Origin of the sequence: Streptomyces sp. NPDC058683 (genome assembly GCF_042716195.1) — a bacterium.
Lineage (GTDB): Bacteria > Actinomycetota > Actinomycetes > Streptomycetales > Streptomycetaceae > Streptomyces.
Genome location: NZ_JBHXSK010000026.1, coordinates 1 through 57,671 on the forward strand (window position 1 = coordinate 1; position 57,671 = coordinate 57,671).

Consider the following 57,671-nt stretch of genomic DNA (forward strand, 5'->3'; position numbering starts at 1 on the left):
GCCCGGTGCTGTTCTCCCCCGCCACGCCGCCATCGGTACTCGGGCGGGCTGCCGGAGGTGTCGTACCGCTCAGGGGGTGAGGTAGCAGCCCTTCCGGACACCCGGCAGCGGGTCCGTGGAGCCGAACGCCGCGGACGTGCAACCGGTGCCGCCGGTGAACGTCCGGTAGACGAAGGTGCCCCGGGCGCCGTAGGCCACGGTCCGCTGTCCGCCGAAGGCGCACGTCCCGGATTCGTCCGAGCAGTTCGTGGCGTAGCCGGCCGGGCCGCCGGTGGCGGTGTAGCAGGCTTTCGACTCGCCGGGGATCGGGTCGCCGAACGCAGCGTCGGTGCACGGGGTGTCGCCGGTGGCCTTGAGCGTGGTGAACGCTCCGAACGCGCCGTACATCACCGGCTGTCCGGCGGCGGCCGCGCACGTCCCGTTCTGGTCGGCGCACTTGGCCCAGCCGCCGGCCGGTGCTCCTGCGGACGGTAGGTAGCAGGACTTGGCCACGCCGTCGATCGGGTCGCCGAAGTGGGCGTTGGAGCAGGCGACGGAACCGTTGGTGACCTGGTGGACGAAGTTGCCGTTGCCGCCGTAGGCGACGTCGCGGTTGTAGCCGGGCACGGCGCAGGTGCCGCCCTCGGCCGCGCAGGCGGTGTATCCCGGCGGGCCGCCCGCGTCGGCGACGTAGCAGGACTTGACGAGATTCGGCGCCGGGTCGCCGCCGAAGGAGTCGCTGGTGCAGGCGGTGCTGTCGGTCACCGTCTTGTACGTGTACGTCCCGGCCCCGTAGGCCACCGAGCGGGTGCCGCTGAAGGAGCAGGTGGCGCCCTCGCCCGCGCACCGGGTGTAGCCCGCGCGCAGTGTGCCGGCGGTGGCCGGGTCGGCGGGCGCGGCCGGGTTGCCGAGGCCGGTGGCGGTCACGGTGTAGCCGCCCGGGGCGACGCCGGTGAGGTAGACGTAGGTGTCGTCCTGGCTCGCGCCGGTGATGCCGGCGGTGGGCGTGAAGGTGCCGTTGCTCCACACGACCGTGCCGTTCACGGACACCGAGATGTCGCCGCCGGATTTCGGGACGCCGATACGGCCGGTGGTGCCGGACGGGCTGGTCAGGTGCGCCGAGTAGGTGCCGGCGGCGGGGTCGCGGGACCAGGACGCCTCGACGGCCCCCTGGGGCAGGGTGATACGGCCCTCGGCGCTGGTCAGGTCGCCGGGGTGCGGGACGAAGCGGTAGGCGCCGGTCGCCGACTCGGGTGCGGTGCCGAGCACGTCGAAGGTGAGCGTGGAGGTGGGTGCGGAGGACCAGCCGTGGGCCAGGCTCATGAAGGAACCGCCGTAGGCGAGACCGCCGTCGGCCTTGATGCCCTCCCAGAAGGTGCTCTTGGTGCCGATGTCGGTGCTCAGCATGTGACCCCAGGTGCGGCGGATCTGGTCCAGGGCGGTGTAGTCGTCGTTCGCCGTGAAGCGGGCGTTGAGTTCCATGCCGCCCGCGAAGGGCGAGACGTTGCCGCCCCATTCGGGGGTGGTGGGGCCGTACGCGCCCCAGTTCTTCCCGAGCCCCGCGACGACGCTCCGCGCCTTGGTCGCGGAGTCGGTCAACCCGTACCAGACCGCGAGGGAGTTGCCGTCCTGCGGATACAGGCCGCTGGTGGGGTTGTCCTTGTACATGCCCTTCGAGGCGTCCCACAGACGGGAGTTGGCCGCCGCCTTGATCGCGTCCGCCTTGCCGTTCCAGCTCCCGGCGAGCGCGCTGTCGCCCTCGGCCGTGGCCAGGGTCGCGCCGCCCCTGAGCGCGGCGTACAGCAGCGCGTTGGCGGAGATGTTCTCACCGCCCTGACCGACCCGGGCCCAGTCCTGGGTGCGGGTCACGTTGAGCAGGCCGTTGCCGTCGATCTTGTTCGTGATGAAGGCCATCCCGCGCTTGTAGTCGGCCCACTCCGAGTCCAGCCACGTCCGGTCGGCGGTGTAGGTGTAGTACGTCGACGTCCCCAGCAGCGTCCAGGTGTGGTAAGTGTCCGAGCCGGTGAGGTTGAACGGCGGTCCCGACCAGGGGATTTCCCCTTCCGCCGACTGCGCGTCGTACATCGTGGTGAGCGCGTTGCGGGTGGAGGTGAGGTCGCCGGAGTACGCGTACTGCGTGGGTACGGCGATGCCCATGTCGCCGGGCCACACCGTGCGGTCGCGCTTGGCGCCGTCGACCAGGACGGAGTCACCCACCCCGACGGTGGCGCTGTTGTCCCACGCCGAGGCGGGCGGGGGCCAGGCGCGGCCCTGGTTCGAGGCGATCGTGTTGAGCTGGACGGTGTACGCCCCGGCGTACCAGATGCGGTTGAGCAGGTCGTCGCTGGAGTGGAAGTAGTTGGCGTAGTCGGCCGGGTTCGATTTCCCGGGCGCCGCGGTGAAGCCGAGGCTGACGCCCTTGAGGTCCACCCAGCCCGAGGTGTCGAGGAAAACCGTCAAGTAACGGAAGCCACCCCGGAGCTGGGCGGTCGGCACGGTGTAGGTGCCGTTGGCGGAGGCGGTGGCGTAGAGGGCGCCGTCCTCGCCGTCGCGGCCGCTGCTGCGGTCGCTGTTGTTGCCCGCGTACAGGGACGACTCGCTGAAGGCCAGGCCGACCCGTTGGCCGCCGTCGCTCACACTCCCGAAGGACAACGTTGTCACACCGCCGACCTCTTTGCCGAAGTCGAGGGTGATGGCCGACTGCGAGCCGGAGATCCGCGTCGCTTGTCCGCTCAGCACGTTCTGCGGGTTCGCGACGCTGCCGGACGTCCGGTGGACAGCGGTCGGCTTGAGGGTGCGGGAGGCCGGCGAGTAGTTCAGGGGGTCGACTGCCGCTGTCCGGACGCCCGTCGGGGTCTCCGTGGCGGACATCGGCGCGGCATCGGTGGAGGGGGCCGGGCCGGTGGCGAGCGCGGTGGCCGCGAGGACGGCGAGGCCGAGCAGGTGATGCCGGCCCGGCGGTCTGCTCAGTGGTGAGCGACGGCGCATGGAGACCTCCTGAGTGGGGGGTGCCTGGGGGACGCGCGTTCTGAAACGATTCAAAACCGTGCCGTACGAAGCCCTGTGCCTGCAGTGACAGCTGGATGCACGAGGAGCCTCGCCGAAGTTCCACCGATGATGGGCGTCCGGAAACGGGGTGTCAACCCGTCGAGGCCACCTCCCAACTGCCGTGGAACAGAGCCCCCTTGTGGCATTGACAGGCCCCCGCCAAGCCGGTTCACTGCCTCGCAGACAGGTATGGACCAGTGCTCGATTGCGGCCCGGCTCGACAAGAGCTCCCGGCCTCCGCCACGCGCGCCGACCGTCGTCCCCCATCGTGAAATCGAGGCGAGTTTTGGTGTCCTCACGCAGCTCAGACATCGTTGTCACACGACGCCTTCTCGGCATCCTGTCGGCGGCCGCGCTCGCGTTCGCCGCCCTGGTGCCGGCCGCGACGCCCGCGTCCGCCGCCACCCAGGTGTGCGTACTGGCCTGTGACACGCTCGACCCCTCGCAGGCCCGGCAGGAGACCTTCCCGGTACCGGACAAGGACCTCAACGGCCGCCGCCTGGAACTGCACGTGTCCGACGCGGACGACATGGCGTGGGCCAGCATCGACGACGGCGTGACCGGGGACTCGGTGTGGCTGGACCGCTCCTGGGACGGCGGCGCCACCTGGGAGGGACTGCTCGGCAAGGCGAGCGTCCCGGGCACCTGGACCGGCACCAGGACGCTGATGTACAACATCACCGACCCCCGCAACCACCGCCGGGGGCTGGTCCGGGCCTGCGGCGACGCGGCAGGAGTCGGCTGCACGAACTGGGTCTATCCCACCGTCTGCGACACCCTCTGCGACGGTACGAGCGCCGGCCAGGCGGCCGGCGACGACCAGCCGGTACCGTCCACCACCCTCTACGGCCGCACCATCCGGCTCCACGTCGACCAGCGGAACTCCATGGCCTGGGCGAGCATCGACACCGGTGGCCCCGGTGACGAGATCTGGCTCGACCGCTCCTGGGACGGCGGCTCGACCTGGCCGGACGGCTCCTCCCTCGGCCGTACCAGCACCCCGTCCGGAGCCACCGGCACCCGCACCGCGATGTACGCCACCCGCGACCCGCGCGGCCTCCTCCACGGCGGCGCGGTCCGCGCCTGCGGCCGGGAGGCGAGCCACAACGAGGGCAGCTGCACCGCGTGGGTCAGGCCCGCACCGACCAGGGCACGCGCGGCCGCGGACGCGCTGATGACGTCGTACGACCCCTACAACGGCTGGTGGCCGAGCAGTTGGTGGAACTCCGCCGCCACGCTGACCTCCCTCATCGACTTCGCGAAGACCACCGGCACGCACGACTACGACTGGGTCGTCGCGCGCACCTTCGACCAGAACAAGGGCGTCTTCGCGGCCGGGACGCGCAGTTCGGACGCGATCGAGGGGGACTTCATCAGCCGTTCCATCGACGACTCGGGCTGGTGGGCGATCGCCTGGATCGACGCGTACGACTACACCGGCGACTCCCGGTACCTCGACGAGGCCGTCACCATCGCGAACTACGTCCAGCAGTACTGGGACACCGGCACCTGCGGCGGTGGCGTGTGGTGGGACCGGGAGCGGACCTACAAGAACGCGGTGACCAACGGGCAGTACCTGTGGCTGACCACCGCGCTGCACCAGCGCATCCCTGGCGACACCGTGTGGCTCCAGCGGGCGAAGACGTCCGCCGCCTGGTACCGGGCCAGCGGGATGATCAACTCCTCGGGTCTGGTGAACGACGGCCTGACCTCGGCCTGCGCCAACAACGGCTCCACCGTGTGGAGTTACAACCAGGGGCTGGCCATCGGCGGCTTCACCGAACTGTGGAGGTCGACCGGTGACAGCTCGCTGCTCACCACCGCGCGGACCCTCGCCGATGCCGCGATCGCCAGCCCGGCGCTGACCTCCGGCGGAGTGCTCACCGAGTCCTGCGACGTCGGCTCGGCGTCCTGCGACGACAACCAGAAGCAGTTCAAGGGCATCTTCATGCGGAACCTCGCCGACCTGGCGGCCACCACCGGCGCGGCCACGTACCGGAGTTACGTCCAGAAGCAGGCGGACACCCTGTGGGCGCAGGACCGCACCTCCCTCAACGCCCTCGGTCAGCGCTGGGCCGGTACCAGCCCCAACCAGAGCGACTGGCGGACCCAGGCCAGTGCCCTCGGAGCACTCACCGCCGCCGCGGGCTGACGGCGGAACCGGCCGACACGGGCGGGCACTTCAGCCCTGGCCGCGAGCTCTCCCGCACTCCGGGTAGAACCTGGGCAGGCCCGAACGGGGCAGTTTGACCGGGCTTCGCTGATACGCGTAGACGGTGTACTTCGTGCTCGTGTCCCCGGTGGCGTCGGCCAGTCCCGTGCCCGCGCTGCCGAGGCGGGCCTCCGTCTGGTAGACGCCGTCGCCGGAGTAGGAGAACACGGCGAGGTCGGGGCGGGCGTCGTGGTCGTAGTCGGCCACGGCGACACCGCGTGTCTCGACAAGGTCGAGATGCCGGGTGCGTTGTCCCCGGCCGGAGGCCGAGAAGGGCCCGGACACCAGCTTGGCCACCGCCGGTTCGATCGGGTCGTCCCCCTGGTTCTGCCCGGTGGCCACCACGACCAGGTCGCTCCACCCGTCGCCGTCGAAGTCCGCCACCGCCCCGAGTACGTCCTTGTCTCCGGATCCGGAACCGCCGACCAGTTTCCGCACGCCGACCGGAGCGCCGTAGCCCGTCTTCTCGCCGAAGGCGATGGTCAGCCGGGCTCCGGTGCGGGACGGGTCGGAGACGCGGTCGGTACGGCCGTCGGCGTCGATGTCGGCCAGCAGATCTCCCGAGGACGCCAGGCACGACGTGACCCTGGGGCTGCCCGTGGGATGCGGCGGCGCCCCCGCGGCCGACTCGCCGCAGGCCGTGAGCAGGGCTGCGACGGTGGCCCAGACGGCCGCCTGGCCGAGCGGCCGTCGGTGTCGCTTCGGGCGGATCGTTGTTCGCATGACGGTGACGGATGCCTTTCGTGGGACGGAGGAGAGGCTCTCATGGGCGCGCGGACTCGTCCGGGGTGGGCGACGATGCCGCCGCCGAGGGACTCGCCCTGCCCCGCAGCCGGACCTCCTCCACGTCGAGCATGTGCTGGACGGTACGCAGGACGATGTCGTCGACACGGCCGGCGTCGCGCAGGTCCGTGAGCGTGTCCCGTTTGACCTGGAGCAGGGCGAGTTCGAGTCGCCGCACGCTCTCCCGGCGGCGCGCGGTGCCGGGAGCGGGGGCCGTGCGGTCCTCGATGTCCTGGACCATGCGCAGGGTGTCCCCTTCGGAGACCCCGAACCGCCGCGCCAGCTCCGGCAGGGCGTCCAGCGCGGCGCTGCTCATACGGCAGCGGGCGAGGGCGAGTTCCGCGGTCTTGTCGGTGTCCTCGGGGAAGCGGGCCCCGCGGACCACGGCCGGCAGGGTGGGACCGAGGACCGCGAGGGTGACGACGATGACGACGGTCGTGAGGAACACCACGGCGTCACGCTGCCCGACGGGCTGCCCCTCGGCGGTCGTGGCGGGCACGGTCAGCGCCGCGGCCAGCGAGATGGCGCCCCGCATCCCGGCCCACGCCAGCGGCAGTCGCCGGCGTCCGGTGATACGGCGGTCGCGCTGCCGGGGACGCCGGTCCAGGAGCCTGACCAGATAGGGGATCGAGTAGAACCACGCGATCCGGGTCCCGATCACGGCGACGCTCACGGCGACAGCGGCGAGCGTCGCCTGCGCCAGGGAGACGGACGTCAACGCGCGGACCGCGGCGGGGAGCTGGATGCCTACGAGGACGAACAGCGCGCTGTTGAGCAGATAGCTGGCCACTTCCCAGAAGGCGACGGCCTGGATACGGGCGTCGGAACCGATGACACGAGGGCCGAACCGGGTGGTCACCAGGCCGCAGGTGACGACGGCGAGGACACCGGACACCTGCACGAGTTCGGCGGGCAGGTACGCCAGGAACGGGGTGGCGACGCTCAGCACGCTGTGCAGCAGCGGTTCGGGCAGCCGGCGCCTGACCGGGATCAGGAGCAGGGCGACCGCGCCGCCTACCAGGACTCCGCCGGCGTAGGACCCGGCGAAGGCGACCGCCGTGCCGGACCAGGAGAAGGGGCGCTCGTCGGTGACGACGTCGACGGCCACGGCCAGCAGGACCAGCGCGGTGCCGTCGTTCAGCAGGCTCTCGGTGCGCAGCACGGTCAGGATACGGCGCGGCATGGCCCGGGCGACGGCGGCGACGGCCGCGGCGTCGGTCGGGGCCAGGACGGCACCGAGGACGAAGGCGACGGGCCAGCCGTAGCCCAGCGCATGGGCCACGGCCGCGACGGCGACGGCCGTTGCCAGGACCAGCCCGGTCGACTGGAGGACGATGCTGCGGAAGTTGTCCCGGATCTCGCGCACCGAGGAGGTGAGCGCCTCCCAGTACAGCAGGGCGGGCAGAAAGAGGAACAGGACGACCTCGGGGGACAGGGCGAACGACGCGAAGGGCGGTGTCAGTCCCACGAGGCAGCCCGCGCCGAGCAGCAGAAGCGGTTCGCTCAGGCCCGTACGACGCGACAGCCAGCCCATCAGGAGGACACCGACGGCGACGACGGCGATCAGTTCCAGGCTTGCCATGGCGGAGTCCTCAGGGGATGGGGAAGTACGTTCAGGCTGCCGGGGTGTTCAGTACGTACTCGCGCGAGGCGTGCACCTCGCCGCGCAGGGCGGTCAGGTCGACGTCGAGGACCTGTCCGTCCCACTTGCGGGGTTCGCCGTTGATGAGGACGGCGCTGATGTTGCGGGCGTCGGAGCCCAGCACGATCGTGCCGATCGGGTCGTTGAGCGGCATGTTGTTGAGGTCCTCGGCCCGGATGACCAGGAGGTCCGCCTTCTTGCCCGGGGTGAGTGAACCGGTCACGTCCGCCAGGCCGTTGGTGCGGGCGCCCTGGAGGGTGGCGAAGTCGAGGACGTCGTGGGTGGTGATCCGGGAGGGCTGACGGTCGGTGCCGTAGGCGGCGTTGACCGCGCGCATCCGCTGGATGGCGTGCAGGGCCCGCATCTGGGTGAACATGTCGCCGGCCAGGGCGACTTCGACGTCGATGCTCAGTCCGGGGCGGATGCCGACGGACAGTGCCTCGTCGACGGCGGGGATCGCGGTCTCCAGGCCGATCTGGGCGTCGGAGGTCGGCGCGAGGGCCACGGTGGTGCCGGACCCGCCCATCGCCCGCCACGCCTCGGGGGTCAGCCCGGTGGCGTGGATGAGGGTCACGTCGGGGCCGAGGATGCCGTCCTTGGCCCAGCGCAGGACCGCGTCGGAGGAGGCGGTGCCGAAGACGGCGTCCACGCTCACCCCGATGCCCAGCTCCGCGGCGACACGGGCGAGTTCGGGGCCGTAGGCGAGCGCGGGTCCGGCGATCTCGTCGGTGGCCAGGGTCGCCAGGCGCAGCGTGAGCAACTGGTCGTCGCTGCTGAAGTACTGGCTCTTGAGCCGGGCGAGGTCGCCCGGCCACTGCCGGTCCCAGTCGCCGAAGTGCGGGCCCATGGAGGCGTGCACGCCGCGGATGCCGGTGTCGCGCAGGGCCTCGACGGCGGCGTCGGAGTGCTCGCGGGTACGGGAGTTGTGGGAGAAGTCGAGCATGGTCGTGATGCCGCTGTCGATCGCGGTCAGGGCCGCCAGCCTGGTGCCGGTGTACATGTCCTGGGGCCGGTAGACCGTGGCGTAGCCGGCCAGGGTGGCCATGACGTAGCCGCCGAGGTCGTCGACGTCCGGCATGATCCGGCGCAGCTGCGCCTCCCAGGCGTGCCGGTGCGTGTCGACGAAACCCGGGGCGAGGACCGTGCCGGTGGCGTCGACGGCCACGGCGTCCGGCGCGTCGAGGCGGGGGCCGACGGCGGCGATCGTGTCGCCCTCGACGAGGAGGTCGCCGCCGTCGACGACACCGAGGCCGGGGTCCATGGTGACGACGGTCGCACCGGTGAACAGGATGCGCCGCCGGTCGGCGGGCCGCCGCCGGAGCTCTTCGAGTACGGCGGGGCTGGTGGTGTCGTTGAGGTTCATGAGGGCTCTTCTTTCGGTACGGCGGAGGAACGCGGACGGGGAACGGAGAGGGGTGTCAGCCGAGCTTCATGACGTAGCCCGCGTGGTGGAGTTCGTCGCCCTGGAACGCGCCGTAGGCCCAGAAGCCGAGGTCGTCCAGGTAGTCGATGCGATCGCCGTCGATCCAGTAGCGGCCCTGGTAGGCGTGCGGGCGCCCGCCCCGGGTCTCGTCGTAGCGGCCGTCGGCGGTGAGCTCCTGGTGCAGGAAGTCGTTCCGGTCGATCCAGACACCGACGCGCGGGTTGCCGGTCAGGTCCTCCGCGTCCGGGATGCCCGTCTCGGGTGCGGCGGCCCGGCCGGGGACGTCGGCGCCGGCCCACAGCACCGGCCGGCCCGCCGAGACGAGTGCGCGGACCTGCTCCGGCCGGGACAGGAGCGTGGCCACCGCGCTCGGCACGTCGTCGGCGAGTTCGTCGGGCACCACCAGGAAGTCGGTGGTGTTGCCCGGGGTCAGCGTCGCGACGTACTCCGAGCGGCTGCCGCGGCCGCCGGCCAGCGCGACGGTGTCCACGACGGCGGGGACGACGGTCGTACCGGTGCCGTCGACGACGATGGCGTTGTCGTCCCCGGCCGCGGTGACGATGCCGGGGCCGACACCCACGATCAGCGAGCCGACGAACAGGATGTCGGCGCCGACCATGGCCCCGATCAACGGGTCCATCGTCAGGATCCGGGCATTCGTGAACAGGACGGGGCGCCCCTCGTCGTCCGAGAGGATCTCGTCGAGGGCCTCGGGGTTCCAGTTCACGGTGCCGGTGTCGATGTCGGTGATGGTCATTGCGTGCTCCTCGGGGCGAGTGTCCGGCGGCCACGGCAGCCGCCTGACCATCAGGTTCGTGGCGTGGCGGCGCCGGAACCAGGCCGCTCTGTCCCTAGGTGCCCGGCACCCACCATCCGGCCGGCCCGCGATGCTGGGTGCGCGGCACCCAGGAGGCCCTCACCTGGGGAGACGGCGGCCTGGTCGCCACCGCCCGCCGGGCCGATCGTGGAGACATGACCAGCGACGACACGCCCCGCGACCCGCACCCGTACGTCGGGATGTGGGTGACCGCCGACGGATTCATCCGCCAGGAACTGCTGCCGAACGGCCGCTACGACGAGGCCCGCGGCAATCGCCCGAGCGCCTACACCGGCAGCTACACCGTCACCGGCAGCCACCTCGACTACGTCGACGACACCGGCTTCACCGCCACCGGCGACGTCCGCGACGGCGTTCTCCACCACGAGCACCTGGTGCTGTACCGCGAGGGCGACGAGCATGCCCGCCGGGAGAACCGACCATGACCAGGACCCATGGGCCGGCAACGGCCTCAGCCACCTCGTCCGGAAGGCGCTGCGCGAGCTGCGTGCGGAGGGACTGCTGACGACCGGCTACGCCGCGACCGTCCTACGCGACCTGCCGCGGCTCGGGGCACTGGGGGACCTGGCGCCCGAGGGGCGAGCGGACGGTGTCCGGGACGGAACGGAACCCGGGACCTCCGCGGGATCCGGGCGCATGACCTCTTCCTGTGCTGCTTCGGCCTTCCGGACCCAGCCGTAACTCGGGGCTTCCACCGTGAGTTCCCGTAACTTCCCGCATCCCGTATTTCGACGGGGTTCGCGGCGCGCGGGGCGTGTACCACTGGCCTACCGGCGTCCGCCTGTGGGGGAGCGGACGTCGGCTTGTACCGTAGCGCGCCCCTCACTGCTCATGGTCCGTCGACGCATGAGTGCGCTGTCACCGAGTGAGCGGGGATTGTGATCATGCAAACGTTCTGGCGCCGACCGCTGCTGGCGGTCGACGCGAAAGGGTACGGCGGCGTCGACGCGGTGACGCAGCGGCAGCTTCAGGAGGCCATCGGGCGGCTGCTGGGCGAGTCGGCCGCGGCGGTCGGCCTGGACTGGGAGCGCTGGCAGCTCCAGGAGGGCGGCGACTCGGTGTTCGCGGTGCTCCCGGAGGGGGCGTCCGAGCCCGACCTCGTCGACCCGTTCATGCGCCGGCTCGACGCCGGGCTGCGCGCCTTCAACCACGGACGCATGCGGGAGTCGTGGCTGCGGCTGCGGGCTGCCGTGCACTTCGGTACGGCCTCGCCCGGCCCGATCGGCTTCGTCGGCCGGGCGCCCGTGGAGGTCGGACGCATGCTGGACAGCGCGGTGCTGAAGGCGGCCCTCGCGGCCGCGCCGGATGCCTGCCTCGCCGTCGCGGTGTCGCCGACCGTCTTCAACGAGGTGATCGCCCAGGCGTTCACGACCATCCGGACGGAGGAGTTCCGCGAGGTGCGGGTCGTGGAGAAGGAGCACAGCGGGCGGGCGTGGATCTGGGTGCCCGGGTACGACGCGGGCGCCCTCGACCTCGGGGCGGCCGCCGGTTCGGGAACGGCGGAGACGGCGGCCGGTTCGGAAGCGGCGGAGGCGGCTGCCGGTTCGGAGGCGGCAGGGAAGGCCCGTGCCGCGGAGGCGGTGAGTGCGGGGGGTGGTGAAGCTGTCGGCGCGCGCCCCCTGGATGCGCCAACTGCTCCCGGAGACACGGTGGTTCAGGTCTACACCGGAACCGTCCATGCTCAGGGGGCCGTCTTTGGGATCTCCAAGTGACCTTGAGTGACGGCTGAGGATGAACGAGGAACTGTGCGAAGAGGGCTCGCCGAGCGAGCCGAGCGAGCAGATGTCCCAGGACATCCCTGAGTCCGCGCCTTCGGGCGACCTCGACCCCGACCCAGAACCGGCACCGGCACCGGCACCGGCACCGCACTCCGAACCGGAGGCGGAACCGGCGAAGCAGGAGACGGCCCCCGAGGCCGAGGCCGGCCACAAGCCCACGTCCAAGAACCGTCCCGGCCAGGTTCACCAGAACAACGTCAACCAGTACTTCTACGGAGCCCTCGACGCCTCCGGCGCCCTCTTCGGCGTCGGCGCCGCCGACTCCGGCAACGCGCGCCGCCGTGCCGTCGGCCGCCTCGACGCGGGCGAAGCGGAAGCGCTCATCGGGTCGTATGTGAAGCCCGACTGCTTCGGGGAGGCCCTCCAGGCCCTGGAGGAGGCCGGGGTCGTGGTCCTCGTCGGCCCGCCCAGCACGGGCAAACGCTCCGGGGCGGTGGCGCTCGTGGACTCCGTGGCCGAGGGGTCGGACCACGTGGTGCTCTCCCCGGGGCGCAGTCTGGACGACCTGGCCGGCGGCCGGGTCGCCTTCGAACGGGGCGTCGGCTATGTCCTGCTCGACTGGATGGGCGAGGAGACGTCCGCGACGGCCGACTTCGACTGGCGGCGGGTCCGGGACACCGTGCGGGAGCAGGGCGCGTACCTGGTCGTCACCACCGTCCACCCGGCCGCCCGGGTCGAGTCCGTACGGTACGTGCCCTGGGTGCTGCCCGACCTCGCGGCCGTGCTGCGGGCCAGGCTCGCGAACGCGGGGTGCGACGCGGACGCCGTGCGGCGAGCCGTCGGCCTGATGCCCGGCGGGTGCAGGATCACCGAGGTCACCGCGGCCGCCGAGCGGATCGCGGGCGGTGCCCGGCCGGCCGAGGTCTGGCAGGAGTACGGCAGCAGCGCGGCCCAGCCGGTGCGCGGCTGGTTCGAGCTGGACCGTACGCCGCAGGAGTGGGCCGAGCTGACCACGCTGGCCTTCGTCACCGGCGCGGGCTACCGCGAGGTCGAGACCTGCCAGGAGCGGCTGGAGCACTGGCTGGAGCCGGCCTTTCCGCCGCCGTTCACCGAGGAGGACAGGGCCGAGGCGGCGCGCCGCGTCGTGGACCGTCGGCAGTCGTTGACCCGTAACGCCCTGATCACCGCGGAGGAGCGCAAGGACGGCGCGCTCACCCGCACCGCGCTGGTCTTTCCGCAGCCCCAGTACCGGCAGTGGGTGCTGGAGGAGCTGTGGACCAGGCGCTCGACGCTGTTCTGGGACGGTGTCCGGGACTGGCTGACGGAACTCGTGTCCGGCCGGCCGAGTCTCGCCCTCCAGCTGTCCGTGGCACAGGGTCTCGCCCTGCTCGCCCGGCCCGCTTTCGACGAGGTGGCCGACAACTACCTCCACGCGTGGGCGGCCGGAACGGCCGGCCGCTCCGGCCAGTCCACGGCGAACCTGGTGCTCCAGTGCATGTGCCTGGAGGAGAACCTCGCCGCCACCGCCCTCGGCATCGCCCGCGGCTGGGCCCGCTCGGTCAGTCCCGCGCTCCGGTCGACGGCCACGGCGGCCTTCAGCGGGGCGCTCGGCGTGCTCTTCCCCACGGACGCCGTGCACGGCCTGCTCCAGCTGATGGCGCGGCGTGACGGCCGGCCCGTGGAGACGGCCTACGCGCTGGCCGGGCTGGTCGCGGTGCTCGCCGAGTGCGGCGAGGACACCGGCGCGGTGTTCCGGCCGCTCGCCTACCGGCTGCGGGTCGAGCGCGAGACCCGCACCGGACGGCTCAACGACCACACCCTCGACAGCGTGCTCACCGTCCTGCGGGCGCGGGACGCCCGCACCCGCCGACTGGTGTGCGCCACGCTGCTGCAGAACGATCCGCGCCAGACGGACCGGCTCGGCCAGCTGTGGGCGGGCGTCCTGGAGAACCTGCCCCGCCGGAGACGGGCGTTGCTCAGCCTGTACGCCACCCTGTGCCAGCTCCCCGCCGTGTCGCAGGAGCCGAAGACGGTGGCCGAGCGTTTCGGCCGGGCGGTCGGCGCGGCGCTGGCGCCCGGCGAGCGGCCCAAACTGTCCACGGCCCTGCGGCAGGCCGCCGTACCGCCCGTGGAGCCGGACGAAGAACTGATCGACCTCTTCCTTACCGCTGTACTGAGCACGGAGGACTGACACTCATGGCTGAGAATTATCCGCTCGTCGAGCAGCGGGAGTACGGACGGCCGGAGAAGCGCGGCGGCATCCTGAAGAAGCGTGCCCGGCGCGCGGAGGGCGACCTGCCGAGGATCGCCGCCCACCAGGTGCGGGTGTTCAGGGTGGGCGAGGAGTACGTGGAGGACCACGGACAGCTGCGCGCCGACGACCCGCTGGTGGTCTCGGCCAGCTCGGTCACGGTCGTCGACCAGCGGGCCGACGTGCCCGTGGTCGTGGAGACCCGGATCCCCTCCGCGCAGGCGGGCGAGTTCACCGTACGGGTGACGTACTTCAGCAACGTCGTCGACCCGTGCGCGGTCGTGCGGGACGGCGTCACGGAGGTGGAGGCGCTGCTGCTCGCGCAGTTGCTGGCGGTGCCCGGGCTCACCGAGGACGGCAGCGACCTGCCGATCGTGGAGTCCGCGTCGGTGCGCAGCCGCATCGACGCCCGGCTGACCGCGTACCACGAGATGCGGCCGGCCGAGGTGTCCGGCCTCAAGGTGCGCTGCGGGCAGGTGGAGGTCCGTACCCCGGAGGAACAGGCCGCGCACCTCACCGAGATGGAGCACGCCGACCTGGTCCAGGAGGCCGCCCTGCGGCGGGAGATCCTGGGCGCGGAGCTGGCGCTGAAGCAGGAGGAGCTGCGCTCCCTGAAGGCCGAGCGGGAGGCGCGCAACGCGCACGCGCTGGCGATGATGGAGGAGGAGAACCGGCAGCGGCGGGACTCGCTGATCAGCCGGTTCAGGCGGTCCTCGGAGTCCGAGGAGCAGGAGCACGACCTCACGCTGCGTGGCCAGCGCAACCGTTCGACCCGCGCGGAGATCCAGGAGGACATCAGCCTGCTCGGCACCGACCCGCTCGGCGCGGCCTACCTGGCCTTCCGCAGCGGTGAGATCAGCGCCGATGAACTCTCCAGGCGCCTGCACGAGGCCGAGCGGGACCGGCTCGGGCGCTCGGAGGAATGGACCCGCGAGGACCGCGAGTACGACATGCGGCGGCAGGCCGTGCGGCGGGAGGAGGAGCACTGGCGCGTCGAACGCGCCGACACGCAGCAGCAGCTCGACCGTGTGGACCAGCGCGAGGACGCCGCCGCCCAGCGCGCCGAGGACGCCCGGCGCTGGAACCTCGAGCACAAGGACCAGCAAATCAAGCACGAGGAGGGCCGCGTGGACGCCCAGCGCTGGGAGCGCGACGAGCGCGAGTGGGCCAAGCAGCAGCTGGCGGTCCGCGCCGACCTGTACAAACAGGGCATCGCCCGAGGGCTGTTCGACAGTACCGGGTACGACCCCGGCACGCTCATCAACAGCGTCGGGAACGTCAACAGCCCGGGCCGGCCCTCGCGCGAGGGCGCGGTGGAGGCCGAGGTCCAGGGCGAGCTGAACGACGGCTCCCGGGCCGCGGACGAGGGCACGGCCGCCGCCGGGCGGGACACCGACGATGCCGAGGACGCCGTAATGGACTTCGGCGGCACCGACCAGGAGGCCAGCCTTGTCGACTGACACCCCGCTCCGCCCGGCCGACTCGGCTTCTTTCGGCGGCCACGGGGACGCCGGATCCGAGCGCCGCCCGGTGGCGCCCGTCGGCGGCCTAGCGGCCCGGCTGCGCAGGCTGATCGGCGTCGACGAGGGGCTGCTGGCCTGGGTTCCGGAGGACCGCCCGCGCTACACCCGGTACGGGGCGCTGGTGTTCAACACCGCTCTGGTGGGGTCGGTCTCGATGGCTCTGGCCCTCACCAGCTTCCGCTCCGACCTGCCGGGCACAGCCGTGGTCCTGGCTGCCCTGATCTGGTTCTGGGTGGTCCTCACGCTCGACAGCTGGCTGGTGTCCAGCACCCACGGCACCTCGGTCAAGAGGTGGACTTTGATGCTCCGCTTCCTTCTGTCGATCCTCCTCGGCCTGTTCATCGCCGAACCGATCCTCTTCCAGATCTTCGACAAGGAGATCCGCCAGGAGATCGCCGTCGGCAACGAGCAGTCGGTCGCGGACTACCGGGGCATGCTCGTCTCCTGCAACCCCACCGACGGCGCCTCCACCAGCGACCGGGCGGAGTGCGGCCGCTACCAGCTGAAGGTGGTGGGATCGCCCGCCGAACTCGCCCGCCAGATCAAGACCGGCACCGCCCGCGCCGCCACCCTGAAAGCCCAGGTCGACGAGTTGTCCAGGGAGCACGACGCCAAGCTGGCCACCGAGCAGCGCCTGTGCGGACCGAAGTACTGGATCTGGACGGCCAACGGCCGGGACGTCACCATCACCTGCAAGCGGGCCCGCACGGCCACCGCCGCCGCGGCCACCGAACTCGCCCCGTACCAGAGGCAGTTGAAGGAGATGACGGCCAAGGGGCAGACCCTGGCCGCCGAGCAGGACAACGCCGCCAACGCCTACCAGCCGAAGCTCCAGCGGGCCATCGACGCCAAGACCGCGCAGCGCGCCGCCGCCCTGGACACCGACGGCATCCTCACCCGCGCGCACGGCCTCAAGGAGGTCGCCGAGTCGGACGGCTTCGCGCTCTTCCTCACTGTCGTCCTGCACCTGCTGCTCGTGTGCTTCGACGCGATGCCCGTCCTGGCCAAGCTCATGAGCGGCGCGACGGCGTACGACAGGATGCTCGGCAGGCGCTTCGAGACGAGCCAGCGGCTGTACGCGGACGAACTCCAGGTGCAGCACGCCTGTGCGCGGATGGAGCACGAGGCGCAGCGGTACCGGGTGGAACAGGACACCAAGGACCGGATGCGGCGGGTGCAGCGCCGCTACCAGCGGGCCGAGGCGGAGTACGCGGCCGAGGAGCGCGCCGAACTGGAGGCCCGTATGAACCGCATCCTGGCGGCCCGCAGGGCCTGAGCCCCCAGGGGGCGGTGGTGAGGTCACAGGGTGAGCGTGGCGTGCATCTCCCAGGCGAGGATCTCGGCGGGGGTGGTGGCGCTGACCCGGTGGCCGCCGGCGGCCGTGAAGCGTACCGCGTCGCCCTCGTCCAGAGTGCCGGTGCCTTCCAGGTCGACGGAACCGCGTGCGACGAACAGGTGCAGGTACGGGGCCTCGGGAAGGGTCACCTGCTGTCCCGGGCGCAGCCGTGCCGCGTGCAGTGCGGCGTGCCGGTTCTGGATCCGGATGGCACTGGCGTCCTGGTGCCTGTCCATGCCGGAGGCCACGGTGACCAGTCCGCCGGTCAGCAGTTCGGCGTCGATCTCGAGCTGTTCGTAGCCCGGGGTGACGCCGGCCTCGTCGGGTACGACCCACATCTGGACGAAGTGCACCGGGTCGGCGGGGCGTTCGCCGGTGGACCGGTAGGAGTCGTTCTTCTCCGAATGCAGGATGCCGGTGCCGGCGCTCATGCGCTGGGCCAGGCCGGGGTAGATCACGCCGGAGTGGCCGCTGGAGTCCTGGTGCACGAGGGAGCCCTGGAGAACCCAGGTGACGATCTCCATGTCCTGGTGCGGGTGCGTGTCGAATCCGGTGCCCGGTTGCACCAGATCCTCGTTGTTGACCAGCAGCACGCCGTGGTGCGTGTTGGCCGGGTCCGGCCGGTGGGTGCCGAGGGAGAAGGAGTGCCTGGAGTCGAGCCACGACAACCGGCTGGCCAGGCGCCTGCCGGCGCGTCGCACGTCCACCGTGGGAGTCAGCAGTGCGCTCATGGGGCGCTTCCTTTCACGCGGAGATCCCGCAATGTTCAACGTTCAACCTCTACGGTACTCCAGGATCGCGTGAATGTTCAACTGATCGGTGCTGGATTCGACGCGTTGTTGGTCATGGTGTTCCGGAACTCGCTTGACCATTGAAGTCATGAACCGGTCGCACCGATCGCACCGGTCACACAGGTCCCCGGACCGAGGGCTAGGGGATGGCCAGCTCCGCCCAGATGGTCTTTCCGGACGCGGTGTAGCGGGTGCCCCAGCGCTGGGACACCTGGGCGACCAGGAACAGGCCGCGGCCTCCTTCGTCGTCCCGGCGGGCGCGTCGCAGGTGAGGTGCCGTGTGTGCGTTGTCGGAGACCTCGCAGAGCAGGCTGCGGTCCTTGATCAGCCGTAGCATCACCGGACCGGTGGCGTACCGGATGCTGTTGGTGACCAGCTCGCTCACCACCAGCGCGGCGGTGAAGGACAGTTCGGCCAGGCCCCAGGTCTCCAGCTGGCGCTCGGTGTCCGTGCGGGCGTTCGCCACCATGGCCGGCTCGGGCGGCAGTCGCAGGTCCGCCACGCGGTCGGTGCCGAGCCGCCGGGTGCGCACGAGCAGCAGCGTGGCGTCGTCGGCCTGGGGCCCGGGCGGCAGGGTCGACATCGCCCGGTCGCAGAGTTCCTCCAGCGGGCAGCGCTGCCAGGTGAGCACGTGGGCGAGGCGGTCGATCCCGCTGTCGATGTCGGTGCGCCGGTCCTCCACGACACCGTCGGTGAAGAGCGCCATCACACTGCCGGCGGACAGGCTCAGCTCGACGTTCTCGTACGGCAGGCTGTCCAGCCCCAGGGGCGGGCCCGGCGCCTGCGAGGACAGGACCACCCTGCCGCCGGCGTCGGCCACGATCGGCGGGGGATGGCCCGCGCTCGCCCAGACGCAGCGGCCGCCGACCGGGTCGTAGATCGCGTAGAGGCAGGTCACCCCGAGCGCCTTGTCGCTCAGCCCGTCGGCCGCGTCGGGCTCCGCGTCCTGCGCGACCAGGCCGTCCAGCCGGGTGAGCAACTCGGCCGGATCCAGGTCCAGCAGCGCCAGGGTCCGCACGGTGGCGCGCAGCCGGCCCATGGTCGCGGCCGCGTGCACACCGTGGCCGACCACGTCGCCGACGGTCAGCCCCACCCTGGCACCGGAGAGCGGGATCAGGTCGAACCAGTCCCCGCCCACCCCCACCCGGCTGTCGGCGGGCAGGTAGCGGTACGCCACCTCGACCGCGCTCTGCTCGGGCAGATGCTGCGGCAGCAGGCTTCGCTGCAGCACCAGGGCCGCCGCGTGCTGGCTGGTGTAACGGCGGGCGTTGTCGATGCCGACGGCGGCCCGCTCGGCCAGCTCCACCGCAAGGGTCTGCTCCTCGGGCCCGAAGGGGTCGGGGTTGTTGCCGCGCCGGAAGGTGGCGAGGCCCAGGACCGCGTCGCGGGCGAGCAGCGGGACGAAGAGGTCGGAGCCGCGGCCGGCCGGGAACCCTTCCCCCGGCGACGGGGCGGCATCGACGACGGGTCGGCTGGTGGCCAGGCTCAGGGCCTGCGGTGACGACGGCGGATAGGAGACCGGACTGGTCCGGAACTCCTCCGGGGTACGGCCGTGCATCCGCAGCAGACTGTGCCCCGGCGCGGAACCGGTCGGCGGCTGCCGTCCCTCGATGACCGCCGGCGGCAGATCCACCAGCACCTCGTCGGCCAGCTGGGGCACCGCCACGTCGGCCAGCTCCGCGGCCGTACGCCGCACGTCCAGCGAGGCGCCGATGCGCTTGCCCGCCCGTACCAGCAGCGACAGCCGTTCCTGGGCGCGGTAGCGGTCGGTGATGTCCAGGGATTCCTCGAAGAGCCCCAGCGGTTCGCCCCTGGCGTCCACCAGCCGGTAGTACGAGCAGGACCAGACGTGCTCGCGCACCGGGTCGACGGGAGCGCGCCCGCGATAGTGCATGCCGAGGACCGGTTCGCCCGTCTTGAGCACCTGCTCCATCACCTGGTCCTCGTCCGGGGGGTGATGGCGGGAGATGAACTCGCCCTCGGGAAAGAGATCCGCGGCGGGCCGGCCGACGTACTGGGCGACGCCCGCCAGCTCCTGGTCGGTGGAGACGTTTCCCCAGACGACGCGCATGTCCGTGTCGTAGATGGTCAGGCCCACGGAGGACTCGGTCGCCAGTCCCTGCAACATCGCCAGCTGTGCCTCCCAGCCGCGCAGGGCCGCCAGGTCGGCCGCGACCACGACGGTCGCGGCGACGCCCTGGTGGGTGAGCGGAGCGAACGTCACAGCGGCGCGCAGGGTGTGTCCGTCCCGGCAGCGGAGGTCCAGGACCGTGCTGCGGGGCCGGTGCGTGGTGCAGAGAGCGGACAGCCGAGTCCCTGGGGTCGTCGCCAGCAGCCGCTCGGCCGGCCGGCCGAGCACCTCCTCCGGCGGATGTCCGAGGAGACGCTGGGCCGAGGTGCTCCACCCGGAGATACGGCCTTCCGCGTCCAGCACCGCGGCAGCGGCCTTGGTGAGATCCAGAGGACTGTGGAATTCGACGTTGGCAGCATCCGGAAAACGATCCATGGCACCGCTTCCCTTCGTGCTCCCTCAGCATCCCGTGCCACACGACAGACGACAACCGCACAGGTCGGCGCTGCCGGTTCGGGTGGGGTGGGCGCGTCGCGCCGTGTTGTCCGGCCGGTCGGCCGCGGCGGCCGACCGCCGGGGTTCTCACCGGTCCCTCCCACTTCGGCCGGGCCTTCCGGGACCCGTACGGCGGGTCATCGGCGCAGCGGCGGCGGGCGGCCGCCGAGAACGCCCCCGGACCTCCGCCCGACCTCCTAACCTTTCCGATGACGGCCGGATCGAACAGATGGCCCGAGCGACGATGGAGCACGTATGACCGACGAGGCGATGGGTGACGACGTCTACCAGCCGGACGGTTCGGAGGTGCAGGACGACGCGGGTCTGCTGGACGCGTCGGACACCCTGGACTACCGGGCCGGCGAGGAGGCCCTGGACGAGGGCTACTCGCCGCCGGAGCGGCCCTGGGCCGTGGAGCACACGGGCGTCACGGCGGCGGAGGGACAGCGCGGGGAGACCCTCGACGAGCGGCTCGCCGAGGAGGTGCCGGACATCGCCGTCCTGGAGGGCGACGACATCGGTGACGCCTTGGACACGGACGGCGAACTCCTCGACGACGAGGTCGGCGACGGCCGCGCCGGTCGGCTCGTCGCACCGGACGAGGGCGCCCACGAGAACACCGAGACCGACCTGTTCGCCTCCGACCGCGGCCTGGACGGCGCCGGGGCGTCGGCGGAGGAGGCCGCGATGCACGTGATCCCCGACGCGGACACCTTCTGACGGCTTCCGCACCTCCGGCCACCTCGCGGCACCGAACCCGCCGCGAGGTGGTGCCGGTGCCCCGTGGTGCCGGTGCCCCGTGGGGCCGAAGGCCGGTATCCGGCCGGTGTCCTGCGGGCGGCGCCGAGGTACCGCGTGTGCGTGGCGCCGGTCTCCCGCGCTCGCCCCGTGCCGTGCACCCGCGCGCGCCGTGCCGTGGGTCCGCGCTCGCCGTGCCGCCGGGGGCGTCCGGGCTCGGGGAGCCGGCCCGCGATGCGCCGGCCGGAGTGCCGGATCAGGTCATGTGCCGCAGCAGTGCCGCGACGGCGGCCGGGGGCTCGCCGGGCGGGCGTACCACCATCACCTTCCAGCTCGGTGCGTGACGGGTGAAGCGGTAGGTGGTCAGGTCCGGGAAGCGGTGGGCGATGGTCGGCGGCATGATGCAGACGCCGAGGTCGTTACGGATCAGTTCGGACGCGGCCACGATGTCGTTGACCTCGAAGGTCGTGGCGCGTTCGACGCCGGCCGCCCGGAACGCGCGGTCGGCCGCGTCGCGGATCGCCCAGCCGGGGGTGAACTCCACCTGCGGCAGCTCGGCGATGTCGGCCAGGTCGACCGTGCCCTCGGGGCCGCTCGCGGTGAGGCTCCGGCGGGGCGAGGCCACCAGCACCATCTCCTCGTGGGACAGCAGTCTGGTCACCAGCCCGCGCTGCTGCTGGCGGTCCAGCGCCACCACCGCCAGGTCCACCGTGCCCTCCCGCAGTGCCTGCCGGAGGTCGATGACCGCGGCCTGCCGCAACCGCACCACCACCCGCGGGTGTTCCGACCGCAGCGCGGCCAGCGCATGGTGCAGGTTCGCCCAGACCCCCTGCATCGTGCCGACCGTCACCCGGCCGCGCAGCTCCCCCTTCGCCGCGTCGACGGCCTCGCGGGCCAGCTCGGCGGCGCGCAGTGCATGCCGTGCCGCCGGGACGAACGCCTCGCCGGCCGGGGTGAGCCCGACCCGGTGGGTGGTCCGGGTGAACAGCGGGGTGCCCAGCTCGCGTTCGAGTGCGCGGACCGTGCCGGAGACCGCGGACTGGACCACGTGCAGCCGCCGCGCAGCCGCCGTGAACCCGCCCGCGTCGGCCACCGCGACGACGACTTCCATCTGCCGTAGGTCCATCATCCGCTCCCACCGGCACAGCGCCCCGCTTCGGCGGGGCGGCGATCTTCGCTGCATCCTAGGCAGGCGCCGGCTCCCTCCGGCGCGGACCGGGGGAGTGTCGGCCGGCTCGGCGGGGAACCGGGCCCGCGGTTCCCCGGTACGGGCCGCACGGCGTCACGCCGAGCGCTTCGCGCTCGGCCGGCGCTCGGTCAGCCAGTACAGCAGCGCCAGTACCGGCAGGACCGCCCCGAAGAGGCTGACCGCGCTCCAGCCGCCGGCCCGGTAGGCGATCGAGCCGAACTGCGAGCCGAGGGCGCCGCCGATGAAGAAGATCGCGATGAAGGCGCTGTTGAGGCGGGCCCGGGCGAGGGGGTCGAGCTGGTACACGGTGTGCTGGCCGAGGATGAGGCTGGTCTGGACGGCCGCGTCCAGCGCGACGGCCCCGAGGGCGATCAGGAGCACGCTGTGCTGACCGAAGCCGGCTATGACGAAGGCCAGCGCGGCGAGCGCGAACGCGGCACCGGTCATCTTCCGGGTCAGCCCGTGGTCCGCCCAGCGTCCGGCGAGCGGCGCCACGGCCGCACCGGCGGCTCCGACCAGCGCGAACACACCGACACCGACGGCGGAGTAGTGGAAGTACGGCCCGGTCAGGACGTACGAGACGGTGGTCCAGAAGGCGCTGAAGGCACCGAACATCGCCGCCTGGTAGAGGCCGCGGCGCAGCAGCACGGGGTGCGTGCGCACCAGCGCCGCCGTGGAGCGCAGCACATGGTGGTACGGCACGGACGTGGTCGGCGCGTGCCGGGGCAGGGCCAGCCGCAGGGCCACGCCCAGCAGCGCCATCAGGACGGCCGAGCCGAGGTAGACGACCCGCCAGCCGGCCACGCTGGAGACCAGGCTGCTGAGCGTGCGGGACAGCAGTATGCCGGTGAGCAGGCCGCTCATCACCCGGCCGACGATCCGGCCCCGGGCGTGGTCGGGCGCCAGGCTCGCGGCGAACGGGACGAGTATCTGGGCCACCACCGACGTGGCACCGCTGACCAGGGACGCGATCAGCAGCATGGGGAACCCGGTCGCGAGGCCGGCCGCCACCAGGGCGAGCGTGGTGACCGTCAGCAGGGCGGTGATCAGGCTCCGCTTCTCCAGCCGGTCACCGAGCGGGACCAGGAAGACCATGCCGATCACGTAGCCGACCTGGGTGAGCGTGATCAGCAGACCCGCGGTGGCCTCGCCGATGTGGAAGACACCGCGCAGTTCGGACAGCAGAGGCTGGGCGTAGTAGAGGTTGGCGACCGTCATACCGGAGGCGACGGCGAACAGTGCGATCAGCCAGCCCGGCACCCCGTGGGCGGGCTCGGCGGCGTACTTCCGGCGCGGGGAGCGGACTTCGGACGACGACTGGGACACGGGGACCTTCCTCACAGGAGCTGTGACTCTCATCCTGCAGAGCGCTTCACCGCCCGCCATGCTTCCCCTCAGAGGGCGATGGACCGGGATGTCAGTCATCTCCGTCCCAGATGACCGTCCGCGCACCGCGTCCGGGCGTGCGCCGCGAGGTGGCCGGAAGTGCGCGCGGGGTCCACCGCCCGGCGCACAGCCCCCGGCGCGGCCCGGAAGACCAAGCCGTCCTGGGGCCCGGCGCGGCCTAGCTCCCCGAGGCCGGTTTCCAGTCCTCGGCGAGGAGGCCCAGGAGTACCTCGTCCAGGAACTCGCCCATCACCCAGGCCGCGGAGCGCAGTGTGCCCTCGCGGACGAAGCCGTTGCGTCCGGCGGAGCGGAGCATCGCGGTGTTGTCCGCCAGCGTCTCGATCTGCAGCCGGTGCAGGCCGCGTACGACGAAGCCGTAGTGGCACAGCACGGCGACCACGTCGGTGCCGTAGCCCTTGCCGCGGGCGGACGCCAGCAGCCCGAGCCCGATGTGAGCGGACCGGTTGTGGGTGTCGATGCCCCACAGCACCGCGCTGCCCACCAGCGTGCCGCCGTCCAGCTCCACCACGGAGAACGGGACGTGCCCTTCCTCCTCGTCGTCCACCACGAACTGCGCGGCCTTCGAGCCGGGCGTGATCGGCCGCCACGGCCGGCCCTGGGCCCGCGCGTGGTTGACCACGTCGTCGTGGAGCTCGGCCTGCAGGACCGGGATGTCCTCCTCGTGCCGGGCCCTGAGCCCGACCTTGCTGCCCTTAAGCATGCGAGTTTCCTATCCGAGCGGACCGACCGGCGGCAAGCCAATATGAGGGCGGGGCCCCGCGGGCGGCGCGGGGAACGCCGTCGGCTGTGAGCCGGCCCACCTCACCTGTGAGTTGGACACGCCACCTGTGGATCGCCGTGCGCCTCCCTGATGGACCGGCGCCGGCTGCCAGGATGATGCGCCATGACAGCAGGGTGGTGTGCGCGCACGTTACGGGCCGCGGTGTTCGCGGCCGTCTGCGTGCTGCTCGCCGCCCTGGGCCACGTCCTGATGTCCGGCGGCCCGGTGCCCGGCTGGGCCCTGGCGGCCGGCCTCCTGGCCACCGGCGCCCTGGGCTGGTCCCTGGCCACACGGGAACGCGGGCTGCCGTTGGTCGTGTCCGCCGCGGTCGGCGCCCAGACGGCCCTGCACAGCGGCTTCTCCACGGCCCAGGCGTTCACGTCCCAGCGGGTCCCCATGGCCGCCACGCATATGGACATGGCCGGCGACATGGCCGGCATGAACATGGGTCCCGCCCACCTGGCCCCCGTCGCGTACCTGGGTTTCGGCACCGGCGGCACGGCCTCCACCGGCATGCTCGCCGCCCACCTCCTCGCCGCGCTGCTGTGCGGACTCTGGCTCGGCCACGGCGAACGCGCCGTCTTCCGCATCCTGCGGGCCGTCGCCGGCCGCCTCACCACACCGCTGCGCCTGCTCCTCGCCCTGCCCGCCGCACCCGAGCGGCCGCGCCCCCGCCCGCTCCGCCGCCGCTCGGACCGGGCGCCGCGGCTGCTGCTCCTCGTCCACGCGATCACTTCCCGGGGTCCGCCCGTGCGGACGGCTGTCGCCTGACGACAGCTGGTGTTCCGGGGCCGCCCGTGCGCGTCCCGGACGAACACGGCGGCCGTACGCCCGTGCACGCACCAGGGCCGGCCGTTTCCCCCTCACCTTTCTCACAAGGACACCGAGTGATCACTTCCGTCCTGCCCGCACGCCCCGCGCCGCACGAGAAACGCGACGAGTCGATCACGGCCTGGGCGCTCGCGGCCCGCTCCGGAGACGCGGTCGCCGTGGACGCGTTCGTCCGGGCCCTCCACCGCGACGTGCTGCGGTACGTCGCCCATCTGTGCGCCGACCCGCAGGCGGTCGACGACCTCGCCCAGGACACGTTCCTGCGCGCGCTGGGCAGTCTGCACCGCTTCGAGGGCCGCTGTTCGGCCCGGTCCTGGCTGCTGTCGATCGCCCGCCGGGCGGTCGTGGACAGTCATCGGCGCGCCGCCGCCCGGCCCCGCTCGGCGGACGTCCCCGACTGGCAGCTCGCCGTGGAGCGGGCCCAGCCGTCCGGGCTGCCCGGCTTCGACGACGGGGTCGCGCTGCTCGATCTGCTGGCGGCGCTGCCCGCCGAGCGGCGGGAGGCGTTCGTCCTCACCCAGCTCGTCGGGCTGCCGTACGCGGAGGCCGCCGAGGTCAGCGACTGCCCGGTGGGCACGGTCCGGTCCCGGGTGGCCCGGGCCCGCGAGGCGCTCCAGGGTCAGCTGGCCTGAGGCGCGTCGGGGGATTCTCCGAACGCCTTCAGGATCCGCTCGGCGGCCAGCGTCGCCGTCAACGTGCCGTCCCTGACCTGCCGTTCGAGGTCGGGGGCGGCCGCGCGCACCGCCGGATGGGCGGACAGCCGGCCGAGCAGTTCGTCCCGCACCATCGACCAGGTCCAGCCGACCTGCTGCTCGCGGCGCTTCTCGGCGAGCCGCCCGGTGGAGTCGAGCAGCGCCCGGTGCTGCTCAAGGCGCTCCCAGACGACATCCAACCCCGTCGACTCACGTGCGCTGCAACTGAGCACCGGCGGCGTCCAGAACGCGTCCCTGCCGTGCATCAGCCGCAGCGCGCCCGCCAGCTCCCGTGCCGCGGACCGTGCGTCACGTTCGTGCGGGCCGTCCGCCTTGTTGACGGCGATGACGTCGGCCAGCTCCAGGACGCCCTTCTTGATGCCCTGGAGCTGATCGCCGGTGCGGGCCAGGCTGAGCAGCAGGAAGGAGTCGACCATGTCGGCGACCGCCGTCTCGGACTGCCCGACGCCGACGGTCTCCACCAGGATCACGTCGTACCCGGCGGCCTCCATGACCACCATCGACTCCCGGGTCGCCTTCGTGACCCCGCCGAGGGTGCCCGCGCTGGGGGAGGGGCGGACGAAGGCGTCCGGGTCGACCGACAGCCGCTCCATCCGCGTCTTGTCGCCGAGGATCGAGCCCCCGGTCCGGGTGGACGACGGGTCCACGGCGAGCACGGCGACCCGGTGGCCGAGCCCGGTCAGTATGGTTCCGAACGCGTCGATGAACGTCGACTTGCCCACGCCCGGCACCCCGCTGATGCCGATCCGCCGCGCCCGGCCGCTGTGCGGGAGCAGCTCGGTGAGCAGCTCCTGTGCCAGCACCCGGTGCTGTGGCCGGGTGGACTCGACGAGGGTGATCGCGCGGGCGACGACCGCGCGCTTTCCGTCGAGCACACCCTTCACATAGGCGTCGACATCGATCACAGGTCGTGCCCGAGTTCCGCCGACAGCCGCTTCACCAGGTCGTAGGCCGCGTCCGGGATCACCGTCCCGGGCGGGAACACGGCCGTGGCGCCCATCTCCAGCAGGGTCGGCACGTCCTGCGGCGGGATCACCCCGCCGACCACGATCATGATGTCCGCCCGGCCCTCCTCGGCGAGCTTCTCGCGCAGCGCCGGTACGAGGGTGAGGTGGCCGGCCGCCAGCGAGGACACGCCGACCACGTGGACGTCCGCCTCGACCGCCTGGCGGGCGACCTCCTCCGGGGTCTGGAACAGCGGGCCGACGTCGACGTCGAAGCCGAGGTCGGCGAAGGCGGTCGCGATCACCTTCTGGCCGCGGTCATGACCGTCCTGGCCCATCTTGGCGACCAGGATGCGCGGACGGCGCCCCTCGGCCTGGTCGAAGGCGTCGACCAGGGCCCGGGTGCGGTCCACGTTCGGGGACTCGCCGGCTTCGTTGCGGTACACACCGGAGATCGTACGGATCTGGCTCGCGTGCCGGCCGTACACCTTCTCCAGGGCGTCGGAGATCTCGCCGACGGTCGCCTTGGCGCGGGCCGCGTTCACCGCCAGCTCCAGCAGGTTGCCCTCGCCGTCGGCCGCCCGGGTCAGCGCGTCGAGGGCGGCCCGGCACGCGATGTCGTCCCGCTCCGCCCGCAGCCGCCGCAGCTTCTCGATCTGCTGGGCGCGCACCGAGGAGTTGTCGACCTTGAGGACCTCGATCTGCTCGTCGCTGTCCACCCGGTACTTGTTGACGCCGATCACCGGCTGCCGCCCGGAGTCGATCCGCGCCTGCGTCCGGGCGGCCGCCTCCTCCACGCGCAGCTTCGGGATGCCGGCGTCGATGGCCTGCGCCATCCCGCCCGCCTGCTCGACCTCCTGGATGTGCGCCCAGGCCTTGCGCGCGAGGTCGTAGGTCAGCCGCTCCACGTAGGCGCTGCCGCCCCAGGGGTCGATGACCCGTGTCGTCCCCGACTCCTGCTGGATCAGCAGCTGGGTGTTGCGGGCGATGCGCGCCGAGAAGTCGGTGGGCAGCGCGAGGGCCTCGTCGAGGGCGTTGGTGTGCAGCGACTGGGTGTGACCCTGGGTCGCCGCCATCGCCTCCACGGCCGTACGGGTGACGTTGTTGAAGACGTCCTGCGCGGTCAGCGACCAGCCCGAGGTCTGCGAATGGGTGCGCAGGGAGAGGGACTTGGTGTTCTGCGGTTCGAACTGGCCGACCAGCTTGGCCCACAGCAGCCGGGCCGCGCGCATCTTGGCGATCTCCATGAAGAAGTTCATGCCGATCGCCCAGAAGAAGGAGAGCCGGGGCGCGAACGCGTCCACGTCCAGGCCGGCTTCGCGTCCCGCCCGGATGTACTCGACCCCGTCCGCGAGGGTGTACGCCAGCTCCAGATCGGCCGTCGCACCGGCCTCCTGGATGTGGTAGCCGGAGATCGAGATGGAGTTGTAGCGCGGCATCTTCTGCGAGGTGAAGGCGAAGATGTCGGAGATGATCCGCATCGACGGCTTCGGCGGATAGATGTAGGTGTTGCGGACCATGAACTCCTTGAGGATGTCGTTCTGGATGGTCCCGGCCAGCTTCTCGGGCGGTACGCCCTGTTCCTCCGCCGCCACGATGTACAGCGCGAGCACCGGCAGCACGGCGCCGTTCATCGTCATCGACACGGTCATCCGGTCCAGCGGAATCCCGTCGAACAGCTGGCGCATGTCGTAGATCGAGTCGATGGCCACGCCCGCCATGCCGACGTCACCGGTCACCCGCGGGTGGTCGCTGTCGTACCCGCGGTGGGTGGGCAGGTCGAAGGCGACCGACAGGCCCTTCTGACCGGCCGCCAGGTTGCGCCGGTAGAAGGCGTTGGACTCCTCGGCGGTGGAGAAGCCCGCGTACTGGCGGATGGTCCAGGGCTGGTTGACGTACATCGTCGGGTAGGGGCCGCGCAGATACGGCGCGATGCCCGGGTACGTCCCGAGGAAGTCCAGGCCCTCCAGGTCACGGCCGGTGTAGAGCGGCTTGACCCCGATGCCCTCCGGGGTCTCCCACACCGGGGCCTCGCCGCCGGTGGCGTGCTTGACGGCCGTACGCCACTCCGCGTCACCGCCCTCGGCGACGGGGGTCCCCAGCTCGATGCCGGAGAAGTCGGGGATTCCCATCAGGACACTCCCATGCGGTCAAGGGTCTCGGACAGCACGGCCACGGCGTCGCAGCCCGCGAAGACGTACGCGTCGATGCCGGCGTACTCGCCCCGGCCCGCGAGGAACACGTGCCGGGCACCGGCCGCCTTCAGCGATTCGGCGGTTCCCGAGGCCTGTTCGGCGTAGAGCGCGTCGCTGGAGCAGAGCACCGCCTCGGTGGCGCCGCTCTCCTCGAAGCTGCCCTCGGTGACGGGTTCGATGCCGCCGGCCTGGAAGAGATTGGCGGCGAAACCGGCGCGGGCGGTGTGGGCGGCGGCCGGGCCGATCGTCGCCAGGTAGATCCGGGGGCGGGCACCGGTCGCCGCGAGGTGCGCGTCCGAGCGGGCGCGCAGCTCCTCGTAGGCCTCGTCCCGGCGCACCCGGGGGAGCCCGCCGGACGGCGGCTCGGGGGCGGGTTCGCGCACCGGCGGCTTCTCGGTCAGGAGCGGGAACTCGCTGACACCGGTGATGGGTTCGCGGCGCCTGGCGAGCTTCTTGGAGCGCTCCGCCCAGGTCGTCGCGAGGTCCGTGCGCAGCCGGCCGGAGCGCAGCACGGCCGCCTGGCCGCCGTCCCGCTCGATGGACCGGAAGAACTCCCATCCCGCGTGGGCGAGTTCGTCGGTGAGCCGCTCCACGTACCAGGAACCGCCCGCCGGGTCGATGACCCGGGCCAGGTGCGACTCCTCGACCAGGATCGTCGAGGTGTTGCGGGCGATGCGCCGGGCGAACGCGTCCGGCAGGCCGAGCGCGTGGTCGAACGGCAGCACGGTGACCGCGTCGGCGCCGCCCACCCCGGCGGCGAGCGTGGCGACCGTGGTGCGCAGCATGTTCACCCACGGGTCGCGGCGGCTCATCATCACCGGCGAGGTGACCGCGTGCTGCACCTGGGCGCCCGCGTCGGCGGCCCCGCTGACCTCGGCGACCCGCGCCCACAGCCGGCGCGCCGCGCGCAGCTTGGCGATCGTCAGGAACTGGTCGGCGGTCGCCGCGTACCGGAACTCCAGCTGCCCGAGGGCCTGTTCGATGCCCATCCCGGCCTCGGTCAGCTCCCGGAGGTAGGCCACCCCGGTGGCCAGTGAGGCGCCCAGCTCCTGCCCGGCCGAGCCGCCCGCCTCGTGGTACGGCAGCGCGTCCACGGTCAGTGCGCGCAGCCCCGGGAACTCCTCGGCGCAGCGCCGCGCCAGTTCGACGACGGGAGGGAAGGGGAGGGCGGTGCCGGTACGCGCCTCGTACCCGAGCGGGTCGGCGCCCAGGTTGCCGCGTACGGCCTTGGGATCGACGCCCTTCTCGGCGTACAGCCGCAGCAGCTCGGCGGCCGCCTCCGCCGTCTCATGGCCGGCGTCGAGGACGACCGGGGCCAGGTCGAGGTAGACGCCGTCGAGGGCGCCGGCGAGGCCGGACACCGGGATGCCGCCCTGGCCGACCAGCAGCCAGAGCGAGGTGACGCCGTTCTCCAGATCGGTCAGGACCGCGCCGTCGGGGGCGGCCGCGTGCCGCTGCCTTATGTCCCAGCCGCCCCCGGTGCCGCCCTCGGGCCGGCCGCCGCGCACATACGGCGCGAAGCCGGGCAGGCCGGGGTCGGGCGCCGTGTCGCGCGCGGTGTAGAGGGGACGGGTGCGCAGCCCGTCCTCCAGCGTCGTGGACAGAGCGTCCTCAGCGGCCTCGCCCGAGACTTCCCTGCCCGACTTGCGCAGCACACCCGCCACGAGGTGTTGCCACTGCTCGTGCGTCGCGTCAGGGAACTCGGCGGCCAGTGAGAGCCCGTCGTCAGGCAGGACCGTCATGCTCGGATGCTAGGGCAGACCGCCAAAAGTGCACGGGTGACGGGGCTGTGACCTTGCCCTCTCCGTGGTTGTGACCTGAGCCTCCCACGGGTGCAGTGACCAAATTCGTGTGGTCAGAGCGGGTCGTCCGCGAGTTCCGGCATCAGCGCGCACAGGGCCTCGCGCTGCTCCGGTCCGATGACGTGGGCGAACGCCTGCCCGACCGTCTCGGCGAGGGCGCCGGAGGCGTCTTTGAGGAGGCCCCGGGCCTTGTCGGTGAGGGCGACCTCGATGCCCCGCTTGTCGTCGCAGACGGCCTTGCGGGTGACCAGGCCGGCGTGCTGGAGGCAGGCGATCTGGTAGGTGAGGCGGGTCTTGGGGCGGCCCAGCAGCGCGGCGATCCGGGTCATCCGCAGGCCCTCGCGCGGCTGCTCGGCCAGCAGGCACAGGATCAGGAACTCGTCGTGCGAGACGTCCAGCGTCCCCTTCACGACCGACCGCAGCCGCTGCTCCACCGCGCCCGTCGCGGCCAGCAGCAGCATCCAGGCGCGCAGTTCGTCCGGGAGCAGCCCACCGCCCGCTTGGGACGGGCATTCGGGCAGCTCTGCGGGGTGTTCCTGGGCGGCGGCCATGGCATCGAGTCTACCTGTTGTTCAAATTTGGATATTGGGCTAGCGTGAGGTCATCCAAATTTGAACCATCAATCGATCGGAGCACGGCCATGACCGTCACCGTGGAAACCGGCCTCTGGCAGCTCGACCCGACCGCCTCCGCCGTCGCCGTCCGGCACAAGACCTTCTGGGGCCTGGTCGCCGTCAAGGGCACCTTCACGGGCGTCACCGGCCGGGGCGAGGTCGCCGCCGACGGCAGTGCCACCGGAAGCCTGACGATCGACGCGGCCTCCCTGGACACCAAGAACAAGAAGCGCGACGACCACCTGCGCTCGGCCGACTTCTTCGACGCCGCGAACCACCCGGAGATAACCTTCGCGGTGCGCGGTGCCGAGCGGGGCGCGGGCGACGCGGTGCACGTCGACGGTCAGCTGACCGTCCGGGGCATCAGCAGGCCGCAGCAGGCCACCGCGAAGCTGGTCTCGGCGGACGCCGACGGGCTGACGCTGGAGGTGGAGTTCACCGTGGTGCGCGAGGAGTTCGGGGTCACCTTCAACCAGATGGGCATGATGGGCGGCCCGACCACGGTGACCGCCACCCTCCGCTTCACGCGCGCGGCGGCCTGAGCAGTCCTTCCGCGTCCCGCGGGTTTTTTTGTGTGAACGGCTGCTACCCGACCGTCCTGCGCAGTTCGACGTCCTGGCTGGACAACGTCTGCGGATCCGCCGTGAAGGCGCGCAGCCGGATCCGGGTGCCCGGCTTGGCGGGGATGGCGAACCGGCCGTTCGGCGGCCGGAGTTCGATGCTCGCCGTGCCGTGCCCGGGAATCGTCGCCGGACCCCGCATCAGCAGCCAGTACCTGCTCATGCCCTGGCCGGTGGTGAGCGTGTAGTGCGGGGTGAGCGGGGCGCTCCCGGTGTTCACCACCTTCAGCGTCATCGCACGGACCACCGCGGCCGACCGCTCGGCCCGGCGCAGGGCGGTGATCTCCATCCGCAGCGGCGGCCTGCCGGACACCGCGAGGGCCGCGCTCACCAGGGCCGGGATGAACAGCAGGACGACCGTCGCGACCAGGACGGGCCGGCGGCGGGGCCCGGTCAGGAAGGCCGGGCGCGGCTGCCAGGCGCGCTCGAACTCCGGCAGGGGCGCGGTGACGGCGGCCGCCAGCCACAGCGGGGTCATCAGCAGGTAGTAGCCGTCCTGGGAGCGGGTCGCCAGGAAGAAGGCGAGCCAGGGCAGCACGGTCGCGACCGGGCCGAGGCGCCGTACGAACAGCACGAACAGGGCGAGCAGGGCCGCCGCGAGCAGCATGCTGGCATGCGAGTACCAGGCGATGCGGTCACTGCCGTTCGTGAAGTACAGCGTGACGTCCACCAGGCCCTGGCCGTGCACCACGGCGCCCTGGGTCAGCGGCAGCGCGATCCCGCCCAGCCAGCGGCCGGGCTCGGACACGATGAAGTACGTGTTGATCAGCAGCCAGACCGTCACGGCGACGCCGACGATCCGCAGGACCAGCAGAGCGGCCGCCCGGCCGCCCAGTTCCCCGCGCCGCACCGCGTAGATCCCGGCCAGCAGGAACGGCGTGACGAACCACGGCAGTTGCTGCGCCGCGCACGTGGCGCCCAGGCACGCGGCCCGGGCGATCCCGGCCGTGCCCAGCCGGCCGCCCGCGCCGGTCCGCGGCCAGCGCACCACCACCGGGATCAGCAGGGCCAGCCCGATGATCGCCGGATAGCCGACCCGGGCGTACGTCGACAGGAAACCGAACCCCAGGCAGGCCAGCGTCGCCGCGGACCGCCACGGCACCGGGAGCATCCGCCACAGGGTGACCGTGCCGGCGATCAGCGCACCCGTGCACACCGCGGTCGCCGGGGCGCCGGAGTGGCCGAGCCACAGCAGCGGGACGGTGAGCAGCGGGGCCAGCGGGGGATAGCCGTACGTGTAGTCGTAGCCGCCGCCTATCGTCGGCGTGAGGGCGATGCCCGTGCCGTGGAACAGCCAGGGCCAGGGCTGCCCGTAGACGGCGTGGCCGGCGACGAGTTCCCTGGCGGCCTGGGTGGTGAGGGCGCCCTCGTCGCCGCCGTTGTGGTTCAGGGCCCAGGCGCACAGGGCGAGGGTCACCGCCGTGACCAGGACCAGCAGGTCCAGGCGGGCCAGCGACCGGGTCCTGCGGACCGTCAGCGTCAGTACGCCGGTCACCAGGATCGAGGCGTAGCAGAGGGAGATCAGGGCCGCCAGGACCAGGTGGTGCGTCGCCGCCTGCGTCCACACCGACCGGGTGCCGATGAACAGGCCGATGTCGGCGAGGAGGGTCAGGACGCGATGCCACGGGGCGGGGGCTCCGGGACCCTCGGGATCTCCGGGATCCCCCGGGGCGGCGGACACCGCCGACTGTGTCCGCCGGTCGGGTGTCACCTGCTGTGTTTCTGCCAAGTGCACGCACTGGACCGTAATCCCGGGTGGTGAGCGGGGCGCCGCAGGAGGAGAAGAGTCCGGTGTGAGGGCGGTAAGAAGCCCCCAATGCGCGGCAATTGACCTAATAGTGACAATATTGCTTGTTCCACGCATGAGCGCCCACAGTCGTTCGCGCTTCGTGTCGCTGTTGGGCTGAACGGGTGACTTGGCGTAAGAATTGGCTGGTGCAGGCATCGAGTGCGAGTCAGGTCGGGGGGAGCCGGTGAGCCGTTACGACGTCACCGATGAACAGTGGGAGGGGCTCGCCCAGGTCGTGCCGCTGCGGGGCCGGGACGCGTGGCCGTCGGCGGTGGGCCACCGGTCGCTGCCGGACGCGGAGACCGAGACGCGGCGCCGTTTCGTCGTGCTGCGGGTGAACGTCTTCGCCGACGCGCGTGAGGTGGCCGAGACGCTGATGGCGGGGATACCGGTACTGCTCGACCTGACCGGTGCGGAGACGGAGACCGCCAAGCGCGTCCTCGACTTCAGTACGGGCGTGGTCTTCGGCCTGGCCAGCGGGATGCACCGGGTGGACCGCAACGTCTTCCTCCTCACCCCGCCCGGCACGGAGGTCAGCGGGCTGATGGAGGGCGCGGGCGTCTCGGGCGGCTGAGGACCACCCCGGCCGACGAGCGAGACGCCGCACCTCCGACACCGCCTTCTTGACGGAGGAACGGCGCGGCCGACTGGTCTCTTCGACGGAGGGGGTTGCGGTTGGCGCGGCCTTCTCGGTGGAGGGGGTTGTGGCCGGCGCGGTCTTCTTCGGCGGAGGGCGCGGTGGTTGGGCGCGGTCTTTTCGCGGAGGGGGTTGCGGTCGGCGGACCTCTTCGGCGGCGGGGGGCGGTGGTCGCCGCGGTCTTCTCGGTGGAGGGGTGCGGTGGTCGGCTGGGGCTGCTTGGCGGAGGGTGCGGTGGTGATCTTCCGCTCGGTGGTCGGTGCGTCGGTCACGGGGCAGGTGCGCCCTCGTCCCCCGATCGTAGGAAGGTCCCGACGACGGAACGGTTCACCGGTCGCCCGGAGCCCTACGGTCCGCATATGCCCGTGTCCTCCGCCTCGCCCGCGTCCCGCCCCTCTCCGTCCGCCGGTTCCGCGCCAGGCGATACGCCGACGCCACCGGAAGCCGCGCTGCCACCGGCACCACCGAGCGCCCCGACGACCTCCGACGCCCCTCCGCCCGTACGCGCTGACGGTCCGCCGCTCAAACGCGCTGACGGCCGTCCGTCCCAACGCCCCGACGGCCCTCCACCCAAACGCCCCGACGGGCCCCCCTCCGTGACGCCCGCCGGGCCGCGGCAGACAGTCCCTCGCGCCCGGTCGGCCCGCCGAGCAGCACCGCCGACCGCGGGGACCGCCGGTCCGCCCACCGCGGCATCGTCCGCCCGCCCGGTCGGCGCCCCCTCCGTCCCTCCCGCCCCCACGGGCCCCGCAGCCACGCCCCGGCGCGATCCTCGGCCCCGGGTCACCGAGCTTCGGCTCTCTGCCTTTGCGCGGCATCGTGGGGCGAGTTTTCCGCTCGGGCGGGTCACTCTTCTCGCCGGGCCCAGCGGCAGTGGGAAGTCCGCTGTGCTCGCGGCCTACGAGGCGCTGGCGCGGCTGGGGGGCGGGGCCTCGGTCGCTGAGGTGTTTCCCGACCCCGTCGCGCTGGTGCCGGAGCGGGCGCGGCCCGACGCACAGCGGCGGCGGGGATTTCGCATCGGGTGTACGGCCGACGGCGCCGAAGGGCCCGTGCGGCTCGATGTCGCCGTGCAGGCCGAGCCCGAACTTCGCATCGTGGGTGAGCGGTTGACCGCCGGCGGCCTCGTGCTGCTGGAGACCGCCCTGCGCGACCCCGGGCGCCGGGCCGTGCAGGCCGCCTGGCACACGGCGGGCAGTTCCCCGGTGACCCGGGCCCCGCTGCCCGACGACCGGCTCGGTACCGCCCTGCTGCCGCTGCGCGTCGCCGGGAAGACCGACGGCCAGCGCCAGGTCCTCGCCGCCGCCGAGCAGATGGTCGTAGCCCTGCGGTCCGTGTTCGCCTGCGACCCGCGCCCCGAGGGCATGCGCACCCCCGTCCTCACCGGCTCAGGGCGGCTGCTGCGCGGTTGCGACAACCTCGCCGACGTGCTGTGGCGCACCCGTTCCGAATGCGGCCGCCGGCACGGACTGCTCGTCGACGCGGTACGCACCGGCTGCGCCGGCCCCGTGACCGACCTGCTCGCCGAGCCGCTCGGCGACGGCACGGTACGGGCGCTGCTCGACCGCGGTGACGGCCACCGCTCGGAGCTGGCGCGGCTCGGCGACGGCGAGCTGCGTTACCTCGCCCTCGCCCTGGTCCTCTTCACCGGCCCCGGCGTCCTGGAGGTCGACGCACCCGGCGAGGTCCCCGACGCCATGCGCAGCCTCACCGTCCTCGCCGACGGCTTCGACCGCTGCCTCGACCCCCGCCAGCGCGCCGAACTCCTGCGCACCGCGGTCCTGATGGGCGAGCGCGGCCACATCCGCTTCGTCGGCGCGGTGAGCGACGCGGCCTGGGCCGCCGAAGCCGGGGCGAGCACAGTGGTACACCTGGACGCGTGACCGACGAAGCACCCCTCGACATGGCGAAGCTCCAGCACCGGCTGGCCGAGTTCGCCGCCGCCCGTGACTGGCAGCAGTACCACACGCCCAAGAACCTGGCGGCCGCCCTCAGCGTGGAGGCCTCCGAACTGGTGGAGATCTTCCAGTGGTTGACCCCGGAGGAGTCCGCCCGTGTGATGGACGACCCCGACACCGCCCACAAGGTCACGGACGAGGTCGCCGACGTCCTGTCCTATCTGCTCCAGCTCTGCGGAGTCCTGGACATCGACCCGCTGGCCGCGCTGGACGCGAAGATCGAGCGCAACGAGAAGCGGTTTCCGCCCGCCTGACGCAGGGTCATGGAGGGGGTTCGGCACTCCGATATAACGCTAGGTAGCCAAAACCCCGCCCGAATCCGAATTGTTGTCCACAGATTTCCCTCTTCCCCTGGCTCCACGTCTCATATGCCCTCACTCTGGGTAGTGAACTACTGAGTGCTGCAAGGCAGTTCGGACCGACGGGGACGGGGCGACGGATGGACGCGATGCGGCTCATCATGGCGAGCAGACGGGCGCTGGCGGGCGGCGCCGGCGTACCGGAAATGATGACCGAGGTGTGGCAGGCCCAGGCCCTGGCCCAGGCGATCGGCAGCCGGCTGGCGGTGTCAGGACCGCCCGAGCTGCGTGGCGAGGCTCTCGGCCTCACCGAGCTGGCGGGCCGGGGCTGCGGGATCCTGGGCGCCCCTGACCTGGACCCCGGCACCCTGCGTGCCGCCCAGCTCACCGAACTGGACGACGCCCGTGCCACGCTTCTCTCCCTCGGCGGCCTCCTTGCCGAGGTCGGCATCACGCTGGTCGGCTTGGCCAGCGCCGCGGCCGACGAGGCGACGTACTGGCAGTGCATGGAGGCCATCGACGCGGCCGACGAATCCCGCGACCGTGTCCTGGAGATGCTGCGCAAGCTGGCGGCACGAGAGGAAGTCCGCGACGGCTGACCTCCGGTGGCGGCCGTGCAGGAGGTCGGAAAGGGTTCAGGACCTCGAATTGCAGCTTCTGCTCTTACGCGTGATGAGGTCGCGCGATGCGTCCGGCCTCACCACGGGTACGGATTTGCTTCCGGTAAGCTCGTCATTCGGCACGCTGTCTCCAGGTGGACGTTCCGTGTCCACCTGAGGACAGCGTTCTTTATGGATTCATGCCGATGGCAGCGTCAGAATCGTCCGGCGCGGTCCGCGTGCTGGGTGTAGGAGCGGGCGTCGGCATCACGGTACTGACGCCCGTGGCCGGAGCCGGTGTCGAATCGGCGGTCCCCGTCCGAGCGATCCGACCGGTCCTGTCGGTCCCAGCCCCAGCCCCAGCGTCCGTCGCGGGCGTCGTCCCGGTACTTCCCGGCGTCCTCGTGACGGTCGCGGTTGTAGGAGCGGTACCCGTCACGCTCGTAGCCCCAGCTGCGGTCGCCGCGACGGTGCTCGTCACGGTCGTGGCGCCGGTCGCGGTCGGTGTTCCGCCGGTCCTGCCGGTCGTGGTTCCAGGCCCGGTCCGCGCTGTGCTCGCTCTTGTGGTGCGTGGCGGATTCGGTGCCGACCGTGATGGCGGAACGGGTGGGCTGGGTCGCGGCCGATGCCGCGCCTCCGGCGGCGAACAGGACGCCGACCGCGACGGCGACCGAGGCGAATGCGGCACCGGCGCGACGCGCAATCTTCGTTTCCATGATTTTCTCCTCTTGATCACGCGATCCATGGCGTGGAGATCGCAAGAGTCTTCTTTTGAAGGCCCTTGCGACACTACTACTGGGTATCCAAGGCTCTCGCCAAGGTGGGCGTGATGTATGCCATGTCCGAAAAATCCGGCGTGCCGGAATATTCCATTGGCTTCGACCGGCGGGAATCGCACCGGTGGTCATGAGCACAGAACTGAGGAGCATCGCTGGTCGCTATTGCTGCGAAAGCCGAAGGGTTCTGTTCGAGCGACAAGCGGCCGCCACCAACTGGAGGGGAGTTCGAGTCCCGTCGGCCACCGTGCCGGGCGTCCTCCGGGCGGTCGACCACGCCCGGCACGTCTTCGACGACGCCGACTCGATCGCGCTGTGCCTGAGGACCCGGCGGACCCGGCGCGAGGGCGCCGTCTTCGGCACGGACGCCCAGAACCTGATCGGTCACGCGCGCCGGGTCCTCACCATGGGCTGACGACTGGTCATGTCACGCAGCCGGAGCGCCCCGTGAGTCGGCGGTGGTGCCGGGCCTGCGGGCGCAAGCGCCGCGCGGGGGCGTGATCGAGCCCCGCCTGCCGGCTAGTCGCTCGCGGCGCTGCGCGAACACTCCTGGGATTCGGAGGCGGCGAAGCCCGTTTCCTTGTGGAGGTCGGACAGGTCCGCGTTCAACGCCGCCATGAGTTCCTCCATCTGCTGGAGCAGCCCCTTCGGCCGACCGGCGGCGGGGTCACCCTGCTGTGGAACGGACTCTTCGGACAAGACGGCCTCCTCGGCCCCCCGGCCCACCACAGGCGGGCCTCACAACGACGCGCGACGGCGAGGACCGTCCGGCGCGGGTGCCGGACGGCCCGGCTCCTCCCAGCAAACGATCACCGCAGAGGCCGGTCACTGGCCCGCCGCGCCCCCGCCCCGCCGTTGACGATATTCACCCTGGCGGGGACGCGCGCGACGGCCGGTGCCGATGCGGTTGACGGGACCACGGCCGTGCAGGATGGACGCATGGACCTTCGCATCTTCACCGAGCCCCAGCAGGGCGCGAGCTACGACACCCTCCTCACCGTCGCCAAGGCGACCGAGGAGCTCGGGTTCGACGCCTTTTTCCGCTCTGATCACTTCATGAAGATGGGCGACGTGGACGGCCTGCCCGGCCCCACCGACGCCTGGATCACCCTGGCCGGTCTCGCCCGTGAGACCAAGCGGATCCGCCTCGGCACCCTCATGACCGCGGGCACCTTCCGGCTGCCCGGCGTCCTCGCCATCCAGGTCGCGCAGGTCGACCAGATGTCCGGCGGCCGGGTCGAACTCGGCCTCGGCGCGGGCTGGTTCGAGGAGGAGCACAAGGCGTACGGCATCCCCTTCCCGAAGGAGAAGTTCGGCCGCCTGGAGGAGCAGCTGGCGATCGTCACCGGGCTGTGGGAGACCAAGCTCGGCGAGACCTTCGACTTCCACGGCACCTACTACGACCTCACCGACTCGCCCGCGCTGCCCAAGCCCGCCCAGGCGCGGATCCCGGTGCTGATCGGCGGCCACGGCGCCACCCGCACCCCGAAGCTGACCGCTCGGTACGCGGACGAGTTCAACATGCCGTTCGCCTCGATCGAGGACAGTGCGGCCCAGTTCGGCCGGGTGCGGGCCGCCGCTGAGGCGGCCGGCCGCAAGGGCGACGACCTGACGTACTCCAACGCCCTCGTGGTCTGCGTCGGCAAGGACGACCAGGAGGTCGCCCGCCGCGCCGCCGCGATCGGCCGCGAGGCCGACGAGCTGAAGACGAACGGCCTGGCCGGCACCCCGGCCGAGGTCGTCGACAAGATCGGCCGTTATGCGGAGATCGGCTCGCAGCGCTTCTACCTCCAGGTCCTGGACCTGTCGGACCTGGACCACCTGGAGCTGATCTCCGCCCAGGTCCAGTCGCAGCTGTCGTAGCCGGTCCGGGCCGCGCATCCGGTCAGCTGTGACGCGGTTGTGACCGGAACTATGGCTTCCACCACACCCGTTCAGGGTTCGCCCTGATGAGGTGACCGGATGCGCAGACCCCACCCCCGTCTCCTCGTCCCCGCCGCCGCCCTTCTCCTGGCCACGGCGTGCGGCGCGGAGCACGCGGACACCGGCCGTGGCGCCGGCGCGGACGTCCCGGCACCCCGCGCCACCGTCACCGACCCGCCGGTGGACGGCGTCCGGATCACCTCGGTCACCATCCCCTCGGCCTCCCCGAGCCCGACCCCGTCCGTCACCCCGGGCCGGGTACACGCGGACCCGCTGACCGTGCCCGGCGACTCCGGCATCTCCGCCGCCTACCAGGTCACCAACGACGGCGACGAAGCCATGACCTACACCGTGCTCTTCGACTTCACGACGGACACCGGCGCGGTCATGGACAACAAGGAGGTGACCGTGCCCGGGGTCCAGCCGGGCCGGAGCACCGGCGGAACCGTCGACCTGGGCGTGCTCGCCCCCGGCGCGTCCCCGGTGACCAGAGTGAAGGTCGCCAAGGTCACCAAGGTGCCCGCCGACGAGGCACCGGCCCAGACGGGTGCCTGTCCCTCATCGGGAGTGCGGCTGTGGGCCGACGACGGCGACGCCGCGATGGGCCTGCGCGTCGTCGGACTCCACCTGGAGAACTGCGGGAAGCGGGACTACGCGCTCGACGGCTATCCGCAGCTGAGCCTCCTGGACGACGACCGCGAGCCCGTCGACGGGATACGCATCCTGCACGGCGGCGCCGCCATCGCTACCGGAACCGGCTTCGACGAACCGCCCGTCCCCCTCGTCCTGAAGCCCGGTGAGACCGCCCTCTCCGGCCTGATCTGGCGCAACACGACACTGGCGGGCACGGCGGTGAACGTGCCCTACGTCCGGGTCCTGGCGAAACCGGGCGCCGCGCCCGTCACGGTCACCCCGGGCCTGGATCTCGGGACCACGGGGAAGCTCGGCGTCGGCGCATGGAAGCGGGCCGACCGGTAGCGCGAAAAAAATTCCGCGGCCCCGGACGGCGACCCTCTGTACGTTGGAACCGCGCACAAGCGCACGACCAGCGCTTTCGCACTCTTTCCGGACCCTTTTCGAGGCGACCCACCGTGTTCCTGACGATCACCACCACCGGCACCCCCGAACGTCCCGCGACCGACCTCGGGTTCCTGCTGCACAAGCACCCCGACAACGCGCAGACCTTCTCGACCTCCTACGGCATCGCGCACGTCTTCTACCCCGAGGCGGATGCCCGGCGCTGCACGGCGGCGCTGCTCCTGGAGGTCGACGCGGTGGCGCTGGTCCGGCGCGGCAAGGGCAAGGGACGCGGCGGGGCCCCCGACGCGGCGCTCGCGCAGTACGTCAACGACCGCCCGTACGCGGCCTCCTCACTGCTCGCCGTGGCGATCGGCAACGTCTTCTCCAGCGCGATGCGCGGAGTGTGCCGGGCCCGCCCCGAAGCCCCGGAGCAGACCAGGCCGCTGCGCGTCGAGGTCCCGGCGCTGCCCGCACGGGGCGGCCCCGACCTGGTACGGCACCTCTTCGAGCCGCTCGGCTGGACGGTGACCGCCGAACCGGTCGCCCTGGACACCACGTTCCCGGAGTGGGGCGACTCGCGGTACGTCGGTCTCGTCCTGGAGTCCGAGGCGCTGACCCTCGCCGAGGCGCTGCGCCACCTCTACGTCCTGCTCCCCGTCCTCGACGACGCCAAGCACTACTGGGTGTCCGCCGAGGAGGTCGACAAGCTGCTGCGCGCGGGCGAGGGCTGGCTGCCCGGCCACCCCGAGCAGAAGCTCATCACCACCCGCTATCTCTCCCGCCGCTGGTCGCTGACCCGGCAGGCGATGGAGCGGCTGGAGCTGGTGCGGCTCGCCGAGACCGACGACAGCGAGGTCGAGGAGATCGACAACGCGGTCGAGGAGGAGACGGAGACGGAGGAGAAGCCGGCGCCGCTCGCGGTGCAGCGCCGGGAGGCGATCATCGGCGCGCTGCGCCGGTCCGGTGCCGCCCGGGTCCTCGACCTCGGCTGCGGGCAGGGCCAGTTGGTGCAGGAGCTGCTGAAGGACCCGTCGTTCACCGAGATCGTCGGCGTCGACGTGTCGGTGCGGGCGCTCACCATCGCCGCGCGCCGGCTCAAGCTGGACCGCATGGGCGAACGCCAGGCGTCCCGCGTCAAGCTCTTCCAGGGCTCGCTGGCCTACACCGACCAGCGGCTCAAGGGGTACGACGCCGCCGTGCTCAGCGAGGTCGTCGAGCACCTCGACCTGCCCCGGCTGCCCGCCCTGGAGTACGCCGTGTTCGGCGCCGCCCGCCCGCGCACGGTCCTGGTGACCACGCCGAACGTCGAGTACAACGTCCGCTGGGAGACCCTCCCTGCCGGACACGTCCGGCACGGCGACCACCGCTTCGAATGGACCCGCGAGGAGTTCCGCGCCTGGGCCGCCCGGGTCGCCGAACTCCACGGCTACCACGTCGAGTTCGTCCCCGTGGGCCCGGACGACCCCGAGGTCGGCCCGCCCACCCAGATGGCTGTCTTCGAGATGAGCACAGCCGGGACGGGCACCACCGCTCCCGCCGTGAAGGAGGCGAAGGCAGCATGACCGAGCAGACAACAGGACGGGTCCTTCCCGTCACCGACCTCTCCCTGGTCGTCCTCGTCGGCGCCTCCGGCTCCGGCAAGTCCACCTTCGCGCGCCGCCACTTCAAACCGACCGAGGTGATCTCCTCCGACTTCTGCCGGGGACTGGTCTCCGACGACGAGAACGACCAGGGCGCCACGAGGGACGCCTTCGACGTGCTGCACTACATCGCGGGCAAGCGGCTGGCCGCCGGCCGTCGCACGGTCGTCGACGCCACCAGCGTGCAGCAGGAGTCCCGGCGCCAGCTGATCGACCTGGCCAGGAAGTACGACGTGCTGCCCATCGCCATCGTCCTGGACATGCCCGAGGAGGTGTGCGCCGAGCGCAACGCGGCCCGCGCCGACCGGGCCGACATGCCGCGCCGGGTCATCCAGCGCCACATCCGCGAACTCCGGCGCTCTCTCAGGCACCTGGAGCGCGAGGGCTTCCGCAAGGTGCACATCCTGCGCGGTGTCGAGGAGGCCGAGTCGGCGACCGTCGTCACCGAGAAGCGCTTCAACGACCTGACCCACCTCACCGGCCCCTTCGACATCGTCGGCGACATCCACGGCTGCGCCTCGGAACTGGAGTCCCTGCTCGGCAGGCTGGGCTACGCCGACGGCGTGCACCCCGACGGCCGTACCGCGGTTTTCGTCGGCGACCTCGTCGACCGCGGCCCGGACAGTCCGGGCGTGCTGCGCCGGGTGATGTCGATGGTGAAGTCGGGCAACGCCCTGTGCGTGCCCGGCAACCACGAGAACAAGTACGGGCGGTATCTCAAGGGCCGCAAGGTCCAGCACACCCACGGACTCGCCGAGACCATCGAGCAGATGGAGGGCGAGAGCGAGGAGTTCACCCAGCGGGTACGGGAGTTCATCGACGGGCTGGTCAGCCACTACGTCCTCGACGGCGGGAAGCTGGTCGTCTGTCACGCCGGCCTGCCCGAGAAGTACCACGGCCGTACCTCCGGCCGGGTCCGCTCGCACGCGCTGTACGGCGACACCACCGGCGAGACCGACGAGTTCGGCCTGCCGGTGCGCTACCCGTGGGCCGAGGACTACCGGGGCCGGGCGGCCGTCGTCTACGGCCACACGCCGGTCCCGGAGGCGACCTGGCTGAACAACACCATCTGCCTGGACACCGGCGCCGTCTTCGGCGGCAAGCTGACCGCGCTGCGCTGGCCGGAGCGGGAGCTGGTCGACGTACCGGCCGAGCGGGTCTGGTACGAGCCGGCCCGGCCGCTGCGCTCCGAGGCGCCCGGCGGCCAGGACGGACGCCCGCTCGACCTGGCGGACGTGCACGGCCGGCGGGTCGTGGAGACCCGGCACCAGGGCCGGATCGCGGTCCGCGAGGAGAACGCGGCGGCCGCCCTGGAGGTGATGAGCCGCTTCGCGGTCGACCCGCGTCTGCTGCCGTACCTGCCGCCGACGATGGCTCCGACGGCCACTTCGCACGTCGAGGGCTATCTGGAGCACCCGGCCGAGGCCTTCGCGCAGTACGCGGAGGACGGGGTCGTCCGGGTCGTGTGCGAGGAGAAGCACATGGGTTCGCGGGCGGTGGCCCTGGTGTGCCGGGACGCGGAGGTGGCGCACAAGCGCTTCGGCGTCGCGCCCGGCCCCACCGGCTCCCTCTACACGCGCACCGGACGCCCGTTCCTCGACGACGAGTCGGTGACCGAGGAGATCCTCGGCCGGATCCGCGCCGCCGCCGACGCGGCCGGGCTCTGGGACGAACTCGCCACCGACTGGCTCCTGCTTGACGCCGAACTGCTGCCCTGGTCGCTCAAGGCCGGCGGGCTGCTGCGCACCCAGTACGCGGCGGTGGGCGCCGCCTCCGGCGCGGTGTTCCCGGGCGCGCTGGCCGCCCTGGAGGGCGCGTCGGCGCGCGGTGTGGACGTCGCCGGGCTGCTCACCCGGCAACGTGGACGTGCCGCCGACGCGGCCGCGTTCACCGACGCCTACCGCCGTTACTGCTGGACCACCGAGGGCCTGGACGGGGTGCGCCTCGCCCCCTTCCAGATCCTCGCGGTACAGGGCCGCAGCCTCGCCACGCTCCCGCACGACGAGCAACTCGCCCTCCTGGACCGGCTGGTGGAGAACGACCCGACCGGCCTGCTCCGGACCACCCGGCGCCTCTACGTCGACACCGGCGACCCGGAGTCGGTGCGGACCGGTGTCGACTGGTGGCTGGAGATGACCGGCCGGGGCGGCGAGGGCATGGTCGTCAAGCCGCTCGGCGCGGTGGTGCGCGACCCGAAGGACCGGCTGGTCCAGCCCGGCATCAAGTGCCGGGGCCGCGAGTACCTGCGCATCATCTACGGCCCCGAGTACACCCGTCCCGACAACCTGGCCCGCCTCCGGAACCGGTTCCTCAACCACAAGCGGTCCCTGGCGATCCGCGAGTACGCCCTCGGCCTGGAAGCCCTGGACCGCCTCGCGGACGGCGAGCCGCTGTGGCGGATCCACGAGGCGGTGTTCGGGGTGCTGGCCCTGGAGTCGGAGCCGGTCGACCCGCGGCTGTGAGCGGACCGGGCGCCGTAGTCGACTTCCTGCCAGACCCCCGATCGCGACGGGGTCTGGCAGGGCGTCCTGATGTGGATCCCAACCGTCCCTGGTTAAGCGGTGGTTGCCGTGCTAATTTCGCTGGTCAGTCAGGCAGGTGGAGCCGACTCAGGGGGAAAGTCGGTGAGGAGAGGTGTGGCGCCCGGCGAGTCCGACCGCGAATTCGGACAGCAGCCGGATTTCGAGCTGCTGTTGCGGTTCACCGAGATCCTCTGTGAACTGGGCTGTATGGAGGACGCGCCGAGCCGCGTACAGTTCGCCAGTCTGCTGGGAGGCCAGCTCGACCGGCAGGTGGACATACGTGGCGTCAGACTCCGTGAGGATGTGGTGAGTCTCGTCAATGCCGCACTGAGCATGGCGGGAGGCGAACACGTTCTTGTAGGCGTGGTCCGTATCCTCGAAGGCGCCCAGGCGGGAGACGAACTCAACCGGCTGATCAGCCCCGTTCCCGCTCTGGCCGGTCCGCTGTCCAGGGAGGACGAGAAGAGCGCGCGAGTCGCTCTCACCCGCGGCGATCTGCCTACCGCACGATTACGGGACGGTCTGGCCGAGGAACTCGTCTGTGTCGATCTCCCGCACGGACTCATGCCCGAACAACTCTTCGTCCACCTCCTTGAATGGAATGTGCAGGCGGACGGCCTGCCGCCCGTTGTGCTTCTTCTCGACCACGCGGCTCATCTCGCCCGGACCGCCGAACACCGCCTGGTGCTGACCGCATGGGTCGATGGCTGGACCGAACGGGCGGGTCTGAGTGCGGAGTTGGAGGAGCGCCGGGAAAGGCGCGCGACCGTGGTGTGGTCGCCGGACATCCCTCGTACCCTCGTCGTCGCTGTCGAACCGGCCGGCGACGCCAGCCCGGACGTCGTGGTGCGGACCTGGACCAACGCGACTCCCGGCCGCTGGGACCCCCGGCCCGGTGAGCCGGACGTGATCCCGATGGAGGACCTGGGCAAGGCGGTGGACTCGGCTCTCCGACACGGAACTCAACTCTGGCTGATACCACGTGAGCGGGAATTGAGTACTCCTCAGGAGCCGCCTGCGTGCGTGGAGTTCGTCCTTCCGTACGACCTGCTGAACCACGATGTGGCGGGTTTGACGCTCGCGGTCGGTGACGGCGAGCCTATTCCGCTCGGCCTACGGTACGGGGTGCATCTACGGAGTCTGGAGCGCATGCGTACGGACAACGCACTGGTCAGGGAGCAGTGGCAACGGCGTTGGGCGGCTCTTAAGCGGTACGGGATCACGGTGCACGCCTGGAAGGAGACAGACGCCCAGCGGCTGCGGGCCTGGCAGATCGCGCTCGCCGGGGAGTCGAGACATACTGCGGTGCTGCTGGACGCGCCGGCGGGAGTGTCCGCCCTGGATGCGCTCAAGGCGGCGATCTCGGAAGGGATCGGACTGGCCGTCTGGGACCGCAGGGGCGTGTTCGAAGAGGAGAGGCGTGAGGTGGTGACGGCGGTGTTCGCGGCCGTGGCTATGCCCGTGCAGTTACCCTCCGTAATCCATCGCATGCGTCGGAACGCCGAGAGCGGCCTTGACGCGGTTCAGTACCTGGCCAGGAACATCGGATTCCTCTGGGACGACCCCACGCGTGTCGTCGACATGCAGGCCGCCGATCCCGACGAACTCGCCAGCTAGGAGGCTTCGGTATGAACGCACCGGAACGGATGGCCGCGGACGACTGGCGCGTGTTCCACGCCACCGGACGACGGCAGGACATCCCACCCGTGCTACCCGACCCGCCGCCTTGGCGAAAGTTCCGTGGCAGCCCGGCCGAAGCCTCGCCCCCGGACGACCCCGAGGCCGCGCTGCGCCGCCTGGGGCCCGGCGGTATGACCCCCCAACTCGACGACGAGCAGATCGAGATCGTCAACTCTGCTCTGTTGTTGCGCCGTCCGTTGCTGGTCACCGGCCCTCCAGGGGTCGGTAAGTCGACGCTCGCCTATCTGATGTCGCGTGAGCTGGGACTCGGCCGGGTGCTCGAGTGGAACGTCGTCAGCCGTACCAGTCTGCGCGACGGCCTGTACGTCCATGACGCCATGGGGCGCGCCCAGGCGATCGCCGCCTGGCAGGCAGAACTCCGGGAAAGGGCGACACCAGGGCCCGCGTTCGATGGCGGCGAACAAATCGTCAACTCGGCGCCCACTTCTGGAGATCGTCAACTTGCGCCAGTTCTAGGGGAGTTCATTACACTGGGGCCTCTGGGTACCGCCTTGCTGCCGTACGACCGGCCTAGGGTGCTTCTCGTCGACGAACTCGACAAGAGCGACATCGACTTGCCGAACGACCTGTTGCACGTCCTGGAGAATGGAAGTTATGAGGTTCCGGAGCTGGTGCGTGACGCCGCCGACACGGCTGGCGTGCACACCAGTGATCCGGGCGGCCGGACCGTGGTGCACAACGGCCGCGTCGAATGCCGGGAGTTCCCGGTTGTGGTGATCACGAGCAATGGTGAGCGGGAATTCCCCGCCGCCTTTCGACGTCGTTGTCTGCCCATGGAGATGCGTCCGCCCACCCGGGAACAGCTTCTGGCCATGGTGGAAGGGCACTTGGGGCTTCGCCCGCGAGGGACCGAGGACCTGGTCGACCTGTTCGTCCAGCGGGTTCAGGCGGGGGGCACGCACAGTCTCGATCAGTTGCTCAACGCTGTCCAGATGACAACCGTGGGTGGTTTCCAGGCCGATGGGGACGGGCGTAAGCTCGTGGAACTGCTGCTCCGCGACCTCTCGAAGGGCCGCTGATGACCGGCTTTCCCCGGGAGCGCGCATCCGGACTCGGTGACGAGGACCCTGCGTCGGGATCGTCCCCGACTCCTTCGGCGTACCCTCTCGCCGACGGCGAGGCGAGCGGGGGCCGAGCCCTTCCCTCGGTCGCGTCCGACGACTTCGTACCGCGTTGGCAGGAGATCGCCGACGCGGTATGGCTCGTCGCACACCGGGACAGGTACGGTGGTCCGGGCGAGGCCGGTCAGGAGACGGCGGATCCGAGCTCCCCGGCCGTACCGCCGCCAGGTGCCGGGACCGGACGGTTTGTACGGTCGGCGATGACCGACGACGTATTCCTGCCGCCGTCCGTGAGTGACGAGGACGTTCGCTCCGAGGCGCCGACCGCACACTCTTCCGACGCCGCCCCTGACCCCGCCCCGCATTCGGCCGTGCGTCTCTTACCGCACCCCGAAGGCCGTCTGAAACTGCATCTGAGTCAGCCGCTGCTGTCTCGGGGCGAACCGGATCTGTTGGGTCCCGGCCGAGTCACAGCCCTGCTCGCACGTGCCCTGCACCACCTGGCCCGCCGCGTTCCGTCCCGCAGCAGTCTCGAGCTGGACGAGGAGGCCACCGCGGAGCAGGGCGTCGTGGACGGGTTGTGGATGCCGTTCCTGCGGCCGGCCAGGGTGCCGGCCTTCGACTTGGTGCTGTTGGTCGACGATGCCCCCACCATGAGGATCTGGCGGGAGACCGCCGGACACCTCGCGCGCGCCGCCGAGCACAGCGGTGCTTTCCGCGGTGTACGCACGATCAGGGTGACTCTGCCACGTACCGGCAGCGCCACACTGCGCTGGCCCATGGGGCGGGCCGTCGCCGATCCCGCCGAGCTGCTGGACGGGCGGGGCGGCCGTATCTTCCTCGTGGTCACCGACGGGCTGGCGCACGGCTGGGCCGCTACCGCCGCCGACGATCTGCTCGGCCGCCTCGCCCACGCCGGACCCACCGCCCTGGTTCACCTGCTGCCGCCGCATCTGCGCCACCGGTCCTCCCTCTATCCGTACCCCGCCGTACTGGAGGCCGGTGGGTTCGGAGCCGACAACGGCGGCCTCCGGCACTGGGAGCCGCCCGGGGGCCCCGATCCGATGCGTCCACTGCCTGACGCGGGGGACAACTCCGTTGCCGTGCCGGTCCTGTCCCTGAAGCCCGCCTCCCTCGCGGCCTGGTCCGACCTGGTGACCGGTGGGCGCGGTGTACGCCGCTCGCTGCCCGTGGTCCTCGCGGGCACCCTGAGCAAGGGAGCGCCGGCTCCGGGTCTGCATGCCCCGCGCCTGCCGCGCGCCGCCACTGCCGCCGTCACGCGTTTCTTCAATCTCGCCACCCCTTGCGCCCGTCGCCTCGCCGTCCAAGTCGCCGCCATTCCCTTCGATTTCGAACTCGTCGAGCAGTTGCGGCGACGCGTCGTGCCGGAAGCGGGCCCCGATCATCTCGCTGAGGTTCTCATGGGTGGACTGATCGACTGGGAGAGCGGCGAAGAGGGACGCCCCGAGTTCGCCGAGGGCGTCCGCGAGGCCCTGCTCGCGTCCACCACTCGCAGCCAACTCGCACGCACTGTCAGCGTAGTGGGTGAACTGCCGGCCGCCGGGGAGCGTGGTGTCGCCCTGCGTGCCGCCCTGCACGACCCGCTGCGGGCCACCTTGCCCGACCCCGCCGCACGCAGCTGGGTCCGCACTGAACTGGCCGTGATGCGCGCCCTGTCAGGGCCCTACTCCGAACGGGCCAAGCGCATCGCACCGAACCTGTCCAGGGAGCCCGCAGCTGTACGGGCCGGGGGCAGTTCGTCTGCGGATGCACTCCCAGAGGTGAATATCCCGGGCGAAACGGCTCCGACCGGGCTAACAGACGGTCATGCGGATGCACGAATTTCCGATCGGACTGGAGAGTCTGCGCCGTCTCTGGCGGCCGGCGCGAACCGACAAGAAACCCTGGAGGCAGAGTCGCTCATGCAGAGCACCACGACCACAACGCCGGCCCTACTGGTGAACGTCCCCATGCGTAACACCTCGTTCGTCGGCCGCCAGGCGCTGCTGAGGGCCGTGGAGGAGCAGCTCGCTGCCCAGGACACCACAGCCGTGCTGCCCAACGCACTGCACGGCCTCGGTGGCGTCGGCAAGTCCCAGCTGGCGTTGGAGTACATCTATACCCATCAGCGCGATTACAAGATCGTCTGCTGGATCCCCGCCGAGCGCGAGAGCCTCATCCTGGCCGCGTTGTCTTCCCTCGCCTCGCAGCTGGGCGTCGCCCCGGCCGGCCAGGACAGCCTGGGCGCGGCCGCGGCCAACACCGCCGTGCCCGCGGTGCTGGAGGCACTGCGCGCCGGGCGGCCGTACGACAACTGGCTGCTGATCTTCGACAACGCTGAGGACATCGAAGCGGTGCGCGGCTACTTCCCTCACAACGGACCGGGCAAGGTCATCGTCACCTCCCGGAACCGGGGCTGGGAGCGGGTGGCCACCTCACTCCCGGTGAACGTCTTCGAACGCGACGAGTCGATCGAGCTGCTCCAGAAACGGGCCAAGGACCTGACCCGGCAGGACGCCGACCGGCTCGCCGAGGAACTGGGCGACCTTCCGCTCGCCGTGGAGCAGGCCGGTGCGTGGTTCGGCGTCACCGGCATGCTCGTCGACGAGTACCTCGACCTGCTTGCCCAGCGCAGCCCGGAGATCCTCGAACTCGAAGGAACTCCCGACTATCCGATCTCCGTCGCGGCCGCCTGGGACATCTCCCTGGAACGCATCCAGGAGAACAACCCAGGCGCCCGCCAGCTTCTTGACATCTGTGCCAGCATGGCCCCTGAACCCATTCCCAGGTCCATGCTGCGCGGCAGCCGAGGCGTCAACATCACGCCGGAGATCGACCCGATGCTGCGTGAGTCGATCAAGCTGAACCGAGCCGTTCGTGATCTCAGTATGTTCTCCCTGGTCAAGGTCGACCCGCGCGCCGATACCCTGCAGATGCACCGCATGCTCCAGACCGTGCTGCTCGCCAAGCTGACCGCCGAGGAACGGGAGAGCATGAGGGAGGCGGCCCACCAGCTGCTGTCCGCCGCCAAGCGGGGCGCCTACGGATCCTCTCTGGAGTGGCGCACCTATCAGGCACTGCTGCCGCACATCCTCGCCTCACAGGCGGTGACCAGTACCGACTCCTACGTGCGGGATCTGGTCTACGACACCATGTGGTTCCTCTACTACTGGGGCGACCACGAAGGCGCCGCGGACTTCGGCCGTCAGGCATGGAGCGCCTGGCTCGCAGCCTCGGGCGAGGAGGACATCTATGTCATCCGGATGACCAAGGGTTTCGCCTTTCTGCTGCGCCAGATCGGCCAGATCCCGGAGTCGATCCCGCTCACCGAGAAGGCACTCGAGGTCTCCCGCCGTGTGGGGGTCGAACCCGAAGACCTGATCGACTCCCTGTGCGAGATGTCCGACGCCCACCGTTACCAGGGCCGGTTCCAGGAGGCACGGGACCTGGGCGAGGAGGCTACCGACCTGGCTCGCTCACTGTTCGGCCCCGACGACCCGATCACTCTGCGGGCCAGTCACAGCTGGGGCGTCGACCTGAGGCTGTGCGGGCAGTTCAGAGAAGCACTGCCGCTCGACCAGGAGACCGCTCGCCAGCGCGACATACTGTTCGGCTCTGCCAGTTTCTTCACCCTCAACTCCCTGCAGTCCCTGGGCATCGACATGCGGGAGGCGGGCCAGTACCCCGAGGCGCGCGAGTTCCAGGAGGACATTTACCGGCGGGCGATCTCCGAGCTCGGTGACGAACACCCACTGACCCTGCGCATTGCCCGCGACCTCAGCGTCTGCCGTCGCCGGGACGGCGCCCTCGCCGAGGGCGCCAAGCTGGCCGAGGACACCCTGCGCAGCTTCGAGGCTCGCTACGGTGAGGAGCACCTTGACTCGCTGACCACGGCGACCAACGTCTCCGTGGATCGACGCCTGGCCGGGGACCTCGAGGGCTCACACCGGCTCGCGGAGGCCACGGTGGCCCGGTTGGAGCGACGCCTCGGCGGTGACCACGCGCACACGCTCGTGACGAAGGCAAATCTGGCGGCCACGGAGCGGGCCCTGGGCGCGCTGGAAACCACGCAGGAGCTGGAGGAGGACGTGGTACGCAGGCTGAGCGACACCGTGGGGCCGCAGCACATCATCACCCTCACCGTCGGTCTCGGCAGGGCCAACACCGCGTATGCCAGGCTCGACTTCGACGGGGCGTACGCAATCGACTCCGATCATCTGGCCTTGCTGGCGGACGTGGCGGGCGACAACCACCCGCTCACCCTCTCCTGCACCGCCAACCTGGCTCTCGACCTGCGAGGGCTTGGGCGGGTCGAGGAGGCGGACACGCTCCAGCGCAAGGCCGTGGAACGCCTCGCGGGAGTGCTGCGCAGCGACCACCCCTGGCTCCAGGCCGCCCGCCAGCGCCGTCGCATCGAGTGCGACATCGCGTCCATGCCGCTCTGACCCGGACGGCCGGAACGGCCGCTGCTGGAGACGCTTCCGGCGCAGGCCGTCCGATCCCGTCCCAACGCCCTTGCGCGGCTGCTAACTTGACGTGGCAATGGCAGTCGTACCCAGCGCGCTTGGTCGTCACGGGGGGCATATGACGGCGGTCGTCTTCGTCCACGGCACCGGTGTCCGCGAGCCGGGCTTCTCCGCGCTGGTGGGGCGCGTCGCTGCCGGTCTGACCGCACGACGCGACGGACTTCGCGTTGTGCCCTACTACTGGGGGGCGGCACACGGTGCCACGCTCGCGGCCGGTGGCGTCAGCCTGCCGTCCCGGTCCGGTGCCGAGCGGGGAGTGGGTGAGGACGCGGCGACGCAGGACCCGGATGACGAAGCGGCTGCTACCTGGGGCACTCTCTATCGCGACCCGTACGCCGAATTGGCCCTGGCCGCTGCCCGAGGCGTTCCAGGCGCCGAACGCCCGCCGGGCTCCGAACCGCCCCAGCGGCGGGCCCGGGCGTCGCTGGCCGCCCTCGCCGCCCAGGGCGACGCGCCCGCTGCCGAGCTGGGTCCCGGTCTGGCCCGTGCCGCCGTCGACCTGGCTGGCCATCCCCTGCTCGGTCCCGCCGCCGAAGCCCTTGATCCGGCTAACCTCGCGGTTCTCGCTGCCCGCTCCCTGGCCGCGCGCCTCATCGGCGACGCCCTGGACGCCGGCTCCCCGCTCATCCCGACAGGCGAGACCCGCGACGCCGTCATCACCCGGATCGCCGAGACCCTCGGCGCACCGCCCCGGGGCGCCGAGCGCGGGCTGCGTTCCTATCTGCTGCGCACCGCGGGCGCGATGGCCTCGCGAGCCGTCGAGCGCCGTCGGCGGCCACTCACCGAGGCGGCTCACCCCGCCGCCGGTGACATCCTCCGGTATCTGAGCCGAGGCGAAGCCTTCCGGGACGGCCTGCGGTCCCTTGTCGTCGGCCTGGAGCCGCCCGTCGCCGTGGTCGGCCACAGTCTCGGTGGCATCATCGCCCTCGACACGCTGATCTCCGCCCCGCTGCCTCAGGTCGGGCTTCTGGTGACGGTGGGTTCCCAGGGGCCCTTCCTCTACGAGTCGGGTTCCCTGCCGTCCCTCGAACACCCCGCACCACTGCCACCGTATGTTCCCGCGTGGCTGAATCTGTACGACCCCCGCGACCTGCTCGGCTATCTGGGCGCGGGTCTTTTCCCGGGCCGCGTCACGGACGTCGCCGTCGACAGCGGCCAGCCCTTTCCCGCCGCGCACAGCGCCTACTGGACGAATCCAGCCGTCTACGGCCATATCGTGGAACACCTGCTGTGACGGGGCGCATGCCGTCCGTCGATCCCGCCCGGGTGCACGCTCTCGTGGTGGGAATCGAGGCTTACGAGGCCGGGGATGCCTGGCGACTTCCCGGGCCAGCCCGTGACGCCGTCCGGTTCTGGCGGCTGCTTCGGGACGCCGGAGTGCCGGAGACCCAGCTCCGCCTGCACCTGTCTGCGCTGCCTTCCTACGACCCGGAAGTGCCGTACGAGGACGCGGATCAGGCGACCCTGCGGCGCGTCCTGGTACGCGAACTGTCCCCGGTGCAGGGCGACATGCTGTGGGTGTGGTGGGGTGGTCACGGCGTGCTGGACCGGGCCGGGAGGCTCCGGCTGTTCTGCGCGGACGCGAGCGTCACCGACAAACTGGGCATCGATCTGGACTCGGCGCTCGCCAGGTTCGCGGGCGACGCTGTGCCTGGTCTGCGTGAGCAGATGTGGATCGTGGACGCCTGCGAGACCTTCGAGGAGGATCTCTCCTTCCAGGAGGCTCTGCCTCCTGACACGTTGCCGGTGGGGCGGCCCAATCACGTGCACCGGCAGACCGTGCTGCGCGCTGCCGGCCGGGGGAGGGCGGCGGTCAACGACCCTGCCCGTGCCACCGGACTGTTCTCCGATCTGCTGCTCGGCCTGTTGGCGGACCGGTCGGTCGCGCTGCCCGGTCCGCCCGATCCGGAGGAACTCTTTCCGGCCGTTCGGGCGGGCATCGCGGCCCTCAGGAAGGCGGGCCGAACTCTTCAGCACCCCGAAATCCGGCTCCAGGGCCCCGACCGCGCAGAGATCCTCCCTCCGGCCGCGCCGCCCGCCGTGCCGCGACCGCTTTCGGCGGTGCAGCGGGCCGTGGCGGCCCTCCTCGCCTATCCCCTGATGGCCGACCCCGCCGAACGGCAGACGGTCGTCGACGCGCTGAACCCACAAGTCACGGCCGTGCTGCGCCGCCACAGCAAGGCGCGCACCGATGTCGTCAACATCCTCGACGGGCTGGCCCGGCGGCACCCGGAGTCCCTGTGGGACCTGTACGAGGCCGTGGTCTCGGTGGACGACGATCCGGAGCTGAAGGTCGAACTCGCTGCGGCTCTGGGCGAGTTGGTGACCACCTCGGCCGGTCCGCGCAGGCAGAAGTGATCGGTGGCGTGATCGTACGGTTTTCGCCCCGGGTAGTAATGGCCATGATGGAAAGGACACGGGGCATCGCGTGCCTCCGTGCTAGAAGGGGGAGCATCTTGGACCGGCCGCTCGCTCCGCACCGCACCGGAGTCGCCCCACCCGCACAGGTTTCCGCCGGCGGGGGAGTAGGGGTCTGGGAATCCGATCTCGCGGACCTCGCGGCGCTGCCCCTGAGCGCCGTGGACGGTCTCCCTTGCCTGCCCCCCACCGCTCGCCTGCTGGCCGAGGTGCTGCGCGCCCGCAGCAGCATGAGGAACGGCGAAGGAGGGAACGGCGGAGCCCGAGCCGAGTAGCCTCGACCGTCCTGATGACAGTGCACCGGTGCGCCGGCCGCACGTATCCGGGTCCCAGCACGCCCGCCCACTCGACCGGAGGTCTGCGACGATGACCGAGCAGCACCACGCTCTCCTCCGAATGCCGGAACGGCTCTTCACGGAACTGGCCGGCGGAGGCGGCTCGGCCGAGGCCGTCGCGTTCCTCGAACGAGGAGAACGCGCACGCCGGTTGCTGCTCCTGCGCACCCTTCTTGACCACCTCGACGTGCTGTCCACTCCGCTCACCCCGGCCGCCGAGGCCTGGCGCGTGCTCAAGAGAGCGGCGGAGAAGTCGCCCGAGCCCGTCGAACGCCTACTGCTGGCTCCGGCAACGGGTGGCTGGATCTCCCACATGCTGCGGCGGATGCACGGTACGGCCACAGGGCCGCCGTTGTGGGCGGAGGCCGGCCACCTCTGCGCGCTGGCCCTGTCGGCTTCCCTGTACGTCGGCATGGAGACGGCTCTCGACGTTCTGCTCACCAGCGGGCGACTGCCACTGCCCGGACTCGGCATGCTCCAGCTTGACGGAGCGAAGGGGGGACTGGCGGTCGGACGGGCCACGACGGCCGCTGGAGAACTGACCGTCACCGGGCCGGGCGCCGCGACCGGTACGGTGCGTGTGACCTGTCGCCCGAGCACCGTGGCCCTGGGAAAACGGGTGAGCGCAGGCCGAACCGCGGTGCGGCGGGACCCCAGTGGCTGGCTCCCGCTGCGCACCCTCAGCCTCGCCGGCCCCGAGGACTCGACTTCGGTCACCGTAGTACTGGAGGACCTCGATCCCTACCGCGATCTCGACGACCACCAGCCGCCCTCCCGACTGGACGAGGACGAGGCACAGGAGTGGCAGCGGTTGGTCGGCGAGGCCGCACGCATACTCGCGTGGCCGGGCGTTCCGGGGCCCGGGCGGGTCGACCCTGCCATGATCCGGTCCATCGTGCCCTTCGGACGTACCTCGGTGAGCCCGCCCCCGCCGCCGTTCGTCCAGGTCTCGGCCTCCAGCGGCGACTCCTTCGGGGGCATGCTCGTCGTCCGCCCGGCCTCACCGCTCGCTCTCGCCGAAACTCTGGTGCACGAGCTTCAGCACAGCAAATTGGCCGCCCTCCTGCACCTGTTCCCGCTGCTGGACGACGATCGTGCCGAGCGTTACTACGCTCCCTGGCGCACCGACCCGCGCCATCTCACCGGCTTGCTGCACGGCTCCTATGCCTTCACCGGCGTCGCGGGCTTCTGGCGGGACCGGCTTGCCGAGGCCCCGCACGCCGGAGCGGCGGATCAAGCCGGCTACCACTTTGCGCTGCGGCGTCTGCAGAGCCGGCTCGCGGTGCGCACCCTGCTGGTCGGCGGACGCCTGACGGAGCAGGGCCGGGCGTTGGTGACCGGCCTGACCCGTACCCTCGACGGCTGGCTGCGCGAGCCCGTCCCGAAGGCTGCCCTGAGCCGGGCGCGCACGGTCGCCGTGTTGCATCGCACCGAGTGGCGGCTGCGCAACATCCTCCCGGACGCCCACTTGGCGCACCCGTCCGGCCCTGCGAGCGTTCGCCCCGACCGCACCCCCTGGCCGGACATACGCACCCACGCCTTTGCCACCAGCCCCGCTGCTCCGCACACGGCCGACGAGTATCTCGCCGCCGGTGATCCGGCGGCCGCTCTGGCCCGGTACACCGACGCTCTGGCCGCCGATCCGGCTGAACCCCATGCCCTCTCCGGCTGGATCGTGGCCCGCGCCGCCCTCGAACCCGGTCGCGTCGCTCGTCGGATGCTGGCCCGCCCAGAACTGCTCAAGCCGTTGCCGAGCCGTTGACCGTCAGCGCACCAGCCGCAGCCGTCGATCGCACGCCCCGACCCGGACCGTCTGCCCCCAGGTGAGCTCCAGGGCGTCGGTCTCGATGCCGTCGCCGAAGGCGATCAGACGGTCCGACTCGACCGTGAGCGTCAGGGACGCGGAGGCGGTCAGGTCGCCGGCGACCAGGGAGGTCCCGGTCGCCGGCGAGGGCCAGGCCTCCCGGACGAACCACAGCAGGCGGTCCTCGGTGGGGGAGGGCAGCGTCAGCCGGGTGCCGCGCTCCTGCCACAGCGAGCGCAGCCAGCCGGTGGCCCCCGTGCCGGTGCCCACCAGCACCCCGGAGGAAGCCTGGGCCTCGACGACACCCCCGTCGTCCTCGAGGCCCAGGCGGTATCGGGCGGTCTGGTGACCGGCGGTTCCGAGATAGATCTCGTTGAGCGCCACGAGCCGCTGGGTGTCGTCGGCCACCGCCTCGACCATGGTCAGCTCGTCGGCGCGCGAGGCCTCGAACGAGGCCAGCAGGAGGGCCGCGTGCTCCGGCCGGTGCCGTACCAGCACACCGGGGTTGCGGCCGGGGTCGGTGTCGATGCCGATCACCGGCTGGCCGTCCAGGTACTTGGCCACGTTCGCCACCAGCCCGTCCTGGCCGACCACCAGGACCACGTCCTCGGGCCCGAACAGGAAACGGTCCAGGTCGGCCCGCTCGACCCGGGCCTGCCGCCAGGTCAGCGGAATCGCCGAGGCCACCTCGGCCAGCGCCCGACCGGTCCGGCGGTGCCGCTCGGCGACCTCCTCGATGTCCC

The 57,671-nt window shown here is 71.6% G+C and carries 43 protein-coding genes (1 of these 43 running past the window's edge); 25 read left to right on the top strand and 18 right to left on the bottom strand.

Going from position 1 to position 57,671, the window contains the following annotated elements:
• Positions 1-69: 69 nt before the first annotated feature.
• A complete protein-coding gene (locus ACFWXC_RS27420) occupies positions 70-2,967 on the bottom strand; it encodes an alpha-L-rhamnosidase (protein ID WP_384482903.1) in 2,898 nt (965 codons plus the stop codon).
• 589 nt (positions 2,968-3,556) lie between these two features.
• Here ACFWXC_RS27420 and ACFWXC_RS27425 point away from each other — a divergent pair.
• A complete protein-coding gene (locus tag ACFWXC_RS27425) occupies positions 3,557-5,179 on the top strand; it encodes a glycoside hydrolase family 76 protein (RefSeq protein ID WP_384483050.1) in 1,623 nt (540 codons plus the stop codon).
• A 30-nt stretch (positions 5,180-5,209) separates the two neighbouring features.
• On the opposite strand, the gene ACFWXC_RS27430 is transcribed toward ACFWXC_RS27425, so the two are convergent.
• The 4 genes from ACFWXC_RS27430 to ACFWXC_RS27445 are packed head-to-tail and all read right to left on the bottom strand — an operon-like array spanning position 5,210 to position 9,844.
• Positions 5,210-5,962 carry an FG-GAP repeat domain-containing protein gene (locus tag ACFWXC_RS27430; RefSeq protein ID WP_384482905.1) on the bottom strand — a complete coding sequence of 251 codons (753 nt, stop codon included), beginning with the start codon at positions 5,960-5,962 and terminating at the stop codon, positions 5,210-5,212.
• Between the two features lie 40 nt (positions 5,963-6,002).
• Complete coding sequence (locus ACFWXC_RS27435; RefSeq protein WP_384482907.1) at positions 6,003-7,604, bottom strand: Na+/H+ antiporter; 1,602 nt, start codon at positions 7,602-7,604, stop codon at positions 6,003-6,005.
• A gap of 31 nt (positions 7,605-7,635) precedes the next feature.
• Positions 7,636-9,027: an amidohydrolase family protein gene (locus tag ACFWXC_RS27440; RefSeq protein ID WP_384482909.1), complete on the bottom strand. Its 1,392-nt coding sequence runs from the start codon at positions 9,025-9,027 to the stop codon at positions 7,636-7,638.
• 55 nt (positions 9,028-9,082) lie between these two features.
• On the bottom strand, positions 9,083-9,844 hold the full coding sequence (locus ACFWXC_RS27445) for an Atu4866 domain-containing protein (protein WP_384482911.1): 762 nt from the start codon (positions 9,842-9,844) through the stop codon (positions 9,083-9,085).
• 215 nt (positions 9,845-10,059) lie between these two features.
• Between ACFWXC_RS27445 and ACFWXC_RS27450 the strand changes: the two genes are divergently transcribed.
• The 5 genes from ACFWXC_RS27450 (at position 10,060) to ACFWXC_RS27470 (ending at position 16,693) form a co-directional block, all read left to right on the top strand.
• The gene (locus tag ACFWXC_RS27450) at positions 10,060-10,350 is read left to right on the top strand and encodes an Atu4866 domain-containing protein (protein WP_384483051.1); all 291 of its coding nucleotides are present in this window, start codon (positions 10,060-10,062) and stop codon (positions 10,348-10,350) included.
• Between the two features lie 459 nt (positions 10,351-10,809).
• On the top strand, positions 10,810-11,637 hold the full coding sequence (locus ACFWXC_RS27455; protein WP_384482913.1) for a hypothetical protein: 828 nt from the start codon (positions 10,810-10,812) through the stop codon (positions 11,635-11,637).
• Positions 11,638-11,656: 19 nt separating this feature from the next.
• Positions 11,657-13,834 (top strand): hypothetical protein, encoded by a 2,178-nt coding sequence (locus ACFWXC_RS27460; RefSeq protein WP_384482914.1) that lies wholly within the window; start codon positions 11,657-11,659, stop codon positions 13,832-13,834.
• 5 nt (positions 13,835-13,839) lie between these two features.
• Entirely contained in the window at positions 13,840-15,354 is a 1,515-nt protein-coding gene (locus tag ACFWXC_RS27465; protein WP_384482916.1) for a hypothetical protein, read from the top strand.
• Positions 15,344-16,693: a DUF4407 domain-containing protein gene (locus tag ACFWXC_RS27470; RefSeq protein WP_384482918.1), complete on the top strand. Its 1,350-nt coding sequence runs from the start codon at positions 15,344-15,346 to the stop codon at positions 16,691-16,693. The genes ACFWXC_RS27465 and ACFWXC_RS27470 overlap by 11 nt, the downstream gene beginning before the upstream one ends.
• 23 nt (positions 16,694-16,716) lie before the next feature.
• Here ACFWXC_RS27470 and ACFWXC_RS27475 read toward each other — a convergent pair whose 3' ends face one another.
• Positions 16,717-17,484: a pirin family protein gene (locus ACFWXC_RS27475; RefSeq protein ID WP_384482920.1), complete on the bottom strand. Its 768-nt coding sequence runs from the start codon at positions 17,482-17,484 to the stop codon at positions 16,717-16,719.
• A 199-nt stretch (positions 17,485-17,683) separates the two neighbouring features.
• Positions 17,684-20,050: a SpoIIE family protein phosphatase gene (locus ACFWXC_RS27480; RefSeq protein ID WP_384482922.1), complete on the bottom strand. Its 2,367-nt coding sequence runs from the start codon at positions 20,048-20,050 to the stop codon at positions 17,684-17,686.
• Between the two features lie 315 nt (positions 20,051-20,365).
• Here ACFWXC_RS27480 and ACFWXC_RS27485 point away from each other — a divergent pair, with 315 nt between their 5' ends.
• On the top strand, positions 20,366-20,830 hold the full coding sequence (locus ACFWXC_RS27485) for a DUF5709 domain-containing protein (protein ID WP_384482924.1): 465 nt from the start codon (positions 20,366-20,368) through the stop codon (positions 20,828-20,830).
• A 274-nt stretch (positions 20,831-21,104) separates the two neighbouring features.
• On the opposite strand, the gene ACFWXC_RS27490 is transcribed toward ACFWXC_RS27485, so the two are convergent.
• From ACFWXC_RS27490 to ACFWXC_RS27500, 3 genes are all read right to left on the bottom strand, one after another.
• On the bottom strand, positions 21,105-21,959 hold the full coding sequence (locus tag ACFWXC_RS27490; protein ID WP_384482926.1) for a LysR family transcriptional regulator: 855 nt from the start codon (positions 21,957-21,959) through the stop codon (positions 21,105-21,107).
• 171 nt (positions 21,960-22,130) lie between these two features.
• The gene (locus ACFWXC_RS27495; RefSeq protein WP_384482929.1) at positions 22,131-23,363 is read right to left on the bottom strand and encodes an MFS transporter; all 1,233 of its coding nucleotides are present in this window, start codon (positions 23,361-23,363) and stop codon (positions 22,131-22,133) included.
• Between the two features lie 238 nt (positions 23,364-23,601).
• Complete coding sequence (locus ACFWXC_RS27500; protein WP_384482930.1) at positions 23,602-24,144, bottom strand: GNAT family N-acetyltransferase; 543 nt, start codon at positions 24,142-24,144, stop codon at positions 23,602-23,604.
• Between the two features lie 183 nt (positions 24,145-24,327).
• Here ACFWXC_RS27500 and ACFWXC_RS27505 point away from each other — a divergent pair, with 183 nt between their 5' ends.
• Positions 24,328-24,975: a hypothetical protein gene (locus ACFWXC_RS27505; protein ID WP_384482932.1), complete on the top strand. Its 648-nt coding sequence runs from the start codon at positions 24,328-24,330 to the stop codon at positions 24,973-24,975.
• 116 nt (positions 24,976-25,091) lie between these two features.
• On the top strand, positions 25,092-25,667 hold the full coding sequence (locus ACFWXC_RS27510) for a sigma-70 family RNA polymerase sigma factor (protein WP_384482934.1): 576 nt from the start codon (positions 25,092-25,094) through the stop codon (positions 25,665-25,667).
• Here ACFWXC_RS27510 and meaB read toward each other — a convergent pair.
• From meaB to ACFWXC_RS27530, 4 genes are all read right to left on the bottom strand, one after another.
• Positions 25,655-26,653 (bottom strand): methylmalonyl Co-A mutase-associated GTPase MeaB, encoded by a 999-nt coding sequence (gene meaB / locus ACFWXC_RS27515; protein ID WP_384482936.1) that lies wholly within the window; start codon positions 26,651-26,653, stop codon positions 25,655-25,657. The two genes, ACFWXC_RS27510 and meaB, sit on opposite strands and share 13 nt — an antisense overlap.
• On the bottom strand, positions 26,650-28,824 hold the full coding sequence (gene scpA, locus ACFWXC_RS27520) for a methylmalonyl-CoA mutase (RefSeq protein WP_384482937.1): 2,175 nt from the start codon (positions 28,822-28,824) through the stop codon (positions 26,650-26,652). The genes meaB and scpA overlap by 4 nt, the downstream gene beginning before the upstream one ends.
• Positions 28,824-30,629 carry a methylmalonyl-CoA mutase family protein gene (locus ACFWXC_RS27525; protein ID WP_384482938.1) on the bottom strand — a complete coding sequence of 602 codons (1,806 nt, stop codon included), beginning with the start codon at positions 30,627-30,629 and terminating at the stop codon, positions 28,824-28,826. Before ACFWXC_RS27525 ends, scpA begins: the two co-directional genes overlap by 1 nt.
• 113 nt (positions 30,630-30,742) lie before the next feature.
• The gene (locus ACFWXC_RS27530) at positions 30,743-31,240 is read right to left on the bottom strand and encodes a MarR family winged helix-turn-helix transcriptional regulator (protein ID WP_384482939.1); all 498 of its coding nucleotides are present in this window, start codon (positions 31,238-31,240) and stop codon (positions 30,743-30,745) included.
• A gap of 89 nt (positions 31,241-31,329) precedes the next feature.
• Here ACFWXC_RS27530 and ACFWXC_RS27535 point away from each other — a divergent pair, with 89 nt between their 5' ends.
• Positions 31,330-31,845: a YceI family protein gene (locus tag ACFWXC_RS27535; RefSeq protein ID WP_384482940.1), complete on the top strand. Its 516-nt coding sequence runs from the start codon at positions 31,330-31,332 to the stop codon at positions 31,843-31,845.
• Positions 31,846-31,888: 43 nt separating this feature from the next.
• Here ACFWXC_RS27535 and ACFWXC_RS27540 read toward each other — a convergent pair whose 3' ends face one another.
• Positions 31,889-33,604, bottom strand: coding sequence for a hypothetical protein (locus ACFWXC_RS27540; protein ID WP_384483052.1), 1,716 nt, complete (start codon positions 33,602-33,604; stop codon positions 31,889-31,891).
• A gap of 292 nt (positions 33,605-33,896) precedes the next feature.
• Between ACFWXC_RS27540 and ACFWXC_RS27545 the strand changes: the two genes are divergently transcribed.
• The 4 genes from ACFWXC_RS27545 to ACFWXC_RS27560 all read left to right on the top strand — a co-directional run bounded on the left by ACFWXC_RS27545 (position 33,897) and on the right by ACFWXC_RS27560 (position 37,202).
• Complete coding sequence (locus ACFWXC_RS27545; protein WP_351713306.1) at positions 33,897-34,286, top strand: cell division protein SepF; 390 nt, start codon at positions 33,897-33,899, stop codon at positions 34,284-34,286.
• A 659-nt stretch (positions 34,287-34,945) separates the two neighbouring features.
• Positions 34,946-36,229: an ATP-binding protein gene (locus ACFWXC_RS27550; RefSeq protein ID WP_384482942.1), complete on the top strand. Its 1,284-nt coding sequence runs from the start codon at positions 34,946-34,948 to the stop codon at positions 36,227-36,229.
• A gap of 20 nt (positions 36,230-36,249) precedes the next feature.
• The gene (locus ACFWXC_RS27555) at positions 36,250-36,558 is read left to right on the top strand and encodes a nucleotide pyrophosphohydrolase (RefSeq protein WP_384483053.1); all 309 of its coding nucleotides are present in this window, start codon (positions 36,250-36,252) and stop codon (positions 36,556-36,558) included.
• 185 nt (positions 36,559-36,743) lie between these two features.
• A complete protein-coding gene (locus ACFWXC_RS27560; RefSeq protein WP_384482945.1) occupies positions 36,744-37,202 on the top strand; it encodes a DUF6099 family protein in 459 nt (152 codons plus the stop codon).
• A 215-nt stretch (positions 37,203-37,417) separates the two neighbouring features.
• Here ACFWXC_RS27560 and ACFWXC_RS27565 read toward each other — a convergent pair whose 3' ends face one another.
• Positions 37,418-37,918: a hypothetical protein gene (locus ACFWXC_RS27565; RefSeq protein ID WP_384482946.1), complete on the bottom strand. Its 501-nt coding sequence runs from the start codon at positions 37,916-37,918 to the stop codon at positions 37,418-37,420.
• Between the two features lie 307 nt (positions 37,919-38,225).
• On the opposite strand from ACFWXC_RS27565, the gene ACFWXC_RS27570 reads away from it, so the two are divergent.
• On the top strand, positions 38,226-38,393 hold the full coding sequence (locus ACFWXC_RS27570) for a hypothetical protein (protein ID WP_384482948.1): 168 nt from the start codon (positions 38,226-38,228) through the stop codon (positions 38,391-38,393).
• A 104-nt stretch (positions 38,394-38,497) separates the two neighbouring features.
• Here the strand turns inward: ACFWXC_RS27570 and ACFWXC_RS27575 are convergent, their stop codons facing one another.
• The gene (locus ACFWXC_RS27575; RefSeq protein WP_384482950.1) at positions 38,498-38,677 is read right to left on the bottom strand and encodes a hypothetical protein; all 180 of its coding nucleotides are present in this window, start codon (positions 38,675-38,677) and stop codon (positions 38,498-38,500) included.
• A 240-nt stretch (positions 38,678-38,917) separates the two neighbouring features.
• Between ACFWXC_RS27575 and ACFWXC_RS27580 the strand changes: the two genes are divergently transcribed.
• The 10 genes from ACFWXC_RS27580 to ACFWXC_RS27625 all read left to right on the top strand — a co-directional run bounded on the left by ACFWXC_RS27580 (position 38,918) and on the right by ACFWXC_RS27625 (position 56,886).
• The gene (locus tag ACFWXC_RS27580; RefSeq protein WP_384482952.1) at positions 38,918-39,841 is read left to right on the top strand and encodes an LLM class F420-dependent oxidoreductase; all 924 of its coding nucleotides are present in this window, start codon (positions 38,918-38,920) and stop codon (positions 39,839-39,841) included.
• Between the two features lie 99 nt (positions 39,842-39,940).
• Positions 39,941-40,879, top strand: a complete 939-nt coding sequence (locus ACFWXC_RS27585; protein ID WP_384482954.1) for a DUF4232 domain-containing protein — start codon at positions 39,941-39,943, stop codon at positions 40,877-40,879.
• Between the two features lie 113 nt (positions 40,880-40,992).
• Entirely contained in the window at positions 40,993-42,483 is a 1,491-nt protein-coding gene (locus ACFWXC_RS27590) for a 3' terminal RNA ribose 2'-O-methyltransferase Hen1 (protein ID WP_384482956.1), read from the top strand.
• Positions 42,480-45,023, top strand: coding sequence for a polynucleotide kinase-phosphatase (locus ACFWXC_RS27595; protein ID WP_384482958.1), 2,544 nt, complete (start codon positions 42,480-42,482; stop codon positions 45,021-45,023). The genes ACFWXC_RS27590 and ACFWXC_RS27595 overlap by 4 nt, the downstream gene beginning before the upstream one ends.
• 174 nt (positions 45,024-45,197) lie before the next feature.
• Complete coding sequence (locus tag ACFWXC_RS27600) at positions 45,198-46,700, top strand: hypothetical protein (protein WP_384482960.1); 1,503 nt, start codon at positions 45,198-45,200, stop codon at positions 46,698-46,700.
• An 11-nt stretch (positions 46,701-46,711) separates the two neighbouring features.
• On the top strand, positions 46,712-47,803 hold the full coding sequence (locus tag ACFWXC_RS27605; RefSeq protein WP_384482962.1) for an AAA family ATPase: 1,092 nt from the start codon (positions 46,712-46,714) through the stop codon (positions 47,801-47,803).
• Positions 47,803-52,290, top strand: coding sequence for an FxSxx-COOH system tetratricopeptide repeat protein (gene fxsT, locus ACFWXC_RS27610; protein WP_384482964.1), 4,488 nt, complete (start codon positions 47,803-47,805; stop codon positions 52,288-52,290). The genes ACFWXC_RS27605 and fxsT overlap by 1 nt, the downstream gene beginning before the upstream one ends.
• 139 nt (positions 52,291-52,429) lie before the next feature.
• Positions 52,430-53,605 carry a hypothetical protein gene (locus tag ACFWXC_RS27615; protein ID WP_384482966.1) on the top strand — a complete coding sequence of 392 codons (1,176 nt, stop codon included), beginning with the start codon at positions 52,430-52,432 and terminating at the stop codon, positions 53,603-53,605.
• Positions 53,602-54,729 (top strand): caspase family protein, encoded by a 1,128-nt coding sequence (locus ACFWXC_RS27620; RefSeq protein WP_384482968.1) that lies wholly within the window; start codon positions 53,602-53,604, stop codon positions 54,727-54,729. Before ACFWXC_RS27615 ends, ACFWXC_RS27620 begins: the two co-directional genes overlap by 4 nt.
• 426 nt (positions 54,730-55,155) lie before the next feature.
• Positions 55,156-56,886, top strand: coding sequence for an HEXXH motif domain-containing protein (locus ACFWXC_RS27625; RefSeq protein ID WP_384482970.1), 1,731 nt, complete (start codon positions 55,156-55,158; stop codon positions 56,884-56,886).
• 3 nt (positions 56,887-56,889) lie between these two features.
• Here ACFWXC_RS27625 and ACFWXC_RS27630 read toward each other — a convergent pair whose 3' ends face one another.
• Positions 56,890-57,671, bottom strand: partial view of a hypothetical protein gene (locus ACFWXC_RS27630; RefSeq protein ID WP_384482972.1) — the 3' portion only. It continues 112 nt past the right edge of the window; 782 of the gene's 894 nt are visible here — the last part of the coding sequence; the start codon falls outside the window, past its right edge; it ends in the stop codon at positions 56,890-56,892.

Bases quoted from the DNA above. Each gene is read 5' to 3' on its own strand.
- ACFWXC_RS27420 (WP_384482903.1), bottom strand. From the start codon at position 2,967: ATGCGCCGTCGCTCACCACTGAGCAGACCGCCGGGCCGGCATCACCTG.
- ACFWXC_RS27425 (WP_384483050.1), top strand. From the start codon at position 3,557: ATGGCGTGGGCCAGCATCGACGACGGCGTGACCGGGGACTCGGTGTGG.
- ACFWXC_RS27430 (WP_384482905.1), bottom strand. From the start codon at position 5,962: ATGCGAACAACGATCCGCCCGAAGCGACACCGACGGCCGCTCGGCCAG.
- ACFWXC_RS27435 (WP_384482907.1), bottom strand. From the start codon at position 7,604: ATGGCAAGCCTGGAACTGATCGCCGTCGTCGCCGTCGGTGTCCTCCTG.
- ACFWXC_RS27440 (WP_384482909.1), bottom strand. From the start codon at position 9,027: ATGAACCTCAACGACACCACCAGCCCCGCCGTACTCGAAGAGCTCCGG.
- ACFWXC_RS27445 (WP_384482911.1), bottom strand. From the start codon at position 9,844: ATGACCATCACCGACATCGACACCGGCACCGTGAACTGGAACCCCGAG.
- ACFWXC_RS27450 (WP_384483051.1), top strand. From the start codon at position 10,060: ATGACCAGCGACGACACGCCCCGCGACCCGCACCCGTACGTCGGGATG.
- ACFWXC_RS27455 (WP_384482913.1), top strand. From the start codon at position 10,810: ATGCAAACGTTCTGGCGCCGACCGCTGCTGGCGGTCGACGCGAAAGGG.
- ACFWXC_RS27460 (WP_384482914.1), top strand. From the start codon at position 11,657: ATGAACGAGGAACTGTGCGAAGAGGGCTCGCCGAGCGAGCCGAGCGAG.
- ACFWXC_RS27465 (WP_384482916.1), top strand. From the start codon at position 13,840: ATGGCTGAGAATTATCCGCTCGTCGAGCAGCGGGAGTACGGACGGCCG.
- ACFWXC_RS27475 (WP_384482920.1), bottom strand. From the start codon at position 17,484: ATGAGCGCACTGCTGACTCCCACGGTGGACGTGCGACGCGCCGGCAGG.
- ACFWXC_RS27480 (WP_384482922.1), bottom strand. From the start codon at position 20,050: ATGGATCGTTTTCCGGATGCTGCCAACGTCGAATTCCACAGTCCTCTG.
- ACFWXC_RS27485 (WP_384482924.1), top strand. From the start codon at position 20,366: ATGACCGACGAGGCGATGGGTGACGACGTCTACCAGCCGGACGGTTCG.
- ACFWXC_RS27490 (WP_384482926.1), bottom strand. From the start codon at position 21,959: ATGGAAGTCGTCGTCGCGGTGGCCGACGCGGGCGGGTTCACGGCGGCT.
- ACFWXC_RS27500 (WP_384482930.1), bottom strand. From the start codon at position 24,144: ATGCTTAAGGGCAGCAAGGTCGGGCTCAGGGCCCGGCACGAGGAGGAC.
- ACFWXC_RS27505 (WP_384482932.1), top strand. From the start codon at position 24,328: ATGACAGCAGGGTGGTGTGCGCGCACGTTACGGGCCGCGGTGTTCGCG.
- scpA (WP_384482937.1), bottom strand. From the start codon at position 28,824: ATGGGAATCCCCGACTTCTCCGGCATCGAGCTGGGGACCCCCGTCGCC.
- ACFWXC_RS27525 (WP_384482938.1), bottom strand. From the start codon at position 30,629: ATGACGGTCCTGCCTGACGACGGGCTCTCACTGGCCGCCGAGTTCCCT.
- ACFWXC_RS27530 (WP_384482939.1), bottom strand. From the start codon at position 31,240: ATGGCCGCCGCCCAGGAACACCCCGCAGAGCTGCCCGAATGCCCGTCC.
- ACFWXC_RS27535 (WP_384482940.1), top strand. From the start codon at position 31,330: ATGACCGTCACCGTGGAAACCGGCCTCTGGCAGCTCGACCCGACCGCC.
- ACFWXC_RS27555 (WP_384483053.1), top strand. From the start codon at position 36,250: ATGGCGAAGCTCCAGCACCGGCTGGCCGAGTTCGCCGCCGCCCGTGAC.
- ACFWXC_RS27560 (WP_384482945.1), top strand. From the start codon at position 36,744: ATGGACGCGATGCGGCTCATCATGGCGAGCAGACGGGCGCTGGCGGGC.
- ACFWXC_RS27565 (WP_384482946.1), bottom strand. From the start codon at position 37,918: ATGGAAACGAAGATTGCGCGTCGCGCCGGTGCCGCATTCGCCTCGGTC.
- ACFWXC_RS27580 (WP_384482952.1), top strand. From the start codon at position 38,918: ATGGACCTTCGCATCTTCACCGAGCCCCAGCAGGGCGCGAGCTACGAC.
- ACFWXC_RS27585 (WP_384482954.1), top strand. From the start codon at position 39,941: ATGCGCAGACCCCACCCCCGTCTCCTCGTCCCCGCCGCCGCCCTTCTC.
- ACFWXC_RS27595 (WP_384482958.1), top strand. From the start codon at position 42,480: ATGACCGAGCAGACAACAGGACGGGTCCTTCCCGTCACCGACCTCTCC.
- ACFWXC_RS27605 (WP_384482962.1), top strand. From the start codon at position 46,712: ATGAACGCACCGGAACGGATGGCCGCGGACGACTGGCGCGTGTTCCAC.
- fxsT (WP_384482964.1), top strand. From the start codon at position 47,803: ATGACCGGCTTTCCCCGGGAGCGCGCATCCGGACTCGGTGACGAGGAC.
- ACFWXC_RS27615 (WP_384482966.1), top strand. From the start codon at position 52,430: ATGACGGCGGTCGTCTTCGTCCACGGCACCGGTGTCCGCGAGCCGGGC.
- ACFWXC_RS27625 (WP_384482970.1), top strand. From the start codon at position 55,156: ATGACCGAGCAGCACCACGCTCTCCTCCGAATGCCGGAACGGCTCTTC.